Source organism: uncultured Ruminococcus sp., from assembly GCF_934476685.1.
Taxonomy (GTDB): Bacteria; Bacillota; Clostridia; order Oscillospirales; family Ruminococcaceae; genus Hominimerdicola.
Genome location: NZ_CAKSNX010000001.1, coordinates 173,014 through 229,495, shown reverse-complemented (window position 1 = coordinate 229,495; position 56,482 = coordinate 173,014). Strand labels below are relative to the sequence as shown.

At 44.1% G+C, this 56,482-nt stretch carries 67 protein-coding genes (2 of these 67 running past the window's edge); 7 read left to right on the top strand and 60 right to left on the bottom strand.

Translation table 11 applies throughout. The features are described 5' to 3' along the window. Positions 1–1,401: the 5' portion of an FtsX family ABC transporter permease gene (locus Q0E19_RS01095; protein ID WP_294406340.1), read on the bottom strand. It extends 1,578 nt beyond the left edge of the window; 1,401 of the gene's 2,979 nt are visible here — the first part of the coding sequence; its start codon is at positions 1,399–1,401; the stop codon falls past the left edge of the window. A gap of 35 nt (positions 1,402–1,436) precedes the next feature. Then, complete coding sequence (locus Q0E19_RS01090; protein ID WP_294406338.1) at positions 1,437–2,504, bottom strand: efflux RND transporter periplasmic adaptor subunit; 1,068 nt, start codon at positions 2,502–2,504, stop codon at positions 1,437–1,439. A 408-nt stretch (positions 2,505–2,912) separates the two neighbouring features. On the opposite strand from Q0E19_RS01090, the gene Q0E19_RS01085 reads away from it, so the two are divergent. Together Q0E19_RS01085 and Q0E19_RS01080 are read left to right on the top strand one after the other, a co-directional pair. Then, the gene (locus Q0E19_RS01085) at positions 2,913–3,308 is read left to right on the top strand and encodes a hypothetical protein (RefSeq protein ID WP_294406336.1); all 396 of its coding nucleotides are present in this window, start codon (positions 2,913–2,915) and stop codon (positions 3,306–3,308) included. A 168-nt stretch (positions 3,309–3,476) separates the two neighbouring features. Beyond that, positions 3,477–4,814 (top strand): SGNH/GDSL hydrolase family protein, encoded by a 1,338-nt coding sequence (locus tag Q0E19_RS01080; protein WP_294406334.1) that lies wholly within the window; start codon positions 3,477–3,479, stop codon positions 4,812–4,814. 1,262 nt (positions 4,815–6,076) lie between these two features. On the opposite strand, the gene rplQ is transcribed toward Q0E19_RS01080, so the two are convergent. The 34 genes from rplQ to Q0E19_RS00910 all read right to left on the bottom strand — a co-directional run bounded on the left by rplQ (position 6,077) and on the right by Q0E19_RS00910 (position 24,302). Then, positions 6,077–6,418 (bottom strand): 50S ribosomal protein L17, encoded by a 342-nt coding sequence (gene rplQ / locus Q0E19_RS01075; RefSeq protein WP_294406332.1) that lies wholly within the window; start codon positions 6,416–6,418, stop codon positions 6,077–6,079. Positions 6,419–6,436: 18 nt separating this feature from the next. Beyond that, positions 6,437–7,396, bottom strand: coding sequence for a DNA-directed RNA polymerase subunit alpha (locus Q0E19_RS01070; protein WP_294406331.1), 960 nt, complete (start codon positions 7,394–7,396; stop codon positions 6,437–6,439). A 131-nt stretch (positions 7,397–7,527) separates the two neighbouring features. Next, positions 7,528–8,124, bottom strand: a complete 597-nt coding sequence (rpsD, locus tag Q0E19_RS01065) for a 30S ribosomal protein S4 (protein ID WP_294406328.1) — start codon at positions 8,122–8,124, stop codon at positions 7,528–7,530. Positions 8,125–8,217: 93 nt separating this feature from the next. Next, entirely contained in the window at positions 8,218–8,616 is a 399-nt protein-coding gene (gene rpsK, locus Q0E19_RS01060) for a 30S ribosomal protein S11 (protein WP_294406326.1), read from the bottom strand. 14 nt (positions 8,617–8,630) lie between these two features. Next, positions 8,631–8,999, bottom strand: coding sequence for a 30S ribosomal protein S13 (gene rpsM, locus Q0E19_RS01055; RefSeq protein ID WP_294406323.1), 369 nt, complete (start codon positions 8,997–8,999; stop codon positions 8,631–8,633). A 29-nt stretch (positions 9,000–9,028) separates the two neighbouring features. After that, the gene (gene rpmJ, locus Q0E19_RS01050) at positions 9,029–9,142 is read right to left on the bottom strand and encodes a 50S ribosomal protein L36 (RefSeq protein ID WP_028505010.1); all 114 of its coding nucleotides are present in this window, start codon (positions 9,140–9,142) and stop codon (positions 9,029–9,031) included. 69 nt (positions 9,143–9,211) lie between these two features. Then, positions 9,212–9,430, bottom strand: coding sequence for a translation initiation factor IF-1 (gene infA / locus Q0E19_RS01045; RefSeq protein WP_294406313.1), 219 nt, complete (start codon positions 9,428–9,430; stop codon positions 9,212–9,214). A 15-nt stretch (positions 9,431–9,445) separates the two neighbouring features. Beyond that, positions 9,446–9,712 (bottom strand): KOW domain-containing RNA-binding protein, encoded by a 267-nt coding sequence (locus tag Q0E19_RS01040; RefSeq protein WP_294406311.1) that lies wholly within the window; start codon positions 9,710–9,712, stop codon positions 9,446–9,448. Positions 9,713–9,724: 12 nt separating this feature from the next. Further along, on the bottom strand, positions 9,725–10,471 hold the full coding sequence (map, locus tag Q0E19_RS01035) for a type I methionyl aminopeptidase (protein ID WP_294406309.1): 747 nt from the start codon (positions 10,469–10,471) through the stop codon (positions 9,725–9,727). Between the two features lie 44 nt (positions 10,472–10,515). Beyond that, the gene (locus tag Q0E19_RS01030; RefSeq protein ID WP_294406306.1) at positions 10,516–11,148 is read right to left on the bottom strand and encodes an adenylate kinase; all 633 of its coding nucleotides are present in this window, start codon (positions 11,146–11,148) and stop codon (positions 10,516–10,518) included. Positions 11,149–11,183: 35 nt separating this feature from the next. Beyond that, entirely contained in the window at positions 11,184–12,491 is a 1,308-nt protein-coding gene (secY, locus tag Q0E19_RS01025) for a preprotein translocase subunit SecY (RefSeq protein WP_294406303.1), read from the bottom strand. Between the two features lie 2 nt (positions 12,492–12,493). Next, positions 12,494–12,934 (bottom strand): 50S ribosomal protein L15, encoded by a 441-nt coding sequence (gene rplO / locus Q0E19_RS01020; protein WP_294406301.1) that lies wholly within the window; start codon positions 12,932–12,934, stop codon positions 12,494–12,496. Positions 12,935–12,953: 19 nt separating this feature from the next. Then, complete coding sequence (gene rpmD, locus Q0E19_RS01015) at positions 12,954–13,133, bottom strand: 50S ribosomal protein L30 (RefSeq protein ID WP_294406299.1); 180 nt, start codon at positions 13,131–13,133, stop codon at positions 12,954–12,956. A 15-nt stretch (positions 13,134–13,148) separates the two neighbouring features. Further along, complete coding sequence (rpsE, locus tag Q0E19_RS01010) at positions 13,149–13,649, bottom strand: 30S ribosomal protein S5 (protein ID WP_294406296.1); 501 nt, start codon at positions 13,647–13,649, stop codon at positions 13,149–13,151. Between the two features lie 15 nt (positions 13,650–13,664). Beyond that, positions 13,665–14,024 carry a 50S ribosomal protein L18 gene (rplR, locus tag Q0E19_RS01005; protein ID WP_294406294.1) on the bottom strand — a complete coding sequence of 120 codons (360 nt, stop codon included), beginning with the start codon at positions 14,022–14,024 and terminating at the stop codon, positions 13,665–13,667. 18 nt (positions 14,025–14,042) lie between these two features. Continuing rightward, positions 14,043–14,594, bottom strand: coding sequence for a 50S ribosomal protein L6 (rplF, locus tag Q0E19_RS01000; RefSeq protein WP_294406292.1), 552 nt, complete (start codon positions 14,592–14,594; stop codon positions 14,043–14,045). Positions 14,595–14,609: 15 nt separating this feature from the next. Then, a complete protein-coding gene (gene rpsH / locus Q0E19_RS00995) occupies positions 14,610–15,008 on the bottom strand; it encodes a 30S ribosomal protein S8 (RefSeq protein ID WP_294406290.1) in 399 nt (132 codons plus the stop codon). A 15-nt stretch (positions 15,009–15,023) separates the two neighbouring features. Beyond that, entirely contained in the window at positions 15,024–15,209 is a 186-nt protein-coding gene (locus Q0E19_RS00990) for a type Z 30S ribosomal protein S14 (protein ID WP_294406288.1), read from the bottom strand. A gap of 16 nt (positions 15,210–15,225) precedes the next feature. Next, positions 15,226–15,771, bottom strand: a complete 546-nt coding sequence (gene rplE / locus Q0E19_RS00985; protein ID WP_294406286.1) for a 50S ribosomal protein L5 — start codon at positions 15,769–15,771, stop codon at positions 15,226–15,228. Positions 15,772–15,785: 14 nt separating this feature from the next. After that, entirely contained in the window at positions 15,786–16,109 is a 324-nt protein-coding gene (gene rplX, locus Q0E19_RS00980) for a 50S ribosomal protein L24 (RefSeq protein WP_294406283.1), read from the bottom strand. Positions 16,110–16,127: 18 nt separating this feature from the next. Beyond that, positions 16,128–16,496 (bottom strand): 50S ribosomal protein L14, encoded by a 369-nt coding sequence (gene rplN, locus Q0E19_RS00975; protein ID WP_294406281.1) that lies wholly within the window; start codon positions 16,494–16,496, stop codon positions 16,128–16,130. A 78-nt stretch (positions 16,497–16,574) separates the two neighbouring features. After that, positions 16,575–16,832 (bottom strand): 30S ribosomal protein S17, encoded by a 258-nt coding sequence (gene rpsQ, locus Q0E19_RS00970; RefSeq protein WP_294406279.1) that lies wholly within the window; start codon positions 16,830–16,832, stop codon positions 16,575–16,577. Positions 16,833–16,852: 20 nt separating this feature from the next. Beyond that, positions 16,853–17,050, bottom strand: coding sequence for a 50S ribosomal protein L29 (gene rpmC, locus Q0E19_RS00965; protein WP_294406277.1), 198 nt, complete (start codon positions 17,048–17,050; stop codon positions 16,853–16,855). Next, positions 17,050–17,481: a 50S ribosomal protein L16 gene (gene rplP / locus Q0E19_RS00960; RefSeq protein ID WP_294406275.1), complete on the bottom strand. Its 432-nt coding sequence runs from the start codon at positions 17,479–17,481 to the stop codon at positions 17,050–17,052. Before rplP ends, rpmC begins: the two co-directional genes overlap by 1 nt. Beyond that, the gene (gene rpsC, locus Q0E19_RS00955; protein ID WP_294406273.1) at positions 17,481–18,263 is read right to left on the bottom strand and encodes a 30S ribosomal protein S3; all 783 of its coding nucleotides are present in this window, start codon (positions 18,261–18,263) and stop codon (positions 17,481–17,483) included. Before rpsC ends, rplP begins: the two co-directional genes overlap by 1 nt. Positions 18,264–18,283: 20 nt before the next feature. Further along, a complete protein-coding gene (gene rplV, locus Q0E19_RS00950) occupies positions 18,284–18,619 on the bottom strand; it encodes a 50S ribosomal protein L22 (RefSeq protein WP_294406271.1) in 336 nt (111 codons plus the stop codon). A 19-nt stretch (positions 18,620–18,638) separates the two neighbouring features. After that, a complete protein-coding gene (rpsS, locus tag Q0E19_RS00945; protein ID WP_294406268.1) occupies positions 18,639–18,920 on the bottom strand; it encodes a 30S ribosomal protein S19 in 282 nt (93 codons plus the stop codon). A 22-nt stretch (positions 18,921–18,942) separates the two neighbouring features. After that, entirely contained in the window at positions 18,943–19,776 is an 834-nt protein-coding gene (gene rplB, locus Q0E19_RS00940; RefSeq protein ID WP_294407016.1) for a 50S ribosomal protein L2, read from the bottom strand. A 217-nt stretch (positions 19,777–19,993) separates the two neighbouring features. Next, positions 19,994–20,284 (bottom strand): 50S ribosomal protein L23, encoded by a 291-nt coding sequence (rplW, locus tag Q0E19_RS00935; protein ID WP_294406264.1) that lies wholly within the window; start codon positions 20,282–20,284, stop codon positions 19,994–19,996. Next, positions 20,284–20,907: a 50S ribosomal protein L4 gene (gene rplD / locus Q0E19_RS00930; RefSeq protein WP_294406262.1), complete on the bottom strand. Its 624-nt coding sequence runs from the start codon at positions 20,905–20,907 to the stop codon at positions 20,284–20,286. Before rplD ends, rplW begins: the two co-directional genes overlap by 1 nt. A 20-nt stretch (positions 20,908–20,927) precedes the next feature. After that, a complete protein-coding gene (gene rplC, locus Q0E19_RS00925; RefSeq protein WP_294406260.1) occupies positions 20,928–21,563 on the bottom strand; it encodes a 50S ribosomal protein L3 in 636 nt (211 codons plus the stop codon). A 92-nt stretch (positions 21,564–21,655) separates the two neighbouring features. Continuing rightward, entirely contained in the window at positions 21,656–21,970 is a 315-nt protein-coding gene (gene rpsJ / locus Q0E19_RS00920) for a 30S ribosomal protein S10 (RefSeq protein ID WP_294406258.1), read from the bottom strand. Positions 21,971–22,542: 572 nt separating this feature from the next. After that, positions 22,543–23,169, bottom strand: a complete 627-nt coding sequence (locus Q0E19_RS00915; RefSeq protein WP_294407014.1) for a response regulator transcription factor — start codon at positions 23,167–23,169, stop codon at positions 22,543–22,545. A gap of 32 nt (positions 23,170–23,201) precedes the next feature. Further along, positions 23,202–24,302, bottom strand: coding sequence for a histidine kinase (locus Q0E19_RS00910; protein WP_294406256.1), 1,101 nt, complete (start codon positions 24,300–24,302; stop codon positions 23,202–23,204). A 215-nt stretch (positions 24,303–24,517) separates the two neighbouring features. On the opposite strand from Q0E19_RS00910, the gene Q0E19_RS00905 reads away from it, so the two are divergent. From Q0E19_RS00905 to Q0E19_RS00895, 3 genes are read left to right on the top strand one after another with little or no spacing between them, the layout of a single operon-like run. Next, on the top strand, positions 24,518–25,507 hold the full coding sequence (locus Q0E19_RS00905; protein WP_294406254.1) for an ABC transporter ATP-binding protein: 990 nt from the start codon (positions 24,518–24,520) through the stop codon (positions 25,505–25,507). A gap of 1 nt (position 25,508) precedes the next feature. Then, positions 25,509–26,645 (top strand): ABC transporter permease, encoded by a 1,137-nt coding sequence (locus Q0E19_RS00900; protein ID WP_294406253.1) that lies wholly within the window; start codon positions 25,509–25,511, stop codon positions 26,643–26,645. Continuing rightward, the gene (locus tag Q0E19_RS00895) at positions 26,632–27,795 is read left to right on the top strand and encodes an ABC transporter permease (RefSeq protein WP_294406250.1); all 1,164 of its coding nucleotides are present in this window, start codon (positions 26,632–26,634) and stop codon (positions 27,793–27,795) included. The genes Q0E19_RS00900 and Q0E19_RS00895 overlap by 14 nt, the downstream gene beginning before the upstream one ends. Positions 27,796–28,556: 761 nt before the next feature. On the opposite strand, the gene rsmG is transcribed toward Q0E19_RS00895, so the two are convergent. Genes rsmG through Q0E19_RS00875 form a run of 4 tightly spaced genes read right to left on the bottom strand, consistent with a single transcriptional unit; the run spans position 28,557 to position 31,999 of the window. Then, entirely contained in the window at positions 28,557–29,279 is a 723-nt protein-coding gene (gene rsmG / locus Q0E19_RS00890) for a 16S rRNA (guanine(527)-N(7))-methyltransferase RsmG (protein ID WP_294406248.1), read from the bottom strand. Next, positions 29,279–29,959 (bottom strand): HAD family hydrolase, encoded by a 681-nt coding sequence (locus Q0E19_RS00885; RefSeq protein ID WP_294406246.1) that lies wholly within the window; start codon positions 29,957–29,959, stop codon positions 29,279–29,281. The genes rsmG and Q0E19_RS00885 overlap by 1 nt, the downstream gene beginning before the upstream one ends. Before the next feature lie 37 nt (positions 29,960–29,996). Continuing rightward, entirely contained in the window at positions 29,997–30,980 is a 984-nt protein-coding gene (dusB, locus tag Q0E19_RS00880) for a tRNA dihydrouridine synthase DusB (RefSeq protein WP_294406244.1), read from the bottom strand. Positions 30,981–30,994: 14 nt separating this feature from the next. Further along, positions 30,995–31,999: a DMT family transporter gene (locus Q0E19_RS00875; protein ID WP_294406242.1), complete on the bottom strand. Its 1,005-nt coding sequence runs from the start codon at positions 31,997–31,999 to the stop codon at positions 30,995–30,997. A 419-nt stretch (positions 32,000–32,418) separates the two neighbouring features. On the opposite strand from Q0E19_RS00875, the gene Q0E19_RS00870 reads away from it, so the two are divergent. Beyond that, a complete protein-coding gene (locus tag Q0E19_RS00870) occupies positions 32,419–33,417 on the top strand; it encodes a glycoside hydrolase family 130 protein (RefSeq protein ID WP_294406239.1) in 999 nt (332 codons plus the stop codon). Between the two features lie 128 nt (positions 33,418–33,545). Here Q0E19_RS00870 and Q0E19_RS00865 read toward each other — a convergent pair whose 3' ends face one another. From Q0E19_RS00865 to Q0E19_RS00805, 13 genes are all read right to left on the bottom strand, one after another. Then, complete coding sequence (locus tag Q0E19_RS00865; RefSeq protein WP_294406238.1) at positions 33,546–34,247, bottom strand: hypothetical protein; 702 nt, start codon at positions 34,245–34,247, stop codon at positions 33,546–33,548. 98 nt (positions 34,248–34,345) lie between these two features. Then, positions 34,346–34,609, bottom strand: coding sequence for a DUF4321 domain-containing protein (locus Q0E19_RS00860; protein ID WP_294406235.1), 264 nt, complete (start codon positions 34,607–34,609; stop codon positions 34,346–34,348). Between the two features lie 97 nt (positions 34,610–34,706). Then, positions 34,707–35,273 (bottom strand): S1 RNA-binding domain-containing protein, encoded by a 567-nt coding sequence (locus tag Q0E19_RS00855; protein WP_294406233.1) that lies wholly within the window; start codon positions 35,271–35,273, stop codon positions 34,707–34,709. Positions 35,274–35,314: 41 nt separating this feature from the next. Beyond that, the gene (locus tag Q0E19_RS00850) at positions 35,315–35,734 is read right to left on the bottom strand and encodes a septum formation initiator (protein WP_294406229.1); all 420 of its coding nucleotides are present in this window, start codon (positions 35,732–35,734) and stop codon (positions 35,315–35,317) included. A 100-nt stretch (positions 35,735–35,834) separates the two neighbouring features. After that, entirely contained in the window at positions 35,835–36,230 is a 396-nt protein-coding gene (gene yabQ, locus Q0E19_RS00845) for a spore cortex biosynthesis protein YabQ (RefSeq protein ID WP_294406226.1), read from the bottom strand. A 37-nt stretch (positions 36,231–36,267) separates the two neighbouring features. Beyond that, complete coding sequence (yabP, locus tag Q0E19_RS00840) at positions 36,268–36,540, bottom strand: sporulation protein YabP (RefSeq protein ID WP_294406224.1); 273 nt, start codon at positions 36,538–36,540, stop codon at positions 36,268–36,270. A 113-nt stretch (positions 36,541–36,653) separates the two neighbouring features. After that, positions 36,654–40,223, bottom strand: coding sequence for a pyruvate:ferredoxin (flavodoxin) oxidoreductase (gene nifJ, locus Q0E19_RS00835; protein ID WP_294406221.1), 3,570 nt, complete (start codon positions 40,221–40,223; stop codon positions 36,654–36,656). A 301-nt stretch (positions 40,224–40,524) separates the two neighbouring features. Then, positions 40,525–41,505 (bottom strand): adenosylcobinamide-phosphate synthase CbiB, encoded by a 981-nt coding sequence (cbiB, locus tag Q0E19_RS00830; RefSeq protein ID WP_294406219.1) that lies wholly within the window; start codon positions 41,503–41,505, stop codon positions 40,525–40,527. Between the two features lie 138 nt (positions 41,506–41,643). Then, entirely contained in the window at positions 41,644–42,396 is a 753-nt protein-coding gene (locus tag Q0E19_RS00825; protein WP_294406215.1) for a putative ABC transporter permease, read from the bottom strand. A 56-nt stretch (positions 42,397–42,452) separates the two neighbouring features. Next, positions 42,453–43,928 carry an IMP dehydrogenase gene (guaB, locus tag Q0E19_RS00820; protein WP_294406213.1) on the bottom strand — a complete coding sequence of 492 codons (1,476 nt, stop codon included), beginning with the start codon at positions 43,926–43,928 and terminating at the stop codon, positions 42,453–42,455. A 227-nt stretch (positions 43,929–44,155) separates the two neighbouring features. After that, positions 44,156–45,445 (bottom strand): serine--tRNA ligase, encoded by a 1,290-nt coding sequence (gene serS, locus Q0E19_RS00815; protein WP_294406210.1) that lies wholly within the window; start codon positions 45,443–45,445, stop codon positions 44,156–44,158. Positions 45,446–45,519: 74 nt separating this feature from the next. After that, positions 45,520–46,443, bottom strand: a complete 924-nt coding sequence (locus Q0E19_RS00810; RefSeq protein WP_294406208.1) for a ParB/RepB/Spo0J family partition protein — start codon at positions 46,441–46,443, stop codon at positions 45,520–45,522. Between the two features lie 46 nt (positions 46,444–46,489). Next, on the bottom strand, positions 46,490–47,269 hold the full coding sequence (locus Q0E19_RS00805) for a ParA family protein (RefSeq protein WP_294406205.1): 780 nt from the start codon (positions 47,267–47,269) through the stop codon (positions 46,490–46,492). Positions 47,270–47,567: 298 nt separating this feature from the next. Between Q0E19_RS00805 and Q0E19_RS00800 the strand changes: the two genes are divergently transcribed. Beyond that, complete coding sequence (locus Q0E19_RS00800) at positions 47,568–48,440, top strand: ParB/RepB/Spo0J family partition protein (RefSeq protein WP_294406203.1); 873 nt, start codon at positions 47,568–47,570, stop codon at positions 48,438–48,440. A 19-nt stretch (positions 48,441–48,459) separates the two neighbouring features. Here Q0E19_RS00800 and Q0E19_RS00795 read toward each other — a convergent pair whose 3' ends face one another. From Q0E19_RS00795 to mnmG, 7 genes are all read right to left on the bottom strand, one after another. After that, entirely contained in the window at positions 48,460–49,875 is a 1,416-nt protein-coding gene (locus tag Q0E19_RS00795; protein ID WP_294406200.1) for a CAP domain-containing protein, read from the bottom strand. A 130-nt stretch (positions 49,876–50,005) separates the two neighbouring features. Beyond that, positions 50,006–50,890 carry a zinc ribbon domain-containing protein gene (locus tag Q0E19_RS00790; RefSeq protein ID WP_294406198.1) on the bottom strand — a complete coding sequence of 295 codons (885 nt, stop codon included), beginning with the start codon at positions 50,888–50,890 and terminating at the stop codon, positions 50,006–50,008. Positions 50,891–50,959: 69 nt separating this feature from the next. After that, positions 50,960–51,781 (bottom strand): zinc ribbon domain-containing protein, encoded by an 822-nt coding sequence (locus tag Q0E19_RS00785; RefSeq protein WP_294406195.1) that lies wholly within the window; start codon positions 51,779–51,781, stop codon positions 50,960–50,962. A 138-nt stretch (positions 51,782–51,919) separates the two neighbouring features. Further along, positions 51,920–52,432 (bottom strand): DNA-3-methyladenine glycosylase, encoded by a 513-nt coding sequence (locus tag Q0E19_RS00780; RefSeq protein ID WP_294406194.1) that lies wholly within the window; start codon positions 52,430–52,432, stop codon positions 51,920–51,922. Between the two features lie 34 nt (positions 52,433–52,466). Continuing rightward, positions 52,467–54,242 (bottom strand): NFACT RNA binding domain-containing protein, encoded by a 1,776-nt coding sequence (locus Q0E19_RS00775; protein WP_294406191.1) that lies wholly within the window; start codon positions 54,240–54,242, stop codon positions 52,467–52,469. Positions 54,243–54,255: 13 nt separating this feature from the next. Continuing rightward, a complete protein-coding gene (locus Q0E19_RS00770) occupies positions 54,256–55,029 on the bottom strand; it encodes a Nif3-like dinuclear metal center hexameric protein (RefSeq protein WP_294406189.1) in 774 nt (257 codons plus the stop codon). Between the two features lie 21 nt (positions 55,030–55,050). Next, positions 55,051–56,482 carry the 3' portion of a tRNA uridine-5-carboxymethylaminomethyl(34) synthesis enzyme MnmG gene (mnmG, locus tag Q0E19_RS00765; RefSeq protein ID WP_294407012.1) on the bottom strand. It continues 446 nt past the right edge of the window, so only the last 1,432 of its 1,878 coding nucleotides appear in the window; its start codon lies beyond the right edge, outside the window; its stop codon occupies positions 55,051–55,053.

The window sequence follows — 56,482 nt, the reverse complement described above, 5'->3', positions numbered from 1 at the left end:
AAGCATTTTCTGCGTTTTGTTATAGTAGTAAAGCCATGCAACAGAGCCGCCTGCAAGGATAAAATCAAGGCAGACCTTTTCCCACAAAGCGTGTTTTCTCTTTTTGGCTTTCGACTGCTTATGCTCAACGATAGTTGTCTTTGTGGCAGGAACTATCGGCACAAGGGTCGTCACAAAGAACACAAGCACTGCCGCCGCAGAATAAATAAATGCCTGAACAGTCAGATGTACAGGGAGAGCCTTTCGGTTGACGAATTCAAGAAATCCGTTGGACGCTCCAAGTATCCTGCAAAGTCCAAGACCTGCGAACGGTCCTATCACAGCCGTTAGAACTCCCAGCACAAGGGATTCTAGAGCGTATATGCCAAGTATCTGTCGGCTGCTCGCACCTCTGCTCTTGAAAACGGCTATCTCGTTCTTCTCCTGCTCAACGTTAAGCTGAGATACCATAAAGAGATAGAAAATTATCATCAGTATGCACGGTATCTGAAGCAGCCACAGCAGCAGAGTAAGCTGTGAAGAACGCTGTGCATACTCTGTAAGGATATCCTTTGCAGGCATAGAAAAGCCGATCTTCTCGTCGCTGTAATATGCCTTCTGATTTGTGATAAGGCTGTCGATATTATCAAGCCCGCTCATATTCAGATTTGTGTAGTCAATAAAATAGTTGTACCTTGTTTTAGTGATATTTACCGCACCGGTCGGCACCATTTCGTTGAGCATAGTATCAAAATCCGTAAAGACAGTTGCTGTATACTCTTCATCTATACCCTCTGCCCAGTAGGGATCAGTTTCGTCCTTTACGTCAAGTATTCCAACGATCTCTATTTTTATCGAGATGCTGTTATCAAAAACATTTGCTATCTCATACACAGTATTTGTGGCAAGACCATTTGTTTTCAAGGACTTTTCAGTAGCGACGCACTCAAAAACTCCGTCGCTTCGCTGACCTGACTCAAACATTCTTCCGCTTGTCACAGCAGAATGTTCTGCGATATCGGACATACCGCCAATAGTAAGTCTTGCGGGGGATTCGCCGTCTGCTATGGAAAAGGATTTACAGTAAAGATAATCGTCAAGGATTATCTTCTTGCTGCCTTTTTCGGGCATATCCGTTTCTGCAAATTTCTTATCCACCTTGCCCATATACTCTTCAATAAACTTTTTCTGGCTGTCCGCACTCAGACCGCTTTTCACGCTTGAAGATGTATTGTATGCGCCTGGGTAGATCTGATACTCCTCCTGAAAAGACTCCATATCCTTAACGAGCATTCTCTGGAGCGAGGCATTCATATATATCGGTATCGTACTCATCATAGCGGAAGCCATAATAAAGCCGATCAGAAGGCAGAACACCATCCATTTGGTATTCCGCATTTTTCTTAGTAACAATGTAAACATTTACGCTTTTTCCTTTCGGTATCGCCTTTTTTGCCTTATTTGAGAATAAGCTCGTCGCCCTCGTTTATGCCCGAAACTATCTCGGTCTGAGAGCCTGTTTCAAGTCCGACTTCAACTGTAACGGCTGTCTTTTCTCCGTTTTTCAGCACATAAACCACCTTTTCGCCGTCAACATTTTTTATTAGGTTGTTTGAAATAACGATAGCGTCCTTTACAGAGTCAAGCACAAGCACAGCGTCGGCAAGCTGTCCCACAGACTCTGTCGGCGGATCGTCCGTAAAGCGTACATACACTGTATCTGCCTCATAGCTTATGCCTGTATCATCGACTGCGTTATGATCCTCCTGCTGCTGCGACTGATACTCCGCAAGGGCGGTCGGGTTCATAAACACTTCGCCGTCATAATAGTTCTCATTTATGCGTATCTGCACCTTTGTACCAACATCGAACTTGGTCAGATCATCAGGCTTTATAGCTATATAGAGGGCAGATGTATCTATTACCATAGCTATCTCCTGTCCGGGGCTTACGTTATCCCCCGCACGGATACTGGAAATAGAGGATACAATGCCGTCGATAGGCGCTTTAAGGCTTGAATCCTCTTTCTGGGCATTAAGCTTTTCGAGATCCTTTTCTATAAGCTGAACGTCAACATAGGCTGAATCTATCTGCGCCTGCGTTCCGCCGCTTTCATATATCATATCAACATTGAGCTGAGCTTTTTTCAGATTAAGCTCCGTCTGCTCTATCTGATAATCAAGTTCGTATGTATCAAGGTCGCATATAACGTCGCCTTTTTTTACGCTGTCACCTGCACGGACATAAAACTTTGATATCGTTCCGCTCAGCTTTTCGTATGACAGGCTGTACTGCCTTTCAGCCGTAACTGTACCGGTGGCAACGATCTTCTTTTCAAGATCCTTTTTCTTTGCCGTAACAGTGGTATAGCTGACTGAGCTTGCTTTTACGGTCGGCGGAGCAAGCACCTCTTCCTCATCGGGCAGCAGGTAGCAGCCTGATGACATTATACAGGCAAGGCACACTGCTGCGCAGCAGACTGCTCTCCTGCATTTCTGATATTTTTTATGAGATAAAATAAACATTCAACATTTCTCCTAAGTTAAAAACTGAGCTGAAAGACCTGCGCTGTACGAAATTTTATCTATATACGAAAATTTTCGCTGCAGGCACATTTTCACACAATAATTATAACAGATTTTCGTATTTTTTTCTATGCACAAACCCACAAAAATAAAGCTGCCGTTCATTGCACTATGCACAAATTTTATGTTCATATTTTTTTATTGTTCCACTTTATATGACAAGCAGGCTTTTGAACCGCCTGTATTTATTTATACCGCTGAAATGTTTCGATTAATATTGACTAATTAACATTTTTATTGTATAATTATGTACATAAAATATATAAATTATAAGTATTTAATATAAGTGCTATTTAAAGAGATCATTTTCTGAAAGTTGAGAGAAAAAAGAAAAGGGAAAAGAGAAATATGGAAAGAAAAACAACTATACACTGCACAGCGGCTGCTGTCCTTTGTACTGCCACTTTCTTTATAACCTATTACGGCGGGATATTTTATAATTTGAAATTATGTTTCGCCTGTGCTGCTGTTATCAACACCGCTCTGCTTATTTCCCCAAGCTTCAACAAGTGGGGGGCAAAGACGGGTATGACAGCCGCTTTTGTTATGGTTCTTCTCGGATTATTTCAGGCATACCACATCAACAAGATCATTGCTGAACATATCGGTTACGAAAACAACGATCAGACATGGGGCGAGATACTCACCCTTTCAAACTGCCTTTGGTTCGGCATACTTTTCGGCAGCGCAATGCTTTCGCTGCTCATTACAGCTATAATCGTTTATATCCGTGAAAGATCGTAACATCTTTTGCGGATTTATTTTCATATTTTTATAAATCTAATCGTTTACATTTCATTTATGCTCTTGCAAAATTCGTTAAATTGTAGTATAATACATATGTTATTAACCGATTTGATATTGCACATTGCATATTTTGTGAAATCGTATTAGAGAGAAAGGATAATAATCATGAAAAAAATACTTGCAATGACTCTTGCTGTCTGCATGAGCTGTATGGCTTTTGCCGGCTGCGGAAGTTCTGATTCTTCATCTTCTTCAAGCAAGGCTGAAACGGCTGCAAATTCTTCTGCTGCTGACACAGCTGACGGAGAGGATTCATCTGCCGCTGACGAAAACGCAAGCGACAGCATTTCAGCAAAGCTGTTGGCTGAGTACCCTGTAAATGACGGAGCTTACGATGTTGCACAGGGCGCAACAGAAAATATGCTTGCCAGGGCGCTTATAAATGAGGGCGACACATCAAGACTTGCAGAAAAGCTTGACTACGCACTCAACAACAAGAAAGAAACAACAAAGATCTGTTTCCTCGGCGACTCTATCACAGCCGGTTCAGGTGCAAACTCATCTACAAACCAGTATGTAAATCAGGTCAAGAGCTGGTGGGAAGAGAACATAAGCTACTACGTTGACGTAACGAACGCAGGTATCGGTGCGACTGACTCCTACTGCGGTGTACACAGAGCGCAGCGTGACTGCATTTCAGTTGACGCAGACATTATCGTTATTGAATTTATAAATGATGCTGATGATGAATTTTACGCATCATGCATGGACAGCCTTGTAAGAATGTGTCTTTCACAGGAGAACAATCCTGCTGTAATAATTCTTGAGCCAAGCTGCGAGGACGGTTCATCACCACAGGCAGCGCACCTCAAGGTAGCGCAGGCATACAACGTTCCTATGATCTCATATCACGATGCAGTAATGCCTGAGATCGAGGCAGGAAACTTCACATGGAAGGACGTATCACCTGACAACGTTCACCCTAACGACAACGGACACATTATCATGGCTCAGTGCATAACAAATCTTATGAGCAAGCTTGTTGCTGACATTGACAATGTTGAAAAGGTATCAACACCATTTGATCCTTCGACAGAAGCACCTGCTGGCAATCCATTTGAAAACGCATCACTTGGTTCAAGGGACACAGCTGACACAGTAAAGACTGTTGACGAAGGAACATTCACAGATGTTGCGACATTCCAGAAGTTTGAAGGCGGCTGGGGAACAACGACAGGCGGCACAGCTGAATTTGAGATCACAGCAAAGAACATTGGTATGCTTTACATGAAGACCACATCAGGCAAGCAGGGAACTATCTCCGTAACGGTAGACGATCAGGATCCTGTACTCATTGACGGAAACTTCCCTAACGGTTGGGGTGATTACGCAAAGGCTGATCCGATCTACTCATCAGACGAAACAGCAACTCACAAGGTCAAGGTTGAAGTAATTGACGGTGACGCACAAGAATTCCAGATCCTCAACTGGCTCGTGTCCTAGTCCTCGGGCGGACGGCTCGATTCGGGACACTCGTGAACTCGCTGTCTGCTGTCGGGTTTTCTCATTGGCGCTCGGAAGAAACGGAGATATGACTTTTACTTAAGTCCTCACCGGACGGGGGCGTTCGGGACGCTCGACAAGCTCGCTGTCTTTGGTGCGAACTTCTCATTTAGTGCTCGGAAGAAACCAAGTGCGTAACTTTTACTTAAAGTCCTCGGGCGGACGGCTCAGTTCGGGACGCTCGGTCCTCACCGGACGGGGTAATTCGCTACGCTTGTAAACTCGCTGTCTGCTGTCGGGTTTTCTCATTGGCGCTCGGAAGAAACGGAGATATAGCTTTTACTAAAAACCACTTTGCAAAGGTCTTGTATTGGCTCTTTTCAGTTTGATGAGGTCTACAAAGTATTCGTAGGGGCGACCTGCGGTCGCCCGCTTATGCCAACTTTGTTAAAGCTTGTCACCGTTTCACAATTACCTGTTATCCTCTCAGACTGAGAATATGTACACTGCATTTGAAGAAACAGAGTACGAGCAAATATTATTATAATTTTATAATGCGTAAGGGGCGGTTTTTGACCGCCCCTTTTTGTATGCTTTTTTCATCTGCCGAACTTTTGACACGCTTTTTGGCACGTTTCCAAATATGCTTAAAGCCCCGTATTTACTCACTTTTTTGAATAAAACTTAAAGGTATCAAAAAGTTGCAGAATATAATAACTTGTTAAATTATGTATGTGTTAGAATTGCAAAAAGGCAAGATAAGACCTCTTTAAAATCGGTAGTCACAGAAACAGGCGACCACAGGTCGCCCCTACCGAAATATCAAACTAAAAAAGCCTAGACATAACCTCATCAAACCCTGTTTTAGTAAAAGTCCGCACTCAGTTTCTTCCGAGCACTAAATGAGAAGTTCGTATCGCAGACAGCAAGCTTGTCGAGTGTCCTGAACCGAGCCGTCCGCCCGAGGACTTTAAGTAAAAGTTACGCACTTGGTTTCTTCCGAGCACTAAATGAGAAGTTCGCACCGCAGACAGCGAGCTTGTCGAGCGTCCCGAACCGAGCCGTCCGCCCGAGGACTTTAAGTAAAAGTCCGCACTCAGTTTCTTCCGAGCATAAAGGTAAAAGACCCAACAGCAAACAGCGAGTTTACGAGCGTAGCGAATTACCCCGTCCGGCGAGGACCGAGCGTCCCGAACGACCCCGTCTGGGAAGACGACAAAAGGGAGCGATTGCTATAATCGCTCCCTGTGTTTTTTATATAATTAAACCAACTGAATGATAGCCATTTCAGCAGCATCGCCACGACGTGGTCCGATCTTGATGATCTTTGTGTAACCGCCGTTACGTCCCTCATAAGAAGGTGCGATCTCATCAAAGAGCTTCTTAGCAACGGACTCCTTAGTTACATAAGCGAGTACCTGACGCTTAGAATGAAGATCGCCGACTTTACCTAAAGTAATCATCTTATCGGTCATAGCAGCTACTTCCTTAGCTCTTGTTACAGTTGTTTCAATCTTACCGTTTTCGAGAAGATAAGTAACCATAGCTCTGAGCATTGCCTTTCTCTGGTCACTGGTTCTTCCCAGCTTTCTTGTGCCTGGCATAGATTTTCACTCCTTACTTTAATTATCGTCCTCAGAATTGAGCTCATAGCCCAGTGAATGAAGCTTTTCCTTAACCTCATCGAATGACTTCTTACCGAGGTTTCTGACCTTCATCATTTCTTCTGCAGACTTTTCAATCAAATCGTTGACTGTGTTTATTCCTGCACGCTTAAGACAGTTAAATGAACGCACCGATAAGTCAAGTTCCTCAATGGTCATCTCAAGGATCTTTTCTTTACCCTGGTCATCCTTCTCGACCATAATCTCTACGACGTTTGTTTCTTCAGACAAATCAACGAAGGGATTAAGATGCTCGTTGAGGAGTTTGGCTGCCATTGATACAGCTTCCTTAGCGGAGATTGTACCGTCTGTCCAGACCTCCAGTGTGAGCTTATCAAAGTCGGTAATCTGTCCTACACGGGTATTGTCTACTGTGTAGTTTACCTTGAGTACCGGCGAATAAATACTGTCTACGGCAATTACGCCGATCGGGGCATTCTGCATATATTGCTTATTCTTCTCGGCAGAAACGTATCCACGGCCTCTGTCGATAGTGATTTCCATATAAAGCTTTGCGCCTGCGCCCAGTGTTGCAATATGCATATCGGGAACGAGGATATCTACTTCTGAGTCTGTCTTGATGTCGCCTGCGGTTACAACGCATTCGCCTTCAGCCTCAATATAAATTGTCTTCGGACCCTCACCGTAAAGCTTAGCAGTTAAACCCTTAAGGTTAAGAATGATCTCTGTAACATCTTCCTTAACTCCAGGGATTGTTGATAGTTCGTGGTGTACACCGTCAATCTTAACTGATGTGACAGCAACACCCGGCAAAGAGGAGAGCAGTACACGTCTCAGGCTGTTGCCGAGAGTAATACCATAGCCACGCTCCAGAGGCTCCAGAATAAACTTGCCGTATGTTCCGTTGCTCTTAAGCTCAGGCGTTTCGATCTTAGGCTTTTCTATCTTTTCAAGCATTTAAAACCCTCCTGTTTTCAAACTCGATTGTTTTCTTGCGTTTACGTCTTATTCCGATAAAACATATCAAGTATTTCCCGCAGCTGTACCGCATAAAAGCAGTACAGCTTATGAGAACTGCTGTCAATAAATTATTTAGAATACAGCTCGACGATAAGGTGCTCCTCGATATCGTAATCAAGGTCTTCCTTAACCGGCATACGAACAACCTTAGCTGTCTGATTGTCCTTGTTTACATCAAGCCATACAGGAGTTGTTCTGCCTGCAGTAGCTTCAATGATCTGCTTGAACTTTGCACTCTTCTTGCTGTTTTCCTTAAGAGAGATAACGTCGCCTTCCTTGATTCTGTAAGAAGGAATGTCTACTCTCTTGCCGTTTACTTCAAAATGGCCGTGAACTACCAGCTGGCGAGCTTCACGTCTTGTCATTGACATACCCATTCTGTATACGACGTTGTCAAGTCTGGACTCGAGGATAGTGATGAGGTTTTCACCTGCCTGACCCTCCATCTTCTGAGCGATCTCGAAGTAGTGGTGGAACTGCTTCTCAAGAACGCCGTAGATGAATCTCAGCTTCTGCTTTTCCTTAAGCTGAAGTCCGTACTCGGAAACCTTTTTTCTTGTATTAGCGTTAGCGTTGCGGTTTGTTTCCTTAGCTACGCCCATAACCATAGGGCTGATTCCCAGTGACTTACATCTTTTGAGTATTGGTTCTCTGTTTACTGCCATTATAATGACCTCCGTTTTTTAATATAGTATCGGGTCTTAGCCGAATCGCTTACCCGACTTTGAGTTAAGCTGCAAACTCAAATTGTCTTATGATTATACACGTCTTCTCTTTGGAGGACGGCATCCGTTGTGAGGAATAGGAGTTACGTCCTTGATAAGTCTAACTTCAAGTTCCTCTGACTGAAGAGCTCTGATAGCTGCTTCACGTCCAGCGCCAGGTCCCTTTACAAATACTTCAACTGTCTTAAGGCCGTGCTCCTTAGCAGCTCTAGCAGCTGTTTCAGCAGCAGTCTGTGCAGCGAATGGAGTAGACTTCTTAGAACCTCTGAAGCCAAGTCCGCCTGCGGAAGCCCAAGAAATTGCATTACCCTGCATATCTGTAATAGTTACGATGGTGTTGTTGAATGTAGACTGGATATGAACCTGTCCCTGTTCAATGTTTTTTCTTTCACGACGACGACGAATAGTAGTCTTCTTCTTAGCCTGAGCCATTGTTCACACCCTCCTTACTTCTTCTTATTAGCGATTGTCTTTACAGGACCCTTACGAGTTCTTGCATTTGTCTTGGTTCTCTGTCCACGAACAGGAAGTCCTCTTCTGTGACGGATACCACGATAACAACCGATTTCTGTGAGTCTCTTGATATTAAGAGCAACTGTTCTTCTGAGGTCACCCTCAACAGTCAAATTGTGATCGATATATTCACGCAATTTTGCTACATCGTCCTCTGACATATCCTTAACTCTAACGTCAGGATTTACGCCTGTTTCAGCGAGAATCTTTGTAGCAGTCTTCTGACCGATGCCGTAGATATAAGTAAGAGCGATTTCGATTCGCTTATCTCTTGGCAGGTCGATACCAGCAATACGAGCCATGATTTAGCTGCACCTCCATTATTGGTTTGTTAGCCCTGACGCTGCTTGTGCTTAGGGTTCTGGCAGATCACCATGATCTTACCTTTTCTCTTGATAACCTTGCACTTTTCGCAGATTGGCTTAACTGAAGGTCTTACTTTCATTGAAATACCTCCTTTAAATTACACAAGAACTTGCGTTCTTAAACTTCTATGGAGCTTTGTAACACTGAGTTACTTTGCTCTCCAGGTGATTCTTCCCTTTGTCAAATCATAAGGTGACATTTCGACCGTAACCTTGTCTCCGGGCACGATACGAATGTAATTCATACGAAGCTTACCCGAAATATGAGCAAGAATTTTATGACCGTTTGTCAGTTGAACCTGGAATGTTGCGTTAGGCAGTGCCTCGACAACAGTACCTTCAACCTCAAGTACATCTTCTTTTGACATTAAAAAACCTCCCCATTAAAGGTTCTGGGTCTGCTGCAAATCAGTATGGGTCAGGTACTCATTTATCAGCCGTCTTATCATTTTGTTTGTCAGCCCGCCTGTGTCAGCAATGCGGCATACAGGTGAAATGTGCTTTATATTTTTTCGCTTCGGGTTTTCAGCCTTGCGGCTTCTGCCGTCTGCGATATACACAAAGCCGTCGTGTACTCCGACTGCAACAAAGTAGGAGTTTTTATCACGACCTGCCGTCGCTCTGACCAGCGTGCCAATGGATATATTCACAACGCTTACCCTTTACGCCTTTGTAAGAATTACGCAGCCGTCCTGAGTAACAGCGATTGTATGCTCAAAGTGAGCTGACAGCTTACCATCTCTGGTCTTTACTGTCCAATGATCGCTCATGGTCTTTACCTCGGCAGTACCCTGGTTTATCATCGGCTCGATAGCGATGACCATACCCGCAGTCAGTCTTATGCCGTGACCTGCCTTGCCGAAATTCGGAACTTCAGGATCTTCGTGAAGATCTCTTCCGACTCCGTGACCAACAAACTGTCTGACAACGGAATAACCGTTATCTTCGTTGTATTTAGCGATAGCCGCACCGAGATCTCCGAGTCTTACGCCCGGCTTTACCATGCTTATCGCAAGATAAAGGCTTTCCTCAGTGGACTTCATAAGAGCCTTAGCCTCAGGTGAAACTTCACCCACCGCAAAGGTCTTACAGGAATCTCCGTGATAGCCGTCTATATAAGCTCCCACGTCAACGGACACGATATCACCCTCCTGGATTTTTCTCGGTCCCGGGATCCCGTGAATGACCTCATCATTTATTGAGATGCAAGCCGAACCGGGGAAACCGCCGTAGCCTAAGAAGCTTGGCTTTGCACCATGAGAGGTAATATATCTGTAAACGACTTTATCAAGCTCGTGGGTAGTCATACCCGGTCTGATAGCCTCGCCTGCAGCGATCAATGCTCCGGCGGTGATTTTACCCGCCTTCTGCATTTTCTCGATTTCTTTATTGGATTTAACACATATCATTTATTAACCTCGAAAGAAACTTTCTATCAGCGTTATACGCTGCATCAGCCTTTTATAGCTGCAAGTGTAAGTTTTGAAGTATCCTCGACCTTGTCCTGTCCTTCAACGGTAACAAGTTTGCCCTGCTTTCCGTAGTAGTCCTTCAGCGGAGCAGTCGACTTATGATATGTTTCAAGTCTGCTGAGAACGGTTGCGGGTTCGTCGTCCTTACGGATCACGATAGGCTTTCCGCAAACATCGCATACACCCTCAACCTTTGATGGCTTGAATTCTGTATGATAGGTTGCACCGCAGTCCAGACAAACTCTTCTGCCTGAAAGTCTCTGCTGAATCGTTTCGTCAGGAACGTAGATCTCGATGACCTTGTCGATCTGTACTCCCATTTCGTCGAGTGCCTCAGCCTGAGGAACTGTTCTTGGGAAACCGTCAAGAATGAAACCGTTCTGAGCGTCAGGCTCAGCGATCCTGTCTTTAAGGATACCTATAACAATTTCATCGGAAACAAGTGCGCCTGCGTCCATAGCAGCCTTAGCCTTAAGGCCATACTCAGTGCCTGCCTTAACAGCAGCTCTGAGCATATTGCCTGTGGAGATGGTAGGGATATTAAGCTCTTTGCAGATAACCTCTGCCTGAGTACCCTTGCCTGCTCCAGGAGCGCCTAAAAGAATAATATTCATGGTATAACTCCTTTTCTCAATCAGACGTTGGTGTTTTATTTAAGGAATCCTGAGTGATGACGCATCATCATCTGAGATTCCATTGTTCTTGCCGTTTCAAGCGCAACGCTTACAACGATAAGGATAGATGTACCGCCCATAGCGATATTCATCTTTGTGATAGCCGAGAAGATTATCGGGAAGATAGCGATAAATCCGAGGAATACCGCACCTACCAAAGTTATCTTTGACAGGATCTTCTTGAGGTAATCGCTTGTCGGCTTACCCGGTCTTATTCCGGGAACTCCGCCGTTGTTCTGTCTGAGGTTGTTAGCGATCTCAACCGGATTGTACTGCATTGATACATAGAAATAGTTGAATCCTATGATAAGCAGGAAGTACAGACAAGCATAGAACGGATGTGTGTAGTTGAACCAGTCAAGGAACTTGTCATAGAAGCTGCCTGACTTTGGCTTGATGAAAAGCTCAAGTGTTGACGGGAGTGACATGAACGCCATAGCAAAGATGATCGGAAGAACTCCGCTCATTGCGATCTTTACAGGGATAAAGGTGTTCTGTCCGCCGTACTGCTTTCTGCCTACTACACGCTTAGCGTACTGGATCGGAATTCTTCTCTCGGCGTTATTCATGAAGATGATAAAGCCGATCATAAGAACAAATACTACGAGGATAACCGGTACAAGGATCATATACTTTGTTTCGCCCTGCTTAGCTCCGTCGATCATGAGCTGTACAAGTGAGATGACCGCTGATGGTCCTCTGGCAATGATGCCGGCGAAGAGGAGCATTGAAATACCGTTTCCGATACCCTTTTCGTTGATCTGATCTCCCAGCCAGATCGTCAGGGACGAACCTGCTGTGAAGCACAGAATGATGATAACTTCTGCAAAATATCTCTCAAAGTTTGAACCTGTGTAAAGCACAGCTCCTGCCGACAGCATTGTGCGGTAGTAAGCCCAGCCCTGGAAGAGGGCGATAGCCAACGCAGTGTACTTTGTGATCTTATTAAGCGTTTTTCTTCCCTCAGGACCTTCCTTAGAAAGTCTTTCAAGAGGAGGAAGCGCATATGTCAGAAGCTGAATAATGATCTGAGCATTGATGTACGGTCCGACGGACAGCGCCATAACTGTTGCTTTGGCGAAGTTACCGCCTGAGAGTACGTTCAGATAGCTGAAGAAATTGCCGGAATCGTTACTGCTGAACCAAGATGACAGCGCTGCTGCATCGAGGTATGGGGCAGGAACGGTACCGCCTATTCTGTAAATAATGATGATGAAAAATGTAAAGAGCAGTTTCTTTCTTAACTCCGGAACCTTCCAGGCATTACGAAATGTCTCTATCACAATTACATCACCTCAGCCTTCCCGCCTGCCTTTTCAATCTTTTCCTTTGCAGCTGCTGAGAACTTAGCAGCCTTGACGGTAAGGTTTTTAGTGAGTTCACCGTTTCCGAGAACCTTTATTCCATCGAGCTCCTTCTTGATGATGCCCGATGCCTTAAGAAGCTCTGTATCTACAACTGTACCTTCTACGAACTTTTCGAGATCTGATACATTGATAGTTGCATACTTAGTAGCGAAAATGTTGTTGAATCCACGCTTAGGAATTCTTCTTGCAAGAGCTGTCTGTCCGCCCTCGAAGCCCGGTCTTACGCCGCCGCCTGAACGAGCCTTCTGACCCTTATGTCCCTTGCCGGCTGTCTTACCGTTTCCTGAACCGTGACCTCTGCCCTTACGCTTAACTTCCTTTGTGGATCCGGCAGCAGGTGATAATTCATGCAGTTTCATGTGTTTGCACCTCCTTGCTTTACGCTTCGGTTACTTTAATAAGGTGGGATACCAGCTTGATCTTACCCTGTGTACAAGCGTTATCAGGCTGTACATTTGTATCCCCGATTTTTCTCAGACCAAGAGAATTTGCAGTTGCGATCTGCTTTGCGCTTCTGCCGTTAAGGCTCTTGATCAGTTCAATCTTCAGGTTTGCCATAACTGTTTATCCTCCTTAGCCCAAAATTTCCTTTACAGTCTTGCCTCTGAGTTCAGCAATCTGTTCTGCGGATCTTACATTTGCAAGTCCGTTTATAGTAGCTCTTACTGCATTGTATGGATTGTTAGAACGCAGTGACTTTGCTCTGATGTCCTTGATACCCACAGCTTCTACTACTGCTCTTACTGTGCCGCCTGCGATGATTCCGGTACCGGGTGCAGCAGGCTTCATAAGAACTTCGCCGGCGCCGAACTTACCAACGATCTCGTGAGGAATTGTTGTACCCTTGAGAGAAATCTTGATGAGGTTCTTCTTAGCGTCCTGAATAGCCTTTCTGATTGCGTCAGGAACTTCACCTGACTTACCGATTCCGAAGCCTACAATGCCGTTTCCGTCGCCTACGACAACAAGGGCTGCGAACTTCATGATACGTCCGCCCTTAACAGTCTTTGAAACTCTGTTAATCGCAACAACCTTTTCAGCAAGCTCCATATTTGAAGCGTCTATTAAAGCCATTGTATTTCCTCCTTCTTAGAACTTAAGTCCGCCTTCACGGGCTCCGTCTGCTAATTCCTGCACTCTGCCGTGGTAAAGGTAGCCGCCTCTGTCGAATACGACATTCTCGATGCCCTTTGCCTTAGCTGCTGCAGCGATCATTTCGCCGACTTTACGTGCGCCTTCCTTGTTGCCGCCATTGCCCTCGAAATCCTTGGACATTGATGATGCGCTGCAAAGTGTTACGCCGTTGATGTCGTCGATAATCTGTGCATATATATGCTTAGAGGAGCGGAATACGTTGAGGCGAGGACAATCAGCTGTTCCGCTGATCTTGTTGCGGATTCTCTGATGTCTTTTTGCTCTTGCCTTAGCTCTGTCAAGCTTTTTAACCATAGTAATTCTCTCCTTTTATTACTTCTTGCTGCCCTTACCGGCCTTACCTTCCTTACGGATAACGTACTCGCCATCATAGCGGATACCCTTACCCTTATAAGGCTCCGGCGGACGCTTCTCACGAATCTCACAAGCAAACTGACCAACTTCCTGCTTGTCGCAGCCAGAAATTATAATATGGTTAGCGTCAGGAACTTCGATCTTGATCGTATCTGTTTCTTCAACTATAACCTGGTGTGAAAATCCGAGGTTCATTACAAGGTTCTTGCCCTGCTTCTGAGCTCTGTAACCTACACCGACAATTTCAAGCTTCTTGGAGAAACCGTTTGAAACACCTTCAACCATATTGGCTACCAGTGTTCTTGTCAGACCGTGAAGTGACTTGTGGAGCTTATCCTCTGATGGACGCTCTACTGTGATAACACCGTCTGCTACCTTGATAATCATATCCTTGTGGAACTCTTTTGTAAGTGTGCCCTTAGGACCCTTTGCTGTAACTACGTTACCTTCTGCAACAGTTACCTCTACACCTGCAGGAACACTAATAGGCTTAATACCAATTCTTGACATAATCTTTAGTCCTCCTTACCAGATGAATGCGAGAACTTCGCCGCCGACATTAAGCTCTCTTGCCTTCTTGTCTGTGATAACGCCCTTAGATGTGGAAACGATAGCGATACCCATTCCCTTGATTACCTTAGGCATATCCTCGCAGCTTGCGTAAATTCTAAGACCAGGCTTAGAAACTCTTCTAAGACCGGTGATAACGGAATTTCTGTTCTCATCATATTTAAGGGTGATTCTTATAATACCCTGCTTGCCGTCCTCAATAACCTTGAAGTCCTTAACATAACCCTCGTCTACAAGGATCTGTGTGATTGACTTCTTCATGTTAGATGCAGGAACGTCAACTGTTGCGTGCTTTGCAGTGCTTGCATTACGGATTCTTGTAAGCAGGTCTGCAATAGTATCTGTGATCTGCATGCCGTCAACCTCCTTTTACCAACTTGCCTTCTTAACGCCCGGAATCTTACCGTCATGTGCCAGTTCTCTGAAGCAGATACGGCATACGCCGAACTTTCTCAGATATGCGTGCGGTCTTCCGCAGATTTTGCATCTGTTGTAAGCACGAGTTGAATACTTAGGCTTAGCCTGCTGCTTGTTAATCATAGCCTTCTTTGCCATAATCTATATCCTCCTCTTACTTGTCTGCAAATGGAGCGCCCATAAGTGAAAGCAGCTCTTTTGCTTCTTCGTCTGTATTTGCGGTTGTGATAAAGTTGATATCCATACCACGAACCTTGTCGATCTTATCATATTCGATCTCAGGGAAGATCAGCTGTTCCTTGATACCAGTTGAATAGTTTCCTCTGCCATCAAATGAATTTGGATTGATTCCTCTGAAATCTCTTACACGAGGGAATGCAACGTTGAAAAGTCTGTCAACGAATTCATACATCTTATCCGCTCTCAGTGTAACCTTGACACCGATGATCTGTCCATCTCTAAGCTTGAAGTTAGCAACTGACTTCTTAGCCTTACATACGATAGGCTTCTGACCTGTGATAGCTGCGAGGTCAGTCATGATAGCGTCGATAACCTTCTTGTTATCCTTGTCTGCGCCGCAGCCGACATTGATAACTACCTTATCAAGCTTTGGAATCTGCATTACGTTAGCGTAGCCGAATTTCTTCATCATTTCAGGAGCTACTGAGCTAACATACTGTTCTTTAAGTCTTGCAGCCATAGTTTAACTCCTCCTTAAAATTCTTCGCCGCACTCAGCGTTCTTACAAACTCTAACCTTAGTTCCGTCCTCAAGGAACTTGTGAGCAACTCTGGTTGGCTTGCCGCACTTAGGGCAAACAGCCATTACCTTTGAAGCGTACATAGCTGCTTCAGCGGATACGATACCGCCCTGCTGCTGAGCGCTTCTTGGCTTAACGTGCTTTGTAGCGATGTTAAGACCTTCAATGATCACTTTACCTTCCTTAGGGGAAACTGCCAGAACTTTACCCTGCTTACCCTTGTCCTTACCGGAAAGGATAACAACGGTGTCGCCTGTCTTTACATGTACCTTACTCATTTTCACGACACCTCCAAATTAAAGTACTTCCGGAGCAAGTGACAGGATCTTCATATAATCCTTATCTCTAAGCTCTTTAGCAACTGGTCCAAAGATACGTGTGCCCTTTGGATTTTTGTCTTCCTTGATTATTACAGCAGCGTTTTCGTCGAAACGGATATAAGTACCGTCTGCACGGCGAAGACCCTTTGCTGAACGAACGATTACTGCTTTTACAACGTCGCCCTTTTTAACAACTCCGCCTGGTGTTGCTTTTTTAACAGAACAAACTACAACGTCACCGATGTTTGCATACTTTCTTCTCGTACCGCCGAGAACACGGATACACATAAGCTCCTTAGCGCCGGAGTTATCTGCAACCTTCAGGTAAGTCTGCATCTGTACCACAGTGCGTTCCTCCTTTCAAAAACTCAAGGTGCGTGCGGCAGAAATAAATCTGCCCAGCACTTTGCACTCGTTATTTAATTACTTAGCCTTTTCGAGAACATTAACAAGACGCCATCTCTTATCCTTGGAAAGAGGTCTTGTCTCCATAACTTCTACCTTGTCGCCGATTCCGCAAACATTGTTTTCGTCATGTGCCTTAAGCTTTACAGTTCTCTTGATGATCTTCTTGTAAAGTGGGTGCTGAACGTTATCCTTGATGGCAACTACGATAGTCTTATCCATCTTGTTGGAAACTACAGTACCTACTCTGGTTTTTCTCAGATTTCTTTCGCTCACAGTTAATCCTCCCTTTCAAATTACTGGATTTCGGACTCTTGCTTACGAATGAATGTCTTAACACGAGCAATATCCTTCTTTACAGCCTGGAGTCTCTTAGGGTTCTCGAGCTGATTTACAGCGTGCTGGAAACGAAGGTTGAAAAGCTCCTGCTTGAGTTCAGCCAGCTTGCTGTTAAGCTCGTCAGCTGTCATATCCTTGATTTCATTTGCCTTCATTATTGCTCACCACCCGTTTCTTGAGTATCTTTTACAACGAACTTACACTTGATTGGAAGCTTGTGCATAGCAAGACGCATAGCTTCTCTTGCAGTTTCCTCAGGTACGCCGGCGATCTCGAACATTACTCTGCCCGGCTTAACTACTGCAACCCAGTATTCAGGAGCGCCCTTACCTTTACCCATTCGGGTTCCGAGAGGCTTTCTTGTTGCAGGCTTGTCTGGGAAAATCTTGATCCAAACCTGACCGCCACGCTTGATGTATCTTGTCATAGCGATACGGGCAGCTTCGATCTGGTTGGAGCTGATCCATGCAGGCTCAAGTGCCTGAAGACCGAAATCTCCGTAGGAAACCTTGTTTCCTCTCAGCGCCTTACCGGTCATACGACCACGGTGCTGTTTTCTGAACTTTACTCTCTTTGGAAGCAGCATTACTTGTTACCTCCTTCTCTTCTGGATCTTGAATCACGACGGTTTCTGTTGCCGCGCTTCTTATCTCTGTCGCTTGTATCACGTCTGTCTGATGCAGCAACTTCGCCCTTGAGAACTTCTCCTCTGTAGATCCAAACCTTTACGCCAAGACGGCCGTAAGTTGTGTGAGCCTCTGCTGTACCGTAGTCAATATCAGCTCTGATGGTCTGAAGAGGAATTGTTCCCTCGTGGTAGCTCTCAGATCTTGCGATCTCAGCGCCGGCAAGTCTGCCTGAAACCTTAACCTTGATACCCTTTGCGCCGAGCTTCATAGCTCTGCCGATTGACTGCTTCATAGCTCTTCTGAAGGAAATTCTGTCCTCGAGGTCGTGAGCAATCTTTTCTGCAACCAGCTGTGCATTGATATCAGGCTGCTTAACTTCTACTATATTAATGGCAACGCTCTTGCCGATCATCTTCTCGATGTTTGCACGAAGCTTTTCGATCTCTGCGCCGCCTCTTCCGATTACAAGACCTGGCTTTGCGCAGTGGATGTGGATTCTTACCTTCTGGCTGCCGTCTTTATCAGCGAATCTTTCAATCTCTACCTTCGGAACACCGGCGTATACGCACTTGTCTGCAGGATTCTTTGATCTTCTGTTAAGATCCTTCATAATAAACTTACGAATATTGTAATCCTCTACGAGTGTATCGCCGAAAGTGCTCTTATCTGCAAACCAGCGGGAATCCCAATTCTTAATCACACCGACACGCAGTCCGTGTGGATTTACTTTCTGGCCCATAGTTTACCTCCTCTTTCAGCTTATTCCTTTTCCTTAAGAACAACAGTGATGTGTGATGTTCTCTTCAGAATTCTATAGGCTCTGCCCTGTGCTCTTGGCATAATTCTCTTCATAATAGGTCCGGGACAAACATAGCATTCTGCAACATAAAGGTTGTTCTTGTCCATGTTATGATTGTTCTCAGCATTGCTTGCGGCGGACTTAAGAAGCTTTTCAAGATATTCACTTGCAGCCTTTGGTGTATTCTTAACTGTTGCCATTGCAACATCGTAATCTTTTCCTCTGATAAGATCGAGAACGATCTGTACCTTACGAGGAGCAATACGAGCTGTTCTCAGTATAGCTTTTGCTTCCATTTGTATTCCTCCTTCCGCACTACTTACCGTTATTTGAGGTCTTTGAACCTGCGTGACCCTTGTATGTTCTGGTCGGTGCAAATTCACCAAGCTTGTGACCTACCATATCTTCAGTTACATAAACAGGAACGTGCTTGCGTCCGTCATGAACTGCAAATGTGTGACCTACGAAATCGGGGAATATTGTTGAAGCTCTGCTCCAGGTCTTAAGAACCTTCTTTTCTCCGGCCTCATTCATAGCGATAACTCTCTTCATAAGAGCCTCCTGAACGTAAGGGCCCTTCTTGACACTTCTGCCCATTTATCATCTGCCTCCTTTCAGCTTACTTGCCGTTTCTGCGCTTTACGATAAACTTATCGGAGCGATGATGCTTAGCACGGGTCTTGTATCCCATTGTCGGCTTGCCCCAAGGTGTAACAGGTGATGGACGACCAACAGGTGACTTACCTTCACCACCACCGTGTGGGTGATCGCATGGGTTCATTACAGAACCTCTTACAGTAGGTCTCCAGCCCATGTGGCGCTTTCTTCCTGCCTTACCGATATTAACGTTCTCGTGATCGATGTTTCCTACCTGACCGATTGAAGCCATGCAGTTTACAGGGATCTTTCTCATTTCGCCTGAAGGAAGTCTTACAAGTGCGTAATTGCCTTCCTTACCCATAAGCTGAGCCATGTTACCGGCTGAACGAACGAGCTGTGCGCCCTTGCCAGGATAAAGCTCAATGTTGTGAATGAAAGTACCAACAGGGATGTTTGCAAGTGCAAGTGCGTTACCAGGCTTGATGTCTGCGTCTGCACCAGATCTTACTACATCGCCTACTGAAAGACCGTTAGGTGCGATGATATATCTCTTTTCGCCGTCCTCGTACTGAACGAGAGCGATGAAAGCTGAACGGTTTGGATCGTACTCGATCGTAAGAACTGTTGCGTTCATGTCGAGCTTGTTTCTCTTAAAGTCAATTACACGGTATTTTCTTCTTACTCCGCCGCCTCTGTGACGAACTGTGATTCTACCGTAGCTGTTTCTTCCCGACTTCTTCTTGTTTGGTTCGAGAAGAGATTTGCATGGAGCAACCTTTGAGAGACCGGAATAATCGGTAACTGTCATACCTCTTCTACCCGGAGTCGTAGGCTTATAGCTCTTTATTGCCATTATAAATTCACTCCTTAATCTGAGTTTTGCGAAAAGGTCAAAGCTGTTTCCAGCCAAGTGCCCTTCCATACTTACGCCCTGCGGATCGTTAGCAAGCGGTCCTCGCCGCCTCGCAGAGCCTTTCCGCACAAATCTCGGTTAAAGCGACTGGTGTGCGGAGAAATGCAGGATATCCTGCACCTCTTTTAGAGGGAAAAGTTTCTTTTAAAGAAGCTTATTAGTACATACCATCGAAGAATTCGATAGTCTTGTCACCCTCAAGAGTAACGATCGCTTTCTTCCAGTCAGGACGGAAACCGGCATATCTGCCCATTCTCTTTTCCTTACCCTTAACGCTCATTGTGTTTACCTTAGCTACCTTAACATCAAAGATCTCTTCGATAGCCTTAGCGATCTCAACCTTGTTAGCGTCCTTAGCGACCTTGAAAGTATACTTGCCGTTCTGTAGTCTTTCCATTGAATCCTCTGTGATTACCGGCTTTATAATAATATCATGAGCAGTTTTCATTATGCGTAAACCTCCTCAATCTTCTTTACAGCCTCTGAAGAAACGATGAACTTATCGTAGTTCAGAATGTCGTAAACACTGAGAGTATTTACTGTTGCTGTCTTAACACCAGGGATGTTTGCAGCGCTCTTGATAACCTTAGCGTCGTTCTCTGATGTAACGATGAGAGCCTTGCCCTCTGCGCCAAGTGCCTTGAGCATATCGACCATGACCTTGGTCTTGTACTCGTCAGACTTGATAGCGTCTACAACAACGATGTTATTGTCGATGACCTTTGTGGAAAGTGCAGACTTCATAGCAAGTCTTCTTTCCTTCTTATTAAGTGAGTAGCTGTAATCTCTTGGCTTAGGACCGAGAGCGATTCCGCCGTGAACCCACTGAGGAGCTCTGATAGAACCCTGTCTAGCGTGACCTGTACCCTTCTGTCTCCAAGGCTTTCTTCCGCCGCCTCTTACCTCTGTTCTGGTGAGAGTTGACTGTGTGCCCTGTCTCTGATTAGCGAGATAATTAACTACCATTGCGTGCATTACCGCTGTGTTCGGCTCAATACCGAAAATAGCGTCGTTAAGCTCAGTGTCGGCTACTTTTTTGCCTGTCATATCAAATACTGAAATCTGTGACATAGTTATATATCCTCCTTCCACTAAGCCTTCTTAACGCAGTCTGCAATTGTTACAGTACCGTTCTTAGGTCCTGGAATTGCGCCCTTGATTGCGATAAGATTATTTTCTGCGTCAACCTTAACGATAGTAAGGTTCTGAACAGTAACCTTTGTGTTACCGTACTGACCAGGCATACCCTTGCCCTTAAAGATTCTTGATGGTGATGAGCAAGCGCCCATAGAACCTGCGTGTCTGTGTACAGGACCTGTACCATGAGTTTCCTTAAGTCTAGCGTTGTTATGACGCTTGATAGTACCTGAAAAACCGTGACCCTTGCTTGTACCGCTTACATCAACGATGTCGCCTTCAGCAAAGATGTCAGCCTTAACTACGTCGCCTACGTTGATCGCTGAGATGTCAGCAAGTCTGAACTCCTTAAGAGTTCTCTTCATAGCAACGTCAGCCTTCTTGAAGTGACCCTGGAGAGGCTTGTTTACCCTCTTGGCTCTGATATCGCCGTAGCCCAGCTGTACAGCTTCGTAACCGTCGTTTTCAACAGTCTTCTTCTGAACAACTACGCAAGGACCAGCTTCAACAACTGTTACAGGAACAACTTTTCCTGCTTCATCGAAAATCTGTGTCATACCGATTTTCTTTCCGATGATACCCTTCTGCATTTTCATTTCCTCCTATTGGTTATTGGTTGGCTCTGCCAACATGACCTGCGTGTACATTGATTTTTGAGATCACCTGTGATCTCATTTGGAGATTACTTGATCTCCATAACAATGTTTACACCAGCAGGAAGTTCAAGATTTTCAAGAGCTGATGTAGTTTCCTTTGTAGGTCTGATCACATCGATAAGTCTCTTATGAGTTCTCATTTCAAACTGCTCACGGCTGTCCTTGTACTTGTGTACGGCTCTGAGGATAGTGATTACTTCCTTGTTAGTAGGGAGCGGGATAGGACCCGATACCTGTGCGCCTGAACGCTTGACCGCATCAACAATCTTAGCTGCCGCAGCGTCTACAACTGCATGCTCATAACCCTTGATCTTGATTCTGATTTTCTCATTGACTGCCACTTAAATCGCCTCCTTGTGCAATATTAAAAAGTTTTAGGGGGCAGGTTCCTCAGCCTCAGTCAATTGCACAAACAATCAACATTTTCTCTGGAGTCAACCGCTTGTGCAATTGACAGGCTCGAAACCATCTGTTATACTCTACACACCGCCGTGTGTTCCCTGATTTTCTATAAAAAATTCCGAATCCGCATCAGCGGTTCCGGACCGAAATCAGACACTCAGCATTATGCATTACGCTAAAAGACAGACATAATCCATCCCTCGCAAGCAGCATAACACATACCGTGTTCAGTATTACAGTCGCCCGGTTTAAAATCGGACATACTCGGTGAAAATTACCTGACAGACCGTCAGCAACCTTTCACTTCATCGCATATCGTGTGTATACTCAAAATATACACTGTGCAGTCACGCAAGTATTATTATACACTATAAATACCCCGTTTGCAAGCTTTTTGCAAAATTTCTTATATAGAATTTTTATCAGTTTCAAAGCAATTTTCTATGCACTTTGCACAACTAATTTAACTGCCGCTGACTGCCTATACTATTATAATATATATACATACAGATCACTCTGCAAGCTTTGTATAATAGAACACCGCAAGCTGAGTTCTGTCACGGAGGTCAAGCTTTTCCAGAACGGCACTGAGATAGTTCCTCACCGTTCCCTCGCTGAGATAAAGTTCCGCCGCTATCTCCTTGTTGCTCAGTCCCTCCGCCACTAGTTCGATAAGTTCCATTTCCTTTTCCGTTATGCCGTATCTTTCATGGTCAAGCTTCGGCTTGCTCTTCATCAGCACCGGCAGCTTGCTCACTATCTGCTCGCCGAAAACGCTCTGCCCTTTCATCACAGCCTCCAGCGCAGGGCATATCCCCTCAAAGTCCTGTTTCAGTATATATCCCTTTGCGCCGATGCTCAGAGCCTTGACTATATACTCATCATCTGAAAATGTGGTGAGGTATAATATCCTTGCGTCGGGGTTAGTTCTGAGAATGATCTCGCCAGCCTCTATGCCCGTCATACCGTTCATTCTTATATCCATAAGCATAACGTCGGGCAGAAGGCTGCCGTAAAGCTCTATCGCCTCATTCCCGCTTGCGCCCGAACCTATTACTTCTATCTTCCCTGTGCTTTCCAGAATAGTTTTAAGGGACAAAGCCACAAGCTTGTCGTCATCTATAAGAACCACCCTTATTTTTTCTGCCATATATTTTCTCCTGTCTTTCGTTATATCTGTTTTGGTGCGGACATAAATATCCTGAACCCGTTTTCTCCTGCGGAAAATCTTATCAGACCGTTTACGCTTTTAACACGCTCCTTCATATTCGCTATGCCTATGCCGCAGGCTACGCTGTCATTTTCAAGCATATCCGCCAGACCGCTGCTGCATTCGCCGTTATCCTCCACCGCAAGCTGATAGAACGCTGGGTGTTCCCTTATGACGATCTTCACGCTGTCGCCTTTTGAATGCCTTACGATATTTGAAAGCCCCTCTTTGACTATGCCTATCATACAAAGTTTTATATCCTTCGGAACACTGCGGCTGTCGCCCATATCGTAATCTAAATTCACATCAAAGCCTGTATCGGCAGTTTTTATGCATTCCCTCACCGACTGTTCAAGGTCTATGGAATCATCATGGAGATCGTGAACGCTCCTGCGTATGCTCGTCATAGCTGTATCAAGGGTTTCTTTCAGGCTCTCGATAGGCTCGTCAAGCTCCTTATCCTTGTTTATTATCTTCAATGCACCTGCCTGCAAAATAGACCTTGTGAGCATATGCCCAACGTTGTCGTGTATCTCCCTCGCTATGCGGTTTCGCTCGTTGAGGGTGGCGAGATATATCTCATTATCCTGCACCTCAGCAAGACGCTTGTTTTTAAGCTCCAGCGCAGCATTTTTCTCCGCCGCCGTATCTCTTATATCATGCAGCTTGCCTGACAGAATATTCACAGCTTTTGTCCTCATGGCAAGCACAGCCGCCATATATCCACCTGCAATGATAAGGCATATCTGCGTTGTGCTGAACTGCGAAAGGCTGAATGCCGCACCTGCGCAGGGGATACAAAGCCACCACTTTTTACAGTACACTCCGTCATATATCATCAGAGGGGCGGCATAGACAAATTCGGGAACAAATATGCACATTACCGAACAGCCGAGCAAAACGATCTCACCATGTTGCTTTTTTTCCGACATCAGCTGCGCCGCAGCAGACGCACATACCGAGATCAGCAGCACGATAACAGGCACAGAAGTTCTGCCGTCAAGTGAACTTATTATAATGCAAAGCAGCATCAGCGCAACTTTATCCGCAAGTATCTTCAACCTCTCCCCCTCTTTCCATAAACTATATTAAATCAATTATATCACAGCGCACCCTGATTTTCAAGAACAAAACGCTATGATATGCCGATATGACAAAGATCATGACAAATGTCACATTATATACTGACTAAAGACACTGGCGAAAATGGACGCAATGTATTATAATAGTATCATAACGAAATAACGAACAACATCAAAGCTATGGAGGAAAGACTATGGAGAGAATAAATAATACAGAACGCACAGAAAACACATCTTCAAAGACCGTTGTGAAAATAGAAAACCTTGTCAAGCGGTACAAAGAGCTTGTTGCCCTAGACCATTTCGACCTTGAAATAAAAGAGGGAGAGATCTTCGGACTTCTCGGACCGAACGGTTCGGGCAAGACCACAACTATAAACTGCCTGCTTTCCCTTTTGTCCTTTGACAAGGGAACGATAGAGATATTCGGCAAAAAAATGACTCCTGTCAGCTATGACATAAAGCGTGAGATAGGCGTTATAATGCAGAACGTTGCGGTCTTTGACGAAATGACCGTTTATGAAAACATAGACTACTTCTGCGGACTTTATATCCGTGACAAAAAGCTGCGCTCGCAGTATGTAGAGGAAGCTATCGCTTTTACGGGGTTAGAGGATTTCAAGAAGTTTCGTCCGAAAAAGCTGTCTGGAGGACTTCTCCGCAGACTGAACATAGCCTGCGGCATTGCGCACAAGCCAAAGCTTATCATTCTTGACGAGCCTACTGTTGCGGTCGATCCACAGAGCAGAAACAAGATACTTGAGGGCATAAAGCAGCTCAACGCTGACGGAGCGACCATAATATACACCTCCCACTATATGGAGGAAGTGGAGCAGATATGCACACGCATCGCAATAATGGACAAGGGCAAAAAGATAGCCGAGGGTACGACAGACGAGCTTAAACGCATGATAAAGAACACAGAAACCATAACCATCGAAATGCTGGATATACCGCAGAGCGCTATTGACGAGATATCCGCTCTCACACATATAAGCGACGCTGTTTTCTCTGATGACAAGCTTGTGGTGAACTGTTCGGGCGGAAAGCACAACCTTATCCGCATACTGGATATTATCCAGCAGAACAACCTCAGCTTCGGAAGAGTTTACACCACCCTGCCTACCCTCAATGACGTGTTCCTTGAAATAACAGGCAAGGCTCTGAGAGATAAGGAGGAATAAAATGTTCCTGCATAATTTAAAATACGAGATCTTACAAAGCCTGCGTGTAAAAGACGTTCTTGTCTGGCTTATCATTTTCCCCATTGTGCTGGGAACATTTTTCAAGATAGTTTTTACAGACCTTTGGGATAAGACCGAAGTCTTTGACACTGTCCCTGTTGCGGTAGTGGAAACCTCTGAGGACAAGATATTCCACAGCGTTATAGACGAGATAGAAAGTTCCGACTCGCCGCTTTTGAAGGTGACATACACCGACAAGGACAAGGCAATGAAACTGCTTGAAGACAAAAAGATAACAGGCATAATCTTTATTGAAAACGGTGAAAAAAGCCTTACTGTCGCAAGCGAAAGCGGAACAAACGAAACGATAGTTAAATCATTTCTTGAACAATATATGGTGCAGGAGAAGATAATCACAGACACAGTAAAGAACGATCCTGCCAAGCTAAATGAAGTTATCAGCGTTCTGGGCGACAGCAGTTCATATGTAGAGAACATACCGCTGACGGAGGGCGATCCCGATCCGTACACAGCGTATTTCTACAACCTTATAGCAATGGTCGGTCTGTTTGGTTCTATAACGGGACTTCATATTGTGATAAACAATCAGGCGAATTTAAGTCCTATCGGCGCAAGGAGGAACTGTTCCCCTACGCCAAAGCTGGTGAGCATAATTGCTGCGCTTATCGGTTCGTTCATCGTGCAGGCAATATGCGTTATCATTTCAGTTTCGTATATAGCTTTTATACTGAAGGTTGATTTCGGAACAAGGCTTCCGCTTGTATATGTTTCGGGCATAATAGGCGGAATAACAGGCGTATCAATGGGATTTTTCGTTGGCTCATTCGGAAATATGTCCGAGGGTATAAAGGTCGGCATATCAATGGCATTCTCAATGATATGCTGTTTCCTCAGCGGGCTTATGGTGGGAAATATGAAAGCCATACTCGCTGAAAAAGCTCCTTGGGTGAATGAAATAAATCCCGCTGCGCTCATATCCGATTCATTCTACTGTCTTGACGTTTACAGCGACTATGACAGATATATACACAAGAGCGTGACTCTGCTCATAATTTGCGCAGCATTTATTCTCACAGGATCTTTACTCACAAGGAGGAAAAAGTATGCAAGTGTTTAATGCATTTATGAAAGTTCTCCGCACACGCATGGGAGTAGGAATGATATGGGTAGTGGTATTCCTCATAGTATGCACAGCTGCTGTTGCGACCCACGACGATCCGTCGGAGCAGTTTTCAGCGTCAAAGGTAAAAATAGCTATAATCGACGAGGACAACTCTGACATAAGCAAGGGGATAACGGATTATTTCGAGAAGAACCACACTTTTTCGCACCTTAAAAATGACAAGGATATTATACTTGACGCTTTATACTACGATCAGGTAAACTATGTTCTTACTATAAAGAAAGGCTGCGAGGAAAAGCTGCTTGCAGGGGAAAGCGAGAATATTTTCTCCTCATACCACGTTCATGACACATACTCCTCTGTACTTGCGGACAACATCATCAACGAATACACAAGCACACTTCGTGCTTATCTTACAGGCGGAGAGGACAAAATATCTGCCATAGAAAAGACCGATGCTGCGCTTTCAAAAGAGGTAAGCGTAACGGCATTATCCTTTGACAGCAAAGATAAAAGCGGCAGCAGCGAAGGATATTTCTATTTTCAATATCTCCCCTACGTTCTTCTATCAGTAATGATAGTTACGCTCTGCCCTGTGCTTTTAAAGCTCAACAGCAGCGAGATAAAAAAGCGCACAGCCTGCTCCTGCATAACGGCACGTTCCCAGACCATGCAGATCATACTAGCAAGCGCAGTTTATGTAACGGCAATATGGCTTATATTCATGATAGCGGGCATTTTCCTCGGCGGCGGAATGTACAGCGGAAGAATGTGGTACGCTGTTCTCAACAGTTTTATTTTCCTCATCATCACAGCGGGCATAGCGATACTCATTTCGTCCTTTTCCCCTTCTGAAACTGCCGTCAACGTTATAGCGAACATACTCGGTTTAGGAATGAGCTTTATCTGCGGCATATTCGTTCCCCAGTCCATGCTTGGCAGCGGCATACTAAGTGCGGCACGTTTTCTCCCTGCTTACTGGTACATCAAGGTGAACGACATTCTTTCGGGCGACTCTCTTGAAAAGTTTTCACAGGCAAGGATATTCCAATACATGGGCATAGAGTTACTTTTCGCAGTTGCCATCTTCTCTGTTATCCTTGTCCTCAGTCCTCCCGGACGGGGTAATTCGGGACGCTCGTAAACTCGCTGTCTACTGTGCGGACTTCTCATTTGCGCTCGGAAGAGTCCTCCCGGACGGGGCAATTCGTGACGCTCGGCAAGCTCGTTGTCTACTGTCGGGGCTGTTACTTTGCGCTCGGAAGAAACGGAGATATGGATTTTACTGAAACCCACTTTGATAAGGTATTGTATTGGTTCTTTTCGGTTTGATTAGGTCTTATATGGTTTTACAAAATTTGCGTAGGGGCGACCTGCGGTCGCCAGTTTTGACACCCCAACTTTGTTTAAACTTATCGCAGTTTCTCTCAGATCGAGCAAATATTATTGTAATTTTATAATTTATAAAGGGCGGTTTCTGACCGCCCTTTTTTTGTATGCTGTTTTCGACCTGCCAAACTTTTGACACCCTTTTGGCACTTCTTAAAGAAAACTGAAAGATACTAAAAGATTGTAAGGTGTAACGCTGTGTTAAATGATGTATTAGAAATACAAAAAAGGCAAGATAAGACCTTGTTAAAGTTGGCGGTGACAGACACAGAATAAAAAAGCCAACACAAGATCTTATCAAGCCTTGTTCAAGTAAAAGTTTCGCACTCAGTTTCTTCCGAGCGCAAATAAGAAGTCCTCACAGCAGACAGCGAGCTTGCCGAGCGTCCCGAACGACCCCGTCCGGGAGGACCGAGCCGTCCGCCCGAGGACTTTCAGTAAAAGTCATATCTCAGTTTCTTCCGAGCGCAAATGAGAAGTCCGCACAGCAGACAGCGAGCTTGCGAGTGTCCCGAATTACCCCGTCCGGAGAGGACGTTTTTTCATTTGACCTTTGTTTCGGGGGTATTTAGGGGGAGTGGAGGCTACCTTTCTGATGATGATAAGCGTCCTGCCGTCACCATTCGGGAGCGAGTATTTCTCTGCCTTTTCAACCTTGCCGCCTAAAATCTTTATGGCGTTTCTCGCTTCTTCAAGCTCCTCTTCGCCGCCCGAACCTTTCAGTGCGGCAAATATTCCGCCCTTTTTCACGAATGGCAAACAGTATTCCGAAAGCTCCGTCAGATTTGCTACCGCCCTCGCACAGGCACAATCGAACTGCTCTCTGAGGTCTGCATTTCTTCCTGCCTCTTCCGCCCTGCCGTGAATGCACTGCGCATCAAGCTGAGCCTTTTCTGAAAGTTCCTTGAGAAAATTTACCCTCTTGTTCAGACTGTCCAGCAGAGTGAGCTTTATGTCATCACGATATATCTTCAGCGGACAGGACGGAAAACCTGCTCCTGTTCCAACATCTATCAGTGAAGAACCTTCCTTTAACTCAAAAAGAGTGAACGGATAAATGCTGTCGAAAAAGTGCTTTACAGTTATCCCCTCAGAGTCTGTTATGGCCGTCAGGTTTATCTTCTCGTTCCATTCCACCAAAAGATCTGAATATACTGCAAGCCTGCTGTACTGTTCGTCTGTAAGCTCTATACCGTATTTTCCGAATATCTCATCTGTCTGAGCCTTTGACAGCATCATCACTTTCCCTCCTCTTGTGCGGCAAGTACCGCAATCTCCGACGGCTCTTTAACTATGTAGTCTGCGCCGTATTCCTCAAATTCCTCCCTTGTGCCGTAGCCGTAAAGCACCGCCGCACAGGGGATATTGTTTTTGTGTGCGCCGAGAATGTCATGCTTTCTGTCGCCAACCATAAGAACCCTGCTGTCCTTATCCGCTCCGCAGCGTTCAAGCGCACAGGCTATAACGTCAGCCTTTTCTATCCTCGTTCCGTCAAGTGTCGCACCTGTTATGTTTTCAAAATATTCCGCAAGTCCGAAATGCTCCAGTATCCGCACAGAAAACATCTCAGGCTTTGAAGTCGCCACAGCAAGCCTTTTCCCCTGCGCTTTCAGATCTGACAGCATTTTTTCAACTCCGTCATAAACCGCATTTTCAAACAGACCTTTTTCCCTGTAATACTCCCTGTAAAGCTCCACCAGTCCGCAAGCCTTTTCGTGGGAAAATCCGCAGAACGTTTCAAAAGACTCCCACAGCGGCGGCCCGATAAATTTCAGCAGAACGCTTTCATCGGGGATATCATCGCCGTTTGTCCTAAGCGCATACTTTACCGAATTTATTATCCCCGCTCCCGAATCGGTGAGCGTACCGTCCAGATCAAAAAGTATTATATCATAGCCTTTATAGCTTTTGTCCGTCATAAAATTCTGCCTTTCTGTATTTATGTCTTTATTATTTTCAGCCGTCCTGCTGCGCAGTGCAGATTATCCTGTCCGCCATTTCTCTCGCTTGTTCAAGTGTGCTGAGGTTTCCGCTTTCCGCCCTCAGCTTTGCCGAACCGGGCAGACCTTTAACGTACCACGAAACGTTTTTCCTTGCCTCTTTCATGCCCTGCTTTTCGCCCTTGTATCTGCAAAGGTATTCGCAATGCTCCACCATTATCTTCATTCTTTCCTCGACCGTCGGTTCGGGGAGAACTTCACCAGTTTCAAGGTAATGCTTTATGTTTTTGAATACCCAAGGTTTTCCGTATGAACCCCTCGCCAGCATAACAAGGCTGCAGCCTGTCTGCTCGTACATTTTTTTGCAGCTTTCGCCGTCCTTTACATCACCGTTGCCGAACACAGGGATATCCACCGCTTCAACGACCTGCCTTATTATGTCCCAGTCTGCGCTGCCAGAATAAAACTGCGAACGTGTCCTGCCGTGACAGGCAATGGCGGCAACACCAGACTGTTCAATTATCTTTGCAAACTCAACTGCATTTATGCTGTCCTCGTTCCAGCCTGCACGGAACTTTACCGTTACGGGACACTGCGCATTCTTCACAACTTCCTTTGCTATCTCCAGTGCCCTCTGAGGATCTCTCATAAGTGCAGAACCCGAACCGTTGCCCACTATCTTCGGCACAGGACAGCCCATATTTATATCGATCATATCAGGCTTGAACTGATTGAGAAGATATGCGGCTTTGCCCATATAATAGGGATCTTCACCGAAAAGCTGGAGCGCATAAGGTCTTTCCTCTGGCTCTATCTCGCAAAGCCTTGCCGTCTTGCTGTCCCCGAAACAAAGTCCTTTAGATGAGATCATTTCGCTGACAAGATAGGCTGCGCCGTACTTTTTGCAGAGCAGACGGTAAGACTTATCCGCCACCGACGCCATTGGTGCAAGCGCCGCAGTTTTTTCGATTTTTATTCCGCCGATATCAATATATTCCATAATCCACCACATTCTTATGAATTCTTGCGTTCATTACTTCCATTTCTGTTTACGATATATATTCCTATGCACACCATTGCAAGGGCGCACACACCTTTCACGCCGAACGCTCCGCCCTCGTCAAGGACAATAGCCGAGATGATAACTCCGCAGACAGGATTCATCAACCCATACACCGCAACTTTTGACACAGGGTTAAATTTCAGCAGAACCGCCCAAAGCGAGTATGCCGCCGCTGAAACGAACGCAAGGTATATGAGCATTCCTGCTGAAAAGAGAGTAAAGCCGCCTATCTTTCCGCCGCATACCGCTCCGAACAGCCACATCACAGCTCCGCCGAACATAAACTGATAGCCGCTGAGCATAACAGGATCTTCGCCGCCCGACAGCTTTTTCATAAAGGCAGAGGAAAAGCCGCTTGCTATGGTACATAAAAATATGAAACCGTCGCCAAGCAGGTTAAAGGACTGTCCGCCCAGTCCGCCTATGTTGATGAGTATTATTCCGCCAAAGCCTATAACACAGCCTGTTATCTTCCTCAGCGTAAGCTTTTCCATTTTAAACAGCAGAGCAGATATGAGTATAGCCGCAAAAACATTCGCCGCAACTATCACAGCCGCTTTTACTCCAGTCGTATGAGCAAGTCCGATATAATAGAAAAAATACTGCGCTATTGTCTGAAAAAAGCTTATTATGCCTATTTTCGGTATTGAGGACTTTGTGGGTAGAAGAAGTTTCCGTCGGCTTATACTGCCTGCGGCTATCGCCATGAGTCCTGCAATAAAGAACCTTATCCCTGCAAACACCATTTGTCCTGCCCAGTCGGAAGAGTCCATAGACAGCGCCTTGTATCCCACCTTGACTCCCGAAAATGCACTTCCCCACAGCATACAGCAGAACAGCGCCGTAACGCAAAGTCCGAAAGGCGATGTTACAAAGCTTTTCAGCCTGCCGCCCTTTTCGGTGGAGCGAACTATATTCTCTTCATTCTCTTCATTATCTTCATTATCTTCGGACAAGTCAAACACCTCTTACATCTCACATATGATAATACAATCAAATTTATTATACCATATATTCAGATCCATTTCAAGTTTTTAAGTTCATAAGCTAAGCTTATGAGCTTTACATCGCTAGCCCCATATGTATGAAAATATATTAACTGACAAAAAATTGATCGTTTCGCCTGCTTTACTGTAAATAAAAGTATAATTATTTACGATTATGCGGTGATATTAAAATTTATAATGTAAAAAAAATATTAACTTTTAAAAGAATACGATTACAAAAGCACTAAAACGTTTTAAAATTGGCGTCGGGGTCTTGAAATATTTCGGAAATCGTGTATAATATTAAGAGAAGAAAAATTTCGGAAGAAATATATTCTTAAGATAATTCTTCGTCAGCTTATAAATTTATGAAAGGTGGACTTTAAACCATGAAGACAGAAATCATCAACGGCGTTTCTCTGCCTAATATGCCTTGGCAGGACAAGCCCGCAGATTGCAAAGACGTTATCTGGAGATACAACACTAACCCAATCATTCCTAGAAATCTCCTTCCTACATCAAACTCAATTTTCAACAGTGCAGTTGTTCCTTTCGAGGGCAAGTTTGCAGGCGTTTTCCGTGTAGACGACAAGGTTCGTAACATGGAGCTTCACGCAGGCTTCTCTGAGGACGGTATCCACTGGAATATCAACCCTGACAGAATCGTATTCGAGCAGGCTGACAAGTCAACTGAAGAAGTTAATCAGTGGGGCTACGGCTATGACCCAAGATGCTGCTGGATCGAAGACAGATTCTGGATCACATGGTGCAACGCTTACGGCTGGAAACCTACTATCGGCGTTGGCTATACATTCGATTTCAAGACTTTCTATCAGTGTGAAAACGCATTCCTGCCATTCAACAGAAACGGCGTTCTCTTCCCAAGAAAGGTAAACGGCAAGTATGTAATGTTCTCAAGACCTTCTGACTCAGGTCATACACCTTTCGGTGATATGTACATTTCACAGTCACCTGATATGAAGTACTGGGGTGAGCACAGACACGTTATGGGACCTCTCAAGGCTTGGGAGTCCAAGAAGATCGGTGCAGGTCCTATTCCGATCGAGACATCTGAGGGCTGGCTCTGCTTCTACCACGGCGTTCTTGAGTCATGCAACGGCTTTGTATACAGCTTCTCAGCTTGCATTCTTGATAAGGACGAGCCATGGAAGGTTAAGTACAGATGTGCTGAATACCTCCTCAGCCCACAGGAGATCTATGAGTGCGTAGGCGACGTTCAGAACGTTACATTCCCATGCGCAACTCTCTGCGACAAGGATACAGGCAGAATCGCAATTTACTACGGCTGTGCTGATACTTGCGTATCAATGGCATTCACAACAGTTGATGACGTTATCGACTATGTAAAGAGCCACTCTTCAATCTAATTGAAAGCTGAATATTCTGAATAGTTTAAAAAGCGGTTGTTTTTATAACAGCCGCTTTTTGTTTTCTGATTTTGACATCATTATTAAATAAAATAACCTTCCGTACACCAAAATACGGAAGGTTGTTTTTATTGGTCTTTAAACCGGTCAGTGGTGTTTTCCACCCTGTCAACAGCATTTTTCTGTGTTATATCCACACGGTAGGAATGAACTGTCTCCTTACCGCCGTCATTAGCAGTCGTAGTTTCAACGAAATATTGCAGTTCACTGCCGTCAAAATAATAGTCAGCCTCAAAGCCTGTTACTTCTCCGCTTTCCGCCTGAGCGGCTATCTTTTCAACATCATAAACGTGCTTTATGTGAGTTATCCCGTCCTCCTCCGTTACAGATGCGTCGCTTATGCAGTCGGGATCATAAATAAGAAGCCCCTCGTCAGCCTGCGGGTGAGTTACCGCCCTTGTGTACTGAACAAAATCGTCTTCGCCTCTGGTGCAGTGGGAATACTTTCCGTTATCATAAGTAAAGCTTTCTGCGCCGTTGTTGTACTGTGCATACTCTGTGCTGTCGCTTTTTCCGTAATAGGAAAACATCAGCACGTCCTTTTCATCATATTTGAACGTAAAAGTCTGCTCGACCTCGCCTGTCTGCTCGTTCGTCATAGTGACTACGGCTGAGTCAAGGGAAGTATAGGCTTTTCTCGCCTCTTTTATCAGCTCTCCGCCCTCAACGTCGTCAGATGAACAGCCGCTCAGCAGACACACGCAGGCGGCACAGCCTGCCGCAAACAGCTTTTTGATTTTTGATATTTTGAATATTCCGATTTTTTTCATTGCAACTCCGATTTGATATTATAGATATTGTGAGGTATTTAAAGCCTAAAGACTCTTGCAGGTCAAAGACTTTTACAAATCTAAAGACTCTTACAAGTCTAAAGACTTTTGCAAGTCTTTGAAAAGACTATCAGCGCAGCGGCGATAGTAAATATCTGAGATATCGTTGCCCTCACCATTAAGCCTATGCTGAATTTAATAACATAAAGATCAACAGAAATGTTCTCTATGCCGATACTTTTTCCCCATGCAAGCCAGCTGACGTAGGATTTTCCTTCACAGATGTATGCGATAAAAGCGCCCAGAATTATTCCCGACAGCATAAAAAAGATAAACGCAAATGTCTTTTTAAAATTTTTCATAGCATTTTCCGTCCTGAAATTTAATATAAAGGGGTCTGCCTGCTCAAACACAGCACAGTCCCCTTTTGAATTTATATTTGTGTTTTACGTCCGAAAATTACTTTCTTCTTGACGGCGAACGTCTTTTGTTGTCAGTAATTCTCTTGAGGTCTGAAAACTTTTCATCGCTTGCAGCCTTGAATTTGCTCATCATATCTTCAAAGTCGGCATTGCCCGAATTAGCAGACGGATCGTATACCGGCGGTGGATTTTTTGTGAAATCCTGCGGCTTTCTGTCGGCAAATTTTGAGTATGAACCGCCCTGTCTGCCGCCGTTTGAGTTTCTTGAAAAGTTTCTTCCGCCCTCACGGTTATTGTTTCTGCCGTCACGGTTGTTTCCATCTCTGCCGTCCCTGCCATCTCTGTTCTCTCTCGGCTTTCTCGGAGGAGCAGGCAGTGCTTTCTTTATCGACAACGAGATCTTTCCGTCATCACCAAGGCTGAGCAACTTGACTTTTACAGTCTGCCCCTCCTGAATGTGATCCTTTATCTCGTTGACAAAAGTATTTGCCACTTCTGAGATATGTACCATTCCCGTGGTGTTCTTGTCAAGCTCCACAAATGCTCCGAACTTTGTGATACCTGTTACTTTTCCTTCATAAATTTTTCCTACTTCTAGCTGCATCTGATTTTAATGTCCTCTCTAAAATTTATAATACTGCAAGGTCAGTTGTCTGAACCGTTTACAATATAAAATCTGCGTTCATTAGGATAAGCATAGCCAAGCTGTTCAACTGCGACCTTCTCCATAAATTCAGATTCGTCCGCATTGAGCATTTCGGTATACTCATCATTGAGTTTTTTAGCCTCGTCGATCTTCTCAGCCATAGCGTCAGTTTCCTGTCTGAGCTGTTCGATCTGAGCCTGCTGTGAAACGATATCCGCAACGGCAAACACGCAGAAACATATCACCAGCATAACAAGCATTGGTTTGAAAAAACGTGTTTTCTTTTTCTTGCGGGATCTGCCGATCTTCTTTTCGCTTTTCTCACTCTTTTCAGCCGTTTCGCCTGAATCGACAACAGCTGCATCGTCATTTTCAATTTCATCATCAATGTCGCTGAGCATAGTTTTCTCGGTTGTCATCGTGGATCTCCTTTCATAATTTTATACTCTTAATTATTATACACCACTTAACTTTCAACTTTCAAGGGCTTTTTGAAGTTTTTTTACGCATTTTTAAAATTTAAGCGTTTTTAACAAATCCACGCTTTATTTTACCTACTATTTTAGTCATAAATATCACCGGCGGTTTAAGTATTTTTTCCCTCACAAACCCCGATATCTTCCACACAGCCTTGACTATAAAATTGCCCAGCAGCAGTCTTTCCAGCAGGCAGCCCAGCAACATACCGAACAGGGTGAAATAGCGTATCTCCCCCGTAAGACCTGTGCTGAAAGTAAAAAGCACAAAGCTGAAAAACAGCACATAGAGAAAATCCCCCGCAAAGGTCAGCACTTTCCCATGAGGTATGACCGCCCTCACCACTCTTATCGAATCATAGATCGCTCCGAGGACGCAGCCTGTTATGATGCCCGAAAGATATATCCCTGTTTCCTTTGCAAAATAAAAAATATCCATAGCTTTCACCGTTTTAAATTTTATCTTTTTAAATTTTTTATCTGAACAGCTTTCCGATTAGGCTCAGCCGTTTTTTCAGATCTTTTTCGCCGTACACAAGTGAAGATATATCCCCCTCAACGCTGAGGTCGCCGCTGTCTACGCTCATTTCATTGATGTGAAGATTTTTCCCCCTTATGGTCAGCTCGCCAAGCTGAGTATAAAGTGATATCACCTCTTCGTTGAAACACTCCACGTCCGTCACTCCCGTCAGCATAAGACGTGAGCGGTTTTCAAGAATAGCATTGTGCCTGCCCTGCATTTCGTTCATGATCTTTCCCTCCGAATATTCAATATATAAGATTATATGCGGAAAAATTCGGATTTAGGCATAAAAAACCGCACCTCATAAGAGATGCGGTTTAATATCAGATAAAGTTTAGATTACTTTTCTTCTGTGTTGTAAAGCTTAGCATATCTGAGCAGATAATCATATCTGTCCTTTGCGTTCTTTACAGCGTTATCGAACAGCTTTTCAGCTCTTTCAGGATTCTGTCTAGCAAGTGCGTTGTAACGAACTTCACCCATGATGAATTCCTTATAGTCAGCTGTTGGAGCCTTAGAATCGAGAACGAATGGATTCTTACCCTCTGCCTTAAGACGTGGGTCGAATCTGTAAAGGTGCCAGTAACCAGCCTGAACAGCCTTCTTCTCCTCTGTCTGAGCGATCTTCATACCACCCTTGATACCGTGGTTGATACATGGAGCATAACCGATAACGAGTGATGGACCGTGATAAGACTCAGCTTCCTGAATTGCCTTTATACACTGATTCATGTCAGCACCCATAGCGATGTGTGCAACATAAACGTAGCCGTAAGACATAGCCATACCAGCGAGATCCTTCTTCTTAACTTCCTTACCAGCAGCAGCGAACTGTGCGATAGCTCCTGTTGGTGTGGACTTAGAAGACTGTCCGCCTGTATTTGAGTAAACCTCAGTATCGAATACAAAGATGTTTACGTCTTCGCCCTGTGCGAGAACGTGGTCAACACCGCCGTAACCGATATCGTATGCCCAGCCGTCACCGCCGAAGATCCACATTGACTTCTTAGCAAGGTAGTCAGCGTCCTTAAGGATCTCGTCAGCAGCCTTTGTCTTAGCCTTCTTAAGAGCAGCGATAAGGTTTGCAGTAGCAGCCTTGTTAGCAGCACCGTCGTCTACTGTTGAGAGATACTCTTCAGTAGCTGTCTTGAGGGCAGCAGCCTTAGTTGTCTTTGAAAGCTCAAGAACCTTAGCGATAGTTCTGTTTCTGATAGTTGACTGTGCGAGGAACATACCGTAACCGTACTCAGCGTTATCCTCGAAGAGTGAGTTAGCCCAAGCCGGACCCTTGCCTTCCTTATTTACTGTGTAAGGAGTTGAAGGTGCTGAACCGCCCCAGATTGAAGAGCAGCCTGTTGCGTTAGCGATATACATTCTGTCGCCGAAGAGCTGAGTGATGAGCTTAGCGTAAGGTGTTTCACCGCAGCCTGCGCAAGCGCCTGAGAACTCAAGGAGCGGCTGCTTGAACTGTGAACCCTTAACTGAAGTTTCCTTGAACTTAGCGAATACTTCAGGCTTCTCAGCAAGTGTAAGACCATAGTTGAATACTTCCTGCTCAGCAAGCTGAGTTTCAAGAGGCATCATATTAAGAGCCTTTTCGCCCTTCTTACCAGGACAAACATTTACGCATGAGCCGCAGCCTGTACAGTCAAGTGCAGACATAGTCATAACGAAGTTATATCCAGGCATACCTGTCATTGCAACAGCCTTGTCCTGAGCAAGCTTTGGAGCCTTCTTCAGTTCGTCGTCTGTCATTACAACAGGTCTGATAACAGCGTGAGGACATACATATGAACAGAAGTTACACTGGATACAATTTGCACCGTTCCAAGCCGGAACATCAACAGCGATACCTCTCTTCTCGAATGCAGCTGAACCCTGTGGGAACACGCCGTCAGCCATATGTGTGAATGTAGAAACTGGGAGCTTGTCGCCTTCCTGAGCATTGCAAGGGATCTGGATCTCGTTTACGAAGTCCTGAAGAGTCTTGTCAGCGCACTTAACGGCAGCCATACCCATAGGAGTATCCTTAGCGTTCTTCCACTTAGCAGGTACCTTAACTTCAACTACCTGATGGCAGCCAGCGTCGATAGCATCGTGGTTCATCTTAACGATAGCGTCGCCCTTTTTAGAATATGAAGCAGTAGCAGCGTCCTTCATATACTTGATAGCGTCGTCGATAGGAATGATATTTGCAAGCTTGAAGAATGCAGACTGAAGAACAGTATTGATCCTGTTGCCCAGACCGATCTCCTTACCGATCTTAACACCGTTGATAGTGTAGAACTTGATGTTGTTTTCTGCGATATATCTCTTTACCTGTCCTGGGAGGTGCTTATCAAGCTCCTTCTCGTCCCACTGACAGTTGAGGAGGAATGTTCCGCCCGGCTTGATATCCTGTACCATATTGTACTTTGTGATATAAGACTCGTTGTGGCAAGCTACGAAATCAGCCTGATTGATGAGGTAAGTTGACTTGATAGGAGTCTTACCGAATCTCAGGTGAGAAACTGTTACGCCGCCTGACTTCTTTGAGTCATATGCGAAATAAGCCTGAGCGTAAAGATCTGTGTGGTCACCGATGATCTTGATAGAGTTCTTGTTTGCGCCGACTGTACCGTCTGCACCAAGACCCCAGAACTTACAAGCTGTTGTGCCTGCAGGAGCAGAGTCGAGCTTGCCCTCTGATTCAAGTGAGAGGTTTGTAACGTCATCGTTGATACCGATAGTAAATCTTGGCTTGTATGTGTCCTTCCAGCTTGCGTTCCAGTAAACAGCCTTGATCTGGTCAGGAGTTGTATCCTTAGAACCAAGACCATATCTGCCTGAAGCAACAGGGATATCGTGGAACTGTGTGCCCTTGAGAGCAGCAACAACGTCAAGATAAAGAGGCTCGCCCTGTGAACCAGGCTCCTTAGTTCTGTCGAGAACAGAGATCTGCTCACAAGTTGCAGGGATAGCTTCAACGAGCTTCTCAGCAACGAAAGGTCTGTAAAGTCTTACCTTAACAAGACCGAGCTTTGTGCCTTCGTTAGCGTTGAGGTAATCGATAGTTTCTTCGATAGTATCGCAAACTGAACCCATAGCAACGATAACGTGTGTAGCGTCAGGTGCGCCATAGTAGTTGAACAGCTTGTAATCTGTACCGATCTTAGCGTTTACCTTGTTCATGTAATCCTCTACGATGCCAGGGATAGCGTCATAGTATGGGTTACAAGCTTCTCTTGCCTGGAAGAAGATATCAGGGTTCTGAGCTGTACCCTTAAGAACAGGATGCTCAGGGTTAAGAGCGTGCTTTCTGAATTCTTCGATCTTCTCGAAGTTTACCATATCTCTTACATCTTCCATATCCCATGTTTCGATCTTCTGGATCTCGTGAGATGTTCTGAATCCGTCAAAGAAGTGGATGAATGGAACTCTGCCCTCAATAGTTGAGAGGTGAGCTACTGTACCGAGGTCCATTACCTCCTGTACGTTAGAAGAACAAAGCATAGCGAAACCGGTCTGACGACAAGCATAGATGTCGGAGTGGTCGCCGAAAATGTTAAGAGCGTGGGAAGCTACGCATCTTGCAGAAACGTGGATAACGCAAGGGAGAAGCTCACCTGCGATCTTATACAGGTTAGGAATCATAAGAAGAAGACCCTGTGAAGCTGTATATGTTGTTGTAAGAGCGCCTGCTGACAGCGAACCGTGTACTGTACCGGATGCGCCTGCCTCAGACTGCATTTCAGCCAGTCTTACCGGAGTTCCGAAGAGGTTCTCTTTACCCTTGGCAGCCCACTGGTCGGTCACTTCAGCCATAACTGACGATGGTGTGATAGGATAGATAGCAGCAACTTCTGTAAATGGGTATGATGCCCAAGCAGCAGCGTTGTTTCCGTCCATGGTTTTCATTTTTCTTGCCATTTCTGAAATCATTCCTTTCTCGATATTTTAAGCCTGCGGCTCAAAATTCATGGCGGGACGAAAATCTCGTGATCCCAAAAAAGATATCGAAATTTTTATCCACCTTAACTATTACAGTATAACATTATTTTTCACTTTTGTAAATACCCCTGAGGACATTTTTTCAGCTTTTTTACCCGATTTACACCTTATAAACACCCTATTTTCGGTTAGTCTGTACAAACCAGTTGTAACGTTTACACAAGCAAAGCGTCTTTTCACAAAAACTGCAAAAAGACGCTTATAACTTTATTTGCTGATATCAAAGCACATATACAATTATATATACCGCAACCCTTGCAACAGCGGCGAGCAGCAGACCATATCCTGCTGTGCCGAGGGCAAGCTGAGATGTCCAGTAGATGTCGGCAGGTTCGATAGGTCTTGATGAACTGCCGATAACTTTTTTTCTTACAAGCTGACCGTCATAATATTCATCACCGCAGAGAGCGATACCCAATGCACCTGCACAGACAGCCTGCGTACAGCCCGAATTAGGACTTGGCGATTTTCTCTTATCACGTCTGTATATCCTTACGGCGTTCTTATGGTCAAGGTGGAGAAAAGCAACGTTGAGTTTCATAAGGAAAGCGGCTATCCTTGCAGGGATATACATTATAACGTCGTCAACGATAGCAGGGATTTTTCCGAAATAGCGGCAGCTTTCCGTTTTGTATCCCACAGTATTATCCATGATATTTATGCAGCGGCAGAATATTCCGCCTACTCCGCCGAAAATAGCTATCCAGAAAACAGGAGCGATTATCCAGTCTGTGATATTTTCGGAGATAGTTTCAGCTGCGCACTTTTCCGCCTCGTTCATATCAAGCTCGTCAACGTCTCGGCAGGATATCTTTTTCAGATATCTTCTTGCAGAAATGATGTTGCCCGATCTTGCGGCACGGAAAACGCCCTGAGCGGAGATCCTGAGATACTTACATGAAATAGATATCCAGCAGAGTATGCCCTCCATGATTATGCCCAGAACGACATTTATTTTATAGCAGACAAACAGCAGGGCAACAGAAATTCCGAGGCAGATGATGAGCGTCATGATAATGAGCATCAGACCAGCCATATTCTGCGCCTCAGGAGAATCCGCATAAGCTTTTCTGAGCGTATTTTCAAGAGATCGCACAAGCTTTTTTATAAGCGTCAACGGATAAAGCGAACCGTTAGGGTCGCCGAGAGCCATATCAAGGACAAATCCAAGCGCAAGAGCGCAGAGCGAATTCATCAGCATAAAATTTTATCCTTTCATTTTATATTTTACTAATATAAAGATATTGAGATAATTATATCACAGTTTGTTGGATTTTGCAATATCGGCAGGGGATTTATCAACAAAAAAGCGGCTGAAAATTTATCAGCCGCTGAATTATCAGTTCTTTTCCTTTTTATCTTTTCTTTTTTCAAGCTTTTCCCTCAGTTCACGATATCTTTCAAGACTGTTCGTAAGGGTGTTGGAAAAACGAATAGATTCAAAAAAGGAGAGTTTCTCTTTGTTTTTTGAACGCACACTTCTTATTTGTTCTTTAAGTTCGTCAATGAAAATTACTATCTGATTTTCATGAGCAAATTCAGTAATATTCACAATGTTCTTTATTGACATACCAAGATCCATAAAGAATACACCATAATAAAGACCGATCACAAATGAAAATGCAAGATTCTGTGCCAGCCAGTTAAGTGCATCAAGTATATAAGGGTTTATACAGAAATAATAAAATGCACTTAAAACAACCCAAAAGAAGGAGTAGAGCGGACAAATTATTCCTTTATAATTCCCACAGAACTGTCTGTAATCCCAAAGCATGATCTTTAACTTAACGATAAAGATCATACCTGTAAGGTACTCGATAGCGGTAATAACTATCGCCATAACAACAAACAGCGCTATTCTTTTGAGCCATATGTTCTCAAAGGGAACACACTGCTCCAATCTTGCCAGAAGATAAAGCACGATAAGGCTAAAGCCGTAAAGCGGGAGGTATGGTCCTGTAAGAAATCCAGGATTGAGCCACTTTCGTTCTACGTTCACGGGGTCGAAAAACTTTCTGTAAAAAAGCTCAATGACCCAGCCTATCATACTTCCGACGGCAAACAGAAATGCCAGTCTTAAAAATATATTCATATCAGATCCACTTATAAATTTTCATCAAAACAAACTTAATAAAATACTTGCTGTTATCAGATACCAGCTGAATAGTTAGGAGCTTCCTTAGTGATATAGATATCGTGTGGGTGGGATTCTTTAAGACCTGCGCCTGTGATCCTTACGAACTGAGCCTTAGAACCAAGCTCTTCGATAGTGTGGCAGCCGCAGTAACCCATACCGGAACGGATACCGCCGACAAGCTGGAAGATAGTGTCAGATACAGGTCCCTTATAAGCAACTCTTCCCTCAACTCCCTCAGGAACGAGCTTCTTGGAGTTTGTCTGGAAGTATCTGTCCTTTGAACCCTTGTTCATTGCTGCGAGAGAACCCATGCCTCTGTAAACCTTGAACTGTCTGCCCTGATAGATCTCAGTTTCGCCTGGAGCTTCTTCACAGCCTGCGAGTACAGAACCGAGCATAACAACGCTTGCGCCAGCGGCAAGAGCCTTAACGATATCACCTGAATACTTTATACCGCCGTCAGCGATAACAGGAATGCCATACTCAGCAGCAGCACAGGCAGCGTCATAAACAGCTGTGATCTGAGGAACACCGATGCCTGCAACTACTCGTGTAGTACAGATAGAACCAGGACCGATACCGACCTTGATAGCGTCAGCGCCTGCTTCACAAAGAGCTCTTGCAGCCTCAGCAGTTGCGATATTTCCTGCGATAACAGGAGTATTCGGGAAAGCAGCCTTAACTTTCTTAAGGCAGTTTATAACATTCATTGAATGACCATGAGCGGAATCGAGGACGAGAACGTCAACCTGAGCGTCGATAAGAGCACCTGCTCTGTCGAGGATATCGTTTGTCATGCCGATAGTAGCGCCGCAGAGAAGTCTGCCCTTCTTATCTCTTGCAGAGTTTGGATACTGAACAGCCTTTTCAATATCCTTTATAGTGATAAGGCCCTTAAGAATACCGTCCTTATCAACCAGCGGGAGCTTTTCGATTTTATGCTTCATAAGGATCTTCTGTGCGCCTGCGAGATCAGTATCAACAGGAGCTGTAACAAGGTTTTCCTTAGTCATAACGTCAGCGATCTTGATATCGAAATCTGTGATAAATCTGAGGTCACGGTTTGTAAGGATACCCTCAAGCTGACCTTTTTCATTTACGATCGGCACACCGGAGATCTTATACTTGCCCATAAGCTTGTCAGCCTCGGCAACAGTTTTATCAGCGGTAAGTGAGAAAGGATTTACGATAACGCCGTTTTCAGAACGCTTTACCTTATCGACCTCTTCAGCCTGCTGAGCAATAGTCATATTCTTATGGATAATACCGATACCGCCCTCACGAGCAATAGCGATAGCCATTTTAGCCTCTGTAACTGTGTCCATGGCAGAAGTCATGATAGGCGTATTAAGTACAATGTCCTTAGTCAGATGAGTATGGATATCCACCATATCAGGAGTGCAATCAGACTCTCCCGGGATAAGCAGTACGTCATCAAAAGTAAGACCTTCCTTTACAAACTTATTGTTTGGATTTGTTTCCAGCATAAATTTACCTCCCGCACTTTAATCATATTAATTCTTTAAAAACTTATAATATTCTTATAAATATACACTATTTATAAGAATTTGTCAACGTAGATTTCCTAACAAACTATTAATATATTATTTCAGTAATGCAATACTGACAACAATTTGCAATACGCAAAGCATATATAATATGCTTTAACTTAACAAAAAATGCGGAGGGCATTATCTCTCCGCATTTTGTATGATTATTTCTTAGGAACGAGCTTATCTTTTCCGCCCATATACATTATGAGTGGTTCAGGGATAGAAACTGTGCCGTCTGCATTAAGGTTGTTCTCAAGGAAAGCGATAAGCATTCTCGGAGGAGCAACAACGGTGTTGTTAAGAGTATGAGCGAAATACTTTGTGCCGTCCTCGCCCTTAACTCTGATCTGAAGTCTTCTTGCCTGAGCGTCGCCGAGGTTAGAGCATGAACCTACCTCGAAATACTTCTTCTGGCGAGGGCTCCAAGCTTCAACATCGCAGCTCTTTACCTTAAGGTCAGCGAGGTCGCCTGAGCAGCACTCCAGTGTTCTTACAGGGATATCAAGTGAACGGAAGAAGTCAACTGAATTCTGCCAGAGCTTGTCATACCAAGTCTTGCTGTCCTCAGGCTTACATACAACGATCATTTCCTGCTTTTCAAACTGGTGTATTCTGTAAACGCCTCTTTCCTCTATACCGTGAGCGCCTACTTCCTTTCTGAAGCAAGGTGAATAGCTGGTGAGAGTCTGAGGGAGATCAGCCTCAGGAAGTGTAGTCTTGATGAACTTACCGATCATAGAATGTTCGGAAGTACCGATAAGGTAAAGATCTTCGCCCTCGATCTTATACATCATGCCTTCCATTTCGGCAAAGCTCATAACGCCTGTAACAACGTCAGAACGGATCATGAAAGGAGGAACATAATATGTAAATCCTCTGTCGATCATAAAATCTCTTGCATAGGAAAGTATAGCGGAATGAAGTCTTGCGATATCACCCTTAAGATAGTAGAAACCGTTGCCGGAAGTTTTTCTTGCAGCGTCAAGGTCGATACCATCGAAAGTTTCCATAATATCAACATGATAAGGAACTTCGTACTCAGGAACAACAGGCTCGCCGAACTTTTCGATCTCAACATTCTCGCTGTCGTCCTTGCCTATCGGAACGCTCTCGTCAATGATGTTAGGGATAACGAGCATTCTTTCACGGATCTTAGCTTCAAGCTCCTGCTCCTTTACTTCAAGGTCAGCAAGCTCCTTAGCCATAGCGGAAACCTCAGCCTTTACAGCCTCAGCCTCTTCCTTCTGACCCTTAGCCATAAGTCCGCCTATCTGCTTAGACTTTACATTTCTCTGATTTCTCAGTTCGTCAGCCTTTGTTCTTGCTGCTCTGTATTCAACGTCAAATGCTGCTACTTCGTCAACAAGCACAAGCTTTTCATCCTGAAACTTCTTCTTGATATTTTCCTTCACGATTTCAGGATTTGTTCTGATAAGTTTGATATCTATCATTTTTACTACTCCTTTATTACAGGCATTGCGCCCTATTTGCGTACTTTATAGTATAACCCCGTCGGGCAGTTTTGTCAATACTCAGCCAGCATTTCTGCAAGTCTTGCGAGAACAGCTTCGATATCCTGTTCCTTGCCGATCTTCAATGTTACCTGCGCACCGCCGTCCTTTTCGGACTTCGTTTTTACCTTTATATTTGAATGACCATTGACGGAGACCTCAAATTCTTTAAGAAAAGGCTTAGGCTTTTTCACCGATTCTCTGCGGATTTTTTCCATTTCCTTTTCATTATACGGAGTCTTCGGCTTGCCCGCCTGCGCTGCAAGAGCCTCCAGCTCACGGACAGTAAGGCTCATATCCTCAGTCATTGCCGCAAGTTCTATCTGATCCGGTTCTTCAAGAGATGCCAGAACTTTTGCGTGACCTGATGAAAGGATACCGTCATTGACCATTTTCTTTACCTCATCACAGAGGGACAGAAGTCTTACTGAGTTTGCAACTGCTGACCTTGATTTGCCAACGACCTTTGCCGTTTCTTCCTGTGTCATTCCGTAAGCGGTCATAAGCTTTTTGTAAGCCTCAGCCTCTTCAATAGGTGAAAGATCCTGACGCTGGATATTTTCGATCAGTGCAAGCTGCATAGTCTGCTTATCATCGAGATCAAGAATGTACACAGGCACTTCTTCAAGACCTGCCATTCGTGACGCTCTCCAGCGACGCTCGCCTGCAACTATCTGATATCCGCCGTTTTCAAGAGATCTTACGGCTATCGGCTGGATAAGACCGTTTTCACTTATGCTGTCCGCAAGTTCCTGAAGTTTTTCTTCATCAAAATTTTCTCTCGGCTGATCCTTATTTGGTTCAAGGAGAGATAATCTCACCTTTGTTATGCTGCGGTCCTGCTGAGTATCTTTCTGCTCTCCGCTTTCCTTTGAAAAGGAGTTATCAGCAAAAAGGTCATCAAGACTTGAACCCATTCTGTTATTTTTCTTACCCATATCTATATCCTTTCAAGCACAATGTTCCACGTGAAACATTTTTGCATTACTTCTTTGCACGTTTTTTCTCACGCTTTATTATCTCTTTCGCCAGTTCGTCATAAGCTTTTGAGCCTTTGGCTTTTTTATCATAATAGACCGCAGGCTGACCAAAACTAGGAGCTTCCGACAAAGCAACATTTCTCGGTATCGTTGTTGAAAAAACTTCCTTTGGAAAATGTTTTTTTACTTCTCCGATTATCTGACCTGTTATCTTATATCTTTCTACGCACATTGTAAAAAGAATACCCTCAACATAGAGGTCATTGTTCCATGTATCCTTAACCCTGTTGATTGTGTTGTGAAGTTCCACAAGACCTTCCAGTGACAAAAACTCACACTGCAGCGGAATGATAACTGAATCTGCTGCAACAAGAGCATTTATCGTAAGCATATCCAGCGTTGGCGGGCAGTCGATAAATATGTAATCATAGAAATCTTTTGCCTCAGCAAGACGAAGTTTAAGCTGCTTTGCTCTGTTTTCAATAGCCATAAGCTGCACAGCCGCACCAGCAAGTTCCTGCGTTGTTGGAACGACCGACACACCTCTGAAAGTTGTGGCGACAACAGCCTCAAACAAAGTGCAGTCACCCATAAGCACATCATAGACTGTATTTCTGATACTTCTTTTCTGTATGCCATAGCTTGTAGTTGTATTGCCCTGAGGGTCGAAATCAACTATCAGCACCTTTGCGCCATGCAAACCAAAAACAGCCGCAAGGTTACATACCGTAGTAGATTTGCCTACGCCGCCTTTCTGGTTTGAAACCGCAATGATCTTACCCATTTATATTCCTCATTTCATTATACATTCAAAAAATACTATCTTTATTATACAACATTATTTGCATTTTGAAAAGACCTTTTTGAAAATAATTTCTGCAAAATTTATCTGATGTTCCACGTGGAACATTTTTTATAATTCGTCAAAGCAGGCAGAAAATTTCATCACTTTTTGTTCTATAAGATCACAAAATGATATTTTGAAATGCAAAATCACGAAAATTTATCTGCATAAACGCATAGCAGGCAGGGTAGTTCCATGATATAATTCTATCAGAAACTTTGCAATGGAGGTATAAAGAATGGTAAAAATAGCAGACATAATCTCAAAAGCTTTTACAGAGCAGGATATCGAAAGCGCATCTGCACCACAGATAAAAGAGTTAGGCAAAATAATCGACATTTCAACAGCGGACATTATCCCTAATCATCTTCAGCCACGAAAGCATTTTGCCGCAGACGAACTTACAAGTCTTGCAAAAAGCATTTCACAGGACGGAATCATTCAGCCGCTGACTGTGCGCCGATACGGCACAGGTTTTGAACTGATATCAGGTGAGCGCAGACTCCGTGCCGCTAAACTTGCAGGTCTTAATAGCGTCCCATGCATAATCATCAACGCTGACGAAAACCGTTCAGCGGTAATGGCACTTATAGAAAATATCCAGCGCAGTGATCTGAACTGTTTTGAAGAGGCGAGAGCAATATCAAATCTTATTGAGGGTGGATTTGTCACCCGTGAGGAGGTTTCGATACGTCTTGGACTTGCCCAGTCTACTATCGCAAACAAACTGCGCCTTTTAAAACTTACTAAAGAAGAAGAGCAGATCATATGCCATGCAGGATTGTCCGAAAGACACGCCCGTGCGCTGTTGAAAATACCCGAACCCGAAAAACGCAAAGCCGTCCTTGCAAAAGCCGTTGAGGAAAACTGGACAGTTGAAACTACCGAGCGTTATATTCAAAAACTTGAGCGTGAGAATATTAAAAAGTCCAGTTATGAAAAAAGGGCGGTCATGCTCAAAGATGTCCGCCTCTTCTTTAATTCTGTTAATAAAGCTCTCGATGTTATGCGTATGGCAGGTGTTGACGCTGACGCAAAACGCATTGACCATAAAGATTATATTGAGTACATAATCAAGATCCCGTCTAAGTCCGAAAACTCAGATCAGTAGAATGTTCCACATGGAACAATTATGGCACATACTGATCGTTCACAAAAAGCTGTTCCCAGTATGCCTTTGCATTTTCTCCCGTACCCGATACAGTTTTCACCACCGCCATGTACTTCATATCAGCGTTAAGGATATTTGCCCTGTGTCCCTCGGAATTCATCCAAGCGTCAAATATCTCCTTAGCTCCTGCATCGGTGTTTGTTGTGCTGGCTATGTTTTCCGCACAGTTCCACCAGCTTATCCCCGTTGAATCTATCGCCGTATCAAAATTCGTGCCGTCTGGTCTTGTGTGCGAATATGACATTACCAGCTCGTCAGCTCTCACCTTCGCCGCACTTTCCAACAGTTCAAGTCCATACACCTCATTAAGTCCGTACTGTTTTCTGACCTCATTCACATACCCAAGCATTTCTAAAGTCAGATCAGACGCTCCGCTATTTGATGTATTTACAGAGCCGTACTGCTTAGGCGGATCAGAAGGCGAAAGGGGAGTTGCCGATGCGCTGTCCTCAGTTTCGGTGGTTTCCGTTTTCTTTTCATCATTTTCCGAAGACTCATCTGACTCGGTTTTCGTTGTTGTTATGGTCGTTGTTTTAATTGTTGTGGTAGTGGTGTTTACCTTTATATCATTGTATCCAGGGGGAACAAGCTCGCTGCCGTTTATAAACAGCTTTCCGTTATTTGTGACCAGCAGATCACCGTTCAGCTTTACCGCAAGTTCAAGAAGATCATCTGTATTCACAGCCTCAAACCCATATGAAGAAGCATTTATCGTCAGCTCATTTCCGCTGTCATCTTTTATATTACAGGTCTTTGTCGTCTTTCCGTCAGATTTTCTTATTATGTACTTTCCAGCAGATGTACATTCTATGGTGTACTTATCTGTCAGCCTGTATGCTGAAAAAGCTGTATCCTCATATGTCACAGGACTTTTATCATAGTACAGAACATTATCTTTAAGTTCAATGCTGTGTCCGCTGTAAACGAAACTTTCAACATTTTCTCCGTCAGCTTTGAAAAACAGCTCTCCGCTCTCAGCTGAAATATTTATTTCATTTTCATTATCGTCTTTTACACTGACGCTTTTCAGCGGATTATCCTGCTTATCCTTTATCATATACTCACCGTCGGAAAGCTGAAAAATTACCGTTCCGTCGGAAAATTCTATCTTTGCACAGCTAAACTCAGGTATGCCGTCCTTATAAACAGGAATTGCCGCAGTAGTAGTTATTGTTGTTGAAGAAACCTCTTTTTTTTCTTCCTTTGTCTGCACAGCCGCATTATTTATATTTATCTTTTCATCTTTCTGATTGCCGCTGTCTGCCGCCGCAGCCGCAAAACCTGCCGCAAGGATAACTGCCGCAGCCATAAAAATTATATTCTTGATATTATTTTTTATATACATTCTTTGCTTTTTCATTGCATTTGTATTCATTGGATATGCACCTCTCGGAAATTTGCCGTATGAATGATATACATATTATATCCTTTGCATATATTTTTGTCAAGCAGAAACGGGACAGCCAATTTTCATGACTGCCCCGTTTTTTAACATTTGATTTTATTTACTGTTGAAAACTTACCCCTGTATTTTCAGCATCGTATTCCATATTGACTGCTGATATCGTATAGCAGCCCGAATTTGTCTTTTCGCCGTCTTTTCCGAATATCTGATCCTTGAAAAGGAAGAACACATCAAAAAGAATCACGCCGATTATAAGTATAACAAGTATTATCGGAACAAGCGCTCCTGCTCCCTTACCGGGAACAACTTCTCCTCTCTTTACTGCGTGAGGACCATTTCCGCCGTTCATTCCGTTCGGTATCTGATTTGGTATAGCGTTTCCGCCCACAGGCATCTGACCTTCGGGAGTGATATTTCCGATCTGCTGAGATACCGCTTCTCTTCCCTCTGGTGTAAGTACAGTTGTTTCCCCTGCTCCCATATTCTGATTTTGGGAGTACTGATCGTACATACTGCTCGTATTACCCATATCATTTACCACAGGAGTATCATTTATAACTGGTGTCGGCGCAATATCGACCGTTCTGTTTGCCATAGCCTTTTCCTCAGGTGTTATGACTGGCGCAGGCTGAGGTGCGCTCTGCTGAGGTGCAGGCTGCTGACCTGGCATAAAAATGCTGTCCATAGTCGGTGTATTTGCGTCCTTTAACGGCTTTTCCTGAAGTGCAGGAGTATCGTCTGTTATTACAGGTATCTGTATCTCGTCCATAGTCGGATTTGACAGATCTTCCTTTGGCTTCTGTTCCTCCTTATTTACACCAGTAGGTGTTCCGCATATATTGCAGAACTGCGCATGCTCGTTAAGTGTATTTCCGCACATCTTGCAGGTCAGCGTTTTTGCTTTTGCAGGCAGCTTTCCGCCGCATTGCGGACAAAATTTATCTCCCTCCGCATATGGGAGTCCGCAGGTTGGACAATCTGGCATAACTTATACCCTCCATGATCTCTGATTTATTTTTTGATTTGTCTGTGTTGTTTGAATCTGGTATGTACCTTAATCTAACAGGTCGGCAACGTCGCCTAATACCCACTTTCCGTCTACCTTTGCAACAGTAAAGTGTTCTGTTTCAGTATCGCTGTCCATTGAACCTGATACCATAAATACTATTTTCAGATCATAGCCCTCTGTTACCTTTACCTTGCTGTATTTTCCTGTTCCGTATGAGTAATAGTTCGATATGCTTTCAAGTTCGCTGTCTGTAAGCTTTTCCTTGCTGACTATCTCATATTTTACCTTTATATCACTGCCAAAATCTTCAATAAGGTCAGCGTGTACAGACATTGCACATTCATTCATATAATCATCATAGCTGCCGGAAGTCAGGCTGTTGTATGCTTCAAGCATCTCTTTATATGATTTCGGAATAAGATCCGACATTGCCTTGCCGTCGCCCTTTTCCATTATCTTAACGAGATTATCAATAGGTGTCTTGTAATTTCCGCCGCTGAATATAACTCCTAAAATAACTGCCACAGCTATTATCAGCACAAGAAGTATTCCGCCCACTATAAACAGCTTTTTATTAACAGGCTTCTTTGCAGCAGGTGCAGCGCCGTATCCTGCCTGTGCAGGCATTCCGTTATATCCGCCGTTGAAATTCTGATACTGCTGCTGACCGTTCTGATAAGCTGCGCCGTTGTTGTTCATCTGATAATTCTGTTCAGGCTGCTGTACATATCCCATATTCTGATTTGTATTCTGAGCCGCCGTATTCTGTACAGGCTGTGCATTGTTCTGTACGGGCGTTCCGCAGTTTACGCAGAACTGTGCTGCATCGTCCAACTGACTTCCGCAGTTTGTGCAAAATTTTGACATAGATAATTACTCCATTTCCACTATATTTTCTCTTCTGTTTAATTCTGTTTAAAATTAAAACAATATTAGTACCTTTTATAATAAACTATTTTTTTATATTTGTCAAGAAAAATATCCTGTACTGTGCATACACTCAGCCTATTCATCATCTGCGATAAACCGCCATTGTCTGTCTATATCTTCCTGACTTGCATAGCCTATCCCCACACGCTTATCGGTATGAAAGCTGTGTTTTTTGCCGTCGTCCTCTATCCAGATCTCATCACTTGTAACGAACGAGCCTTTGTTCTGTTTTCCCGTTACTCCCAGCCTTTTTGTCAGCTTTGCAGGACCATTTGAACCTTCTCCTGCTCTGAAAAGAACTCCCTGCGGCTGACCTTCTTCACCTGTGATAACGTTCATTAGCCAATGCATTCCATAGCAAAGATACACATATATAACTCCGCTTTTCCCGTAAAGCACTTCCGTCCTCTGCGTTCTTCCCTTATGTGCATGGCAGGCTGTATCTTCTTCGCCACGATAAGCCTCTGTTTCGGTTATTTTCACTCTTATCTCTTCGCCGCCTATCCTTGAAACAAGTATTTTTCCTACCAGATCAGGTGCAACTTCAAGACAATCCCTGTGAAAAAATTCTTCATTAAGACGTTCCATTTTATCTCTTTTCTTTCTGATTTTTCAGATTTTTTTATTTGCTGAGCCTTTTGATAAGCTCTTCATCAGGCTTTACCGTTATGGTATAGTTGTGCGTAAATATGACCATACCGGGTTTTGCTCCGTTAGGCTTTTTTACGTTTCTTATAAAAGCATAGTCAACGTCAACTCTTGATGATGTCTTTCCCTTTGAGAAATAAGCCGCTATCTGCGCAGCCTCTTCTATTGTTCTGTCAGGCGGCATTTCGTCCTCTAGGTCTGCAAAGTCCTTTTTCGGACATGATATTATAACGTGTGAACCTGTTATATCCTTGACGTGCAGCCATACATCATTCTTTTCAGCTTCCTTGCAGGTCAGCCTGTCATTCTGTTTGTTGTTTCTTCCCACTCTGATAAGATATCCGTCCGAGGAAATAAATTTCATCGGCGGCATCGCTTTCGGCGGCTTGCCTTTCATTTTTCCTCTTTTCACATATCCCTGCTCCGCAAGTTCCGCCCTGAGTTCCGCAATATCTCCCTCTGTCTGCGCTCTTGTAAGTGCGTCAAAGACCGAATCAAGATATCTGCTTTCCTCTTCGCCGTTTCTTATAAGCTCTTTCAGTTTTTTCTCAGCCGTATCGAGCTTTCTGTATTCCTTATAATATCTCTGCGCATTCTGAGTGGGGGTAAGCCTTTTGTTCAGCGGTATCTTTACCATAGGACTGTCCTCAAGGTAAAAGTTCATTACCTCTGTTTCCTCCATACCCTTTTCAAGACCATACAGATTAGCCATTATAAGGTCACCGTACTGGCGGAACTTTTCTCTTTCCGCACATTCCGTCAACTCTATCTTCTGATTTTGAACACGTCTTTCTGTCCTCTCGATAGTGTTCGCAAGCAGTCTGAAAAGATCCTGCGCTTTCTGCTTTGTTCTCGCCAGAGCGTCCCTCTCGGAATAGAAATAGTCCAGCAGTACAGATGGCGACTCAAAGAATTTTGTTATCATCAATCCGCCGTACTGATCTATCTCACAGAAGCAGAAATCCTTTAAGCTGCCTTCCTTTGTCTTTATGACCGTAAATTTATTTTCAGAGTTTTCAACACTTTCTCTGGTTTTCTTTATAAAAAACCACAGTCTGTCCAGCTGATCGTCCGTTATGCTGTCATTGAAAACATCTGCATTTTTATCCGTAAAAAACGCACATTCTCTTGCAAAAACAGGGGATATTCCCTCGAAAACCTTCATTATCGCCTTTGAAAGCTCCTGCGGCATCTGAGCCTTTAATTTTGCCTCAAAATCTTCTCTTGAACATTCCGTAAGACTGAGCTTTTCATCTCTGTCAGGCGGACAGTATCTCATACCCGGCAGCACAGGTCTTGACGAAACGTCCTGACTTACTCTTTTTATGCTGTCGATTATTTTTCCGTCTGCGTCCAGCAGAAGAAGATTTGAGCGTCTGCCCATTATTTCCGCCGCAATGGTGAGCCTTACTATATCCCCCATTTCATTTGACGAATCAAAATCTATATACAAAATTCTCTCATAGCCGTCCTGTCTTATGTCAACAAGCTTTCCAGATGAAAGATGCTTTCTCATCAGCATACAGAACATAGGCGGCTGTTTCGGATTTTCTATTTCCGCCGTTGTAAAATGTATTCTCGCCGAGCCTGCCCCTGTGTGGATAAGAAGTCTTTTCAGTCCGTTTTCCCTTGTTCTGACGGCAATTATTATCTCTTCCTTTGAGGGCTGATGTATCTTATCAACTCTTCCGCCGATAAGACAGGAAAATTCCTTTTTCAGCAGGCTCAAATATACTCCGTCCAAAGCCATTTATATTATCTCCTTAAAATTCATATGATAAAATATCTTTGTTGCTATCTGCCGTGAAAGATCTCACCTCAGGAAATCTCTCCGACAGCACCTTTTCCATATACTCGCAGAAAATATTTTCCGTATGGAAATGCCCTGCGTCAAAAACGCACAATCCTGCATTGTGAGCATCAATGAAAATATCGTGCTTTACATCTCCCGTAATAAAAGCGTCGCAGTTTTCCGCCAAACAGTTTCTTAAAAAGCTTCCTCCGCTGCCCGAACATACCGCTATTCTTTTTATCTTTTTATCAATGCTGTTGTATCTTATTACAGTATTGCCCAAAGCAGACTTTATCCTCTCCGCAAGCTGCTTTGCAGTGATTTTCTCAGTTTCGCATATACAGCCAAGCGGTGTTCCGTTTTCAACTGCAAGGGGAGAAACCTGTTTAAGACCAAGCTTTTCACACAGTATATCATTCATTTTTGCACTGTCAAAATTAGTATGCGCAGAAACGGCTGATATCCCGTTAAGACACAGCTTTACAGCAATATCCGAGTCGCTGAGATTTTTCAAAGCCTTGAAAATAACAGGGTGATGAGTTAAGATAAGCTGAACATTTTTCTCTTTCGCCTCATCTATTATCTCATTTGTTATATCCAGAGCAAGCATAACATTTTCAACATTTTTTTCTTTAAAACACACATTTATGCCGCTGTTGTCATAGCTTTCCTGCAATGAATATGGTGCTATATCATTTATATAGTCATATATATCCTTTACTTTTACGTTATTTGTATTGGGCATTTCAATGTCCTTTCTGAATCTCTAATTTTTACCGTTTTGTTCAAGCCATACAAGCAGAACATTTATATCCGCAGGATTTACTCCGCTTATTCTGCTCGCCTGTCCCACAGAAACAGGTCTTATCTTTTTGAGCTTTTCCGTTGCTTCCAGTCTTAAACTCTTTATCTGATCGTAGTCTATATCCTCAGGGATCTTCTTTTTCTCCAGTTTTCTCATAGCCTCGACCTGTTCAAGCTGTATCTTTATATAGCCGTCATACTTTATCTGAAGTTCCACCTGTTCTTTAACTTCTTCAGAAAGTTCAGGTCTGTCCTTATCCATAAAGGCAGTATCTTCATACGCTACCTGCGGACGGCGGATTATCTGCGCCAGTTTATAGCCGTTTGTTATCCTGTCCGTTCCCACACTTTCAAGATACTCGTTTATCTCGTCAGACGGAGCGATATTTATTTTCCAAAGCCTTTTTACCTCTTCATCTATCTGCTTTATCTTTTCCTGTAAATGCTCATATCTTTCATCAGAAATAAGTCCGATCCTGTGACCTATTGGCGTAAGTCTTATATCGGCGTTATCCTGTCTTAAAAGAAGTCTGTATTCACTTCTCGAAGTCAACATTCTGTATGGGTCTGAACAGCCTTTTGTACAGAGATCGTCTATAAGCGTTCCGATATAAGATGACGCTCTGTCCAGTATCATAGGTTCTTCGCCCTTTATTTTCAGTGCCGCATTTATGCCTGCACATAAGCCCTGCGCAGCTGCCTCCTCATAACCCGACGTTCCGTTAAACTGTCCTGCTCCGTAAAGTCCGTTAAAGGCTTTGAATTCAAGGGTAGTTCTCAGCTCGGTCGGATCGCAGCAGTCATACTCGATAGCATACGCATTTCTCATTATCTCAACGTGTTCAAGTCCCTTTATAGTATGTAAAAATTCAAGCTGAACATACTCAGGAAGAGATGATGACATTCCCTGCAAATAATATTCCTCTGTATCAAGTCCCATTGGCTCAATAAAAAGCTGATGACGGGGCTTGTCTGAAAATCTCATTATCTTATCTTCAATAGACGGACAGTATCTCGGACCTATTGCGTGTATTCTTCCCGAATAGATAGGGGAGAGGTGGATATTATCCATTATGACCTTATGAGTTTCAGCATTGGTATATGCAACATAGCAGCTGACCTTATTTTCAAGCTTTTCCGTTTCAGAGAAAGAGAAAGGAGTTATCTTTTCATCTCCGTCCTGTATCTCCAGCTTGTCGAAATCTATCGAACGCTTGTGAACTCTTGCAGGAGTTCCTGTTTTAAATCTTCTTATGGTCATTCCTGCCTTTTTCAGACAATCTGAAAGATAAAGCGCAGGCTGAACAGAATCAGGTCCGCTTGAATATGAAACTGCGCCGACATGGACTTCTCCGTTAAGATATGTTCCGCTTGCAATTATTGCCGCTTTGCAT

Coding starts and splice junctions, on each gene's coding strand:
- yabP (WP_294406224.1), bottom strand. CDS start 36,540: ATGAACGAAATGCAGGGCAGGCACAATGCTATTCTTGAAAACCGCTCA.
- serS (WP_294406210.1), bottom strand. CDS start 45,445: ATGATAGATATCAAACTTATCAGAACAAATCCTGAAATCGTGAAGGAA.
- rplD (WP_294406262.1), bottom strand. CDS start 20,907: ATGTCACAGATTTCAGTATTTGATATGACAGGCAAAAAAGTAGCCGAC.
- rpmJ (WP_028505010.1), bottom strand. CDS start 9,142: ATGAAAGTAAGACCTTCAGTTAAGCCAATCTGCGAAAAGTGCAAGGTT.
- rplX (WP_294406283.1), bottom strand. CDS start 16,109: ATGAGTAAGGTACATGTAAAGACAGGCGACACCGTTGTTATCCTTTCC.
- Q0E19_RS00905 (WP_294406254.1), top strand. CDS start 24,518: ATGGAGAGAATAAATAATACAGAACGCACAGAAAACACATCTTCAAAG.
- rpsS (WP_294406268.1), bottom strand. CDS start 18,920: ATGGGCAGAAGTGTCAAGAAGGGCCCTTACGTTCAGGAGGCTCTTATG.
- Q0E19_RS00855 (WP_294406233.1), bottom strand. CDS start 35,273: ATGCAGCTAGAAGTAGGAAAAATTTATGAAGGAAAAGTAACAGGTATC.
- rpsK (WP_294406326.1), bottom strand. CDS start 8,616: ATGGCTCAGGCTAAGAAGAAGACTACTATTCGTCGTCGTCGTGAAAGA.
- rpsH (WP_294406290.1), bottom strand. CDS start 15,008: ATGCAGATCACAGATACTATTGCAGACCTGCTTACAAGAATCCGTAAT.
- Q0E19_RS00895 (WP_294406250.1), top strand. CDS start 26,632: ATGCAAGTGTTTAATGCATTTATGAAAGTTCTCCGCACACGCATGGGA.
- rsmG (WP_294406248.1), bottom strand. CDS start 29,279: ATGATGCTGTCAAAGGCTCAGACAGATGAGATATTCGGAAAATACGGT.
- rplW (WP_294406264.1), bottom strand. CDS start 20,284: ATGAAAACTGCTCATGATATTATTATAAAGCCGGTAATCACAGAGGAT.
- rpsC (WP_294406273.1), bottom strand. CDS start 18,263: ATGGGCCAGAAAGTAAATCCACACGGACTGCGTGTCGGTGTGATTAAG.
- Q0E19_RS00825 (WP_294406215.1), bottom strand. CDS start 42,396: ATGAATATATTTTTAAGACTGGCATTTCTGTTTGCCGTCGGAAGTATG.
- nifJ (WP_294406221.1), bottom strand. CDS start 40,223: ATGGCAAGAAAAATGAAAACCATGGACGGAAACAACGCTGCTGCTTGG.
- rplE (WP_294406286.1), bottom strand. CDS start 15,771: ATGGCTGCAAGACTTAAAGAACAGTATGTTAGCTCAGTAGCTCCTGAA.
- Q0E19_RS00810 (WP_294406208.1), bottom strand. CDS start 46,443: ATGGGTAAGAAAAATAACAGAATGGGTTCAAGTCTTGATGACCTTTTT.
- rplR (WP_294406294.1), bottom strand. CDS start 14,024: ATGGTTAAAAAGCTTGACAGAGCTAAGGCAAGAGCAAAAAGACATCAG.
- rplB (WP_294407016.1), bottom strand. CDS start 19,776: ATGGCAATAAAGAGCTATAAGCCTACGACTCCGGGTAGAAGAGGTATG.
- rplC (WP_294406260.1), bottom strand. CDS start 21,563: ATGCAGAAGGGTATCATCGGAAAGAAAATCGGTATGACACAGATTTTC.
- rpmD (WP_294406299.1), bottom strand. CDS start 13,133: ATGGCAAACCTGAAGATTGAACTGATCAAGAGCCTTAACGGCAGAAGC.
- rplQ (WP_294406332.1), bottom strand. CDS start 6,418: ATGCCAGGCACAAGAAAGCTGGGAAGAACCAGTGACCAGAGAAAGGCA.
- map (WP_294406309.1), bottom strand. CDS start 10,471: ATGATATGTGTTAAATCCAATAAAGAAATCGAGAAAATGCAGAAGGCG.
- rplP (WP_294406275.1), bottom strand. CDS start 17,481: ATGCTGCTTCCAAAGAGAGTAAAGTTCAGAAAACAGCACCGTGGTCGT.
- Q0E19_RS00780 (WP_294406194.1), bottom strand. CDS start 52,432: ATGGAACGTCTTAATGAAGAATTTTTTCACAGGGATTGTCTTGAAGTT.
- Q0E19_RS00785 (WP_294406195.1), bottom strand. CDS start 51,781: ATGTCAAAATTTTGCACAAACTGCGGAAGTCAGTTGGACGATGCAGCA.
- rplV (WP_294406271.1), bottom strand. CDS start 18,619: ATGGAAGCAAAAGCTATACTGAGAACAGCTCGTATTGCTCCTCGTAAG.
- rplO (WP_294406301.1), bottom strand. CDS start 12,934: ATGAAACTGCATGAATTATCACCTGCTGCCGGATCCACAAAGGAAGTT.
- dusB (WP_294406244.1), bottom strand. CDS start 30,980: ATGGAATATATTGATATCGGCGGAATAAAAATCGAAAAAACTGCGGCG.
- Q0E19_RS01070 (WP_294406331.1), bottom strand. CDS start 7,396: ATGCTTGAAAAGATAGAAAAGCCTAAGATCGAAACGCCTGAGCTTAAG.
- Q0E19_RS01085 (WP_294406336.1), top strand. CDS start 2,913: ATGGAAAGAAAAACAACTATACACTGCACAGCGGCTGCTGTCCTTTGT.
- guaB (WP_294406213.1), bottom strand. CDS start 43,928: ATGCTGGAAACAAATCCAAACAATAAGTTTGTAAAGGAAGGTCTTACT.
- infA (WP_294406313.1), bottom strand. CDS start 9,430: ATGTCAAAAGAAGATGTACTTGAGGTTGAAGGTACTGTTGTCGAGGCA.
- Q0E19_RS00900 (WP_294406253.1), top strand. CDS start 25,509: ATGTTCCTGCATAATTTAAAATACGAGATCTTACAAAGCCTGCGTGTA.
- Q0E19_RS00885 (WP_294406246.1), bottom strand. CDS start 29,959: ATGACGGACAAAAGCTATAAAGGCTATGATATAATACTTTTTGATCTG.
- rplF (WP_294406292.1), bottom strand. CDS start 14,594: ATGTCAAGAATTGGTATTAAGCCTATTAGTGTTCCTGCAGGTGTAGAG.
- Q0E19_RS00850 (WP_294406229.1), bottom strand. CDS start 35,734: ATGACAACCGAGAAAACTATGCTCAGCGACATTGATGATGAAATTGAA.
- rpmC (WP_294406277.1), bottom strand. CDS start 17,050: ATGAAGGCAAATGAAATCAAGGATATGACAGCTGACGAGCTTAACAGC.
- Q0E19_RS00805 (WP_294406205.1), bottom strand. CDS start 47,269: ATGGGTAAGATCATTGCGGTTTCAAACCAGAAAGGCGGCGTAGGCAAA.
- rpsD (WP_294406328.1), bottom strand. CDS start 8,124: ATGGCAGTAAACAGAGAACCAATACTCAAAAGATGTAAGTCACTGGGA.
- Q0E19_RS00860 (WP_294406235.1), bottom strand. CDS start 34,609: ATGAAAAATTTTAAAAAGACATTTGCGTTTATCTTTTTTATGCTGTCG.
- Q0E19_RS00865 (WP_294406238.1), bottom strand. CDS start 34,247: ATGAAAAAAATCGGAATATTCAAAATATCAAAAATCAAAAAGCTGTTT.
- Q0E19_RS00795 (WP_294406200.1), bottom strand. CDS start 49,875: ATGAATACAAATGCAATGAAAAAGCAAAGAATGTATATAAAAAATAAT.
- Q0E19_RS00790 (WP_294406198.1), bottom strand. CDS start 50,890: ATGCCAGATTGTCCAACCTGCGGACTCCCATATGCGGAGGGAGATAAA.
- Q0E19_RS01030 (WP_294406306.1), bottom strand. CDS start 11,148: ATGAATATTATTCTTTTAGGCGCTCCTGGAGCAGGCAAGGGTACTCAG.
- Q0E19_RS00775 (WP_294406191.1), bottom strand. CDS start 54,242: ATGGCTTTGGACGGAGTATATTTGAGCCTGCTGAAAAAGGAATTTTCC.
- Q0E19_RS01080 (WP_294406334.1), top strand. CDS start 3,477: ATGAAAAAAATACTTGCAATGACTCTTGCTGTCTGCATGAGCTGTATG.
- rpsM (WP_294406323.1), bottom strand. CDS start 8,999: ATGGCTCGTATTGCTGGTATCGACCTGCCAAGAGATAAGCGAATCGAA.
- rpsE (WP_294406296.1), bottom strand. CDS start 13,649: ATGGCTTTAATAGACGCTTCAAATATGGAGCTTGCTGAAAAGGTTGTT.
- yabQ (WP_294406226.1), bottom strand. CDS start 36,230: ATGGATATTTTTTATTTTGCAAAGGAAACAGGGATATATCTTTCGGGC.
- Q0E19_RS00870 (WP_294406239.1), top strand. CDS start 32,419: ATGAAGACAGAAATCATCAACGGCGTTTCTCTGCCTAATATGCCTTGG.
- Q0E19_RS00990 (WP_294406288.1), bottom strand. CDS start 15,209: ATGGCAAAGAAGGCTATGATTAACAAGCAGCAGGCTAAGCCTAAGTAT.
- Q0E19_RS00770 (WP_294406189.1), bottom strand. CDS start 55,029: ATGCCCAATACAAATAACGTAAAAGTAAAGGATATATATGACTATATA.
- Q0E19_RS01090 (WP_294406338.1), bottom strand. CDS start 2,504: ATGTTTATTTTATCTCATAAAAAATATCAGAAATGCAGGAGAGCAGTC.
- cbiB (WP_294406219.1), bottom strand. CDS start 41,505: ATGCTGATGAATTCGCTCTGCGCTCTTGCGCTTGGATTTGTCCTTGAT.
- Q0E19_RS00800 (WP_294406203.1), top strand. CDS start 47,568: ATGGTAAAAATAGCAGACATAATCTCAAAAGCTTTTACAGAGCAGGAT.